54 protein-coding genes and 1 other RNA gene (2 of these 55 only partly in view) are annotated in these 56,470 nt (G+C 65.8%); 28 read left to right on the top strand and 27 right to left on the bottom strand.

The annotated features are described in order from the left end of the window. A protein-coding gene (gene murU, locus FHY19_RS02855; RefSeq protein ID WP_259161393.1) for an N-acetylmuramate alpha-1-phosphate uridylyltransferase MurU crosses the window boundary here: on the top strand, window positions 1-454 show its 3' portion. The gene continues 257 nt to the left of window position 1, outside the view; the window shows 454 of its 711 coding nt (coding positions 258-711); its start codon lies off the left edge, out of view; the stop codon is at window positions 452-454. Window positions 455-876: 422 nt separating this feature from the next. On the opposite strand, the gene hda is transcribed toward murU, so the two are convergent. Genes hda through FHY19_RS02870 form a run of 3 tightly spaced genes read right to left on the bottom strand, consistent with a single transcriptional unit; the run spans window position 877 to window position 3,865 of the window. After that, the gene (gene hda / locus FHY19_RS02860) at window positions 877-1,587 is read right to left on the bottom strand and encodes a DnaA regulatory inactivator Hda (RefSeq protein ID WP_259151853.1); all 711 of its coding nucleotides are present in this window, start codon (window positions 1,585-1,587) and stop codon (window positions 877-879) included. Then, complete coding sequence (locus tag FHY19_RS02865; RefSeq protein WP_259161395.1) at window positions 1,584-2,756, bottom strand: AI-2E family transporter; 1,173 nt, start codon at window positions 2,754-2,756, stop codon at window positions 1,584-1,586. The genes hda and FHY19_RS02865 overlap by 4 nt, the downstream gene beginning before the upstream one ends. Then, complete coding sequence (locus tag FHY19_RS02870) at window positions 2,753-3,865, bottom strand: DUF2066 domain-containing protein (RefSeq protein ID WP_259151855.1); 1,113 nt, start codon at window positions 3,863-3,865, stop codon at window positions 2,753-2,755. The genes FHY19_RS02865 and FHY19_RS02870 overlap by 4 nt, the downstream gene beginning before the upstream one ends. 22 nt (window positions 3,866-3,887) lie before the next feature. Between FHY19_RS02870 and purM the strand changes: the two genes are divergently transcribed. From purM to FHY19_RS02900, 6 genes are all read left to right on the top strand, one after another. Further along, entirely contained in the window at window positions 3,888-5,021 is a 1,134-nt protein-coding gene (gene purM / locus FHY19_RS02875; RefSeq protein WP_259161402.1) for a phosphoribosylformylglycinamidine cyclo-ligase, read from the top strand. Window positions 5,022-5,032: 11 nt separating this feature from the next. Then, window positions 5,033-5,491, top strand: coding sequence for a hypothetical protein (locus tag FHY19_RS02880; protein ID WP_259161405.1), 459 nt, complete (start codon window positions 5,033-5,035; stop codon window positions 5,489-5,491). 22 nt (window positions 5,492-5,513) lie between these two features. After that, the gene (locus FHY19_RS02885) at window positions 5,514-6,131 is read left to right on the top strand and encodes a DUF2238 domain-containing protein (RefSeq protein WP_259163880.1); all 618 of its coding nucleotides are present in this window, start codon (window positions 5,514-5,516) and stop codon (window positions 6,129-6,131) included. Then, complete coding sequence (purN, locus tag FHY19_RS02890; RefSeq protein WP_259161406.1) at window positions 6,118-6,786, top strand: phosphoribosylglycinamide formyltransferase; 669 nt, start codon at window positions 6,118-6,120, stop codon at window positions 6,784-6,786. The genes FHY19_RS02885 and purN overlap by 14 nt, the downstream gene beginning before the upstream one ends. Window positions 6,787-6,851: 65 nt before the next feature. After that, window positions 6,852-7,664 carry a DUF3108 domain-containing protein gene (locus FHY19_RS02895; RefSeq protein WP_259161407.1) on the top strand — a complete coding sequence of 271 codons (813 nt, stop codon included), beginning with the start codon at window positions 6,852-6,854 and terminating at the stop codon, window positions 7,662-7,664. Between the two features lie 2 nt (window positions 7,665-7,666). Next, window positions 7,667-8,350 carry a DUF3108 domain-containing protein gene (locus FHY19_RS02900; RefSeq protein WP_259151860.1) on the top strand — a complete coding sequence of 228 codons (684 nt, stop codon included), beginning with the start codon at window positions 7,667-7,669 and terminating at the stop codon, window positions 8,348-8,350. Window positions 8,351-8,841: 491 nt separating this feature from the next. Here the strand turns inward: FHY19_RS02900 and FHY19_RS02905 are convergent, their stop codons facing one another. The 3 genes from FHY19_RS02905 to FHY19_RS02915 form a co-directional block, all read right to left on the bottom strand. Further along, window positions 8,842-9,165, bottom strand: coding sequence for an EF-hand domain-containing protein (locus tag FHY19_RS02905; RefSeq protein WP_259151862.1), 324 nt, complete (start codon window positions 9,163-9,165; stop codon window positions 8,842-8,844). Next, window positions 9,162-10,436, bottom strand: a complete 1,275-nt coding sequence (murA, locus tag FHY19_RS02910) for a UDP-N-acetylglucosamine 1-carboxyvinyltransferase (RefSeq protein WP_259161408.1) — start codon at window positions 10,434-10,436, stop codon at window positions 9,162-9,164. Before murA ends, FHY19_RS02905 begins: the two co-directional genes overlap by 4 nt. A 254-nt stretch (window positions 10,437-10,690) precedes the next feature. Continuing rightward, window positions 10,691-10,918, bottom strand: coding sequence for a BolA family protein (locus FHY19_RS02915; protein ID WP_259161409.1), 228 nt, complete (start codon window positions 10,916-10,918; stop codon window positions 10,691-10,693). Between the two features lie 53 nt (window positions 10,919-10,971). On the opposite strand from FHY19_RS02915, the gene FHY19_RS02920 reads away from it, so the two are divergent. The 15 genes from FHY19_RS02920 (at window position 10,972) to FHY19_RS02990 (ending at window position 24,138) form a co-directional block, all read left to right on the top strand. Beyond that, entirely contained in the window at window positions 10,972-11,973 is a 1,002-nt protein-coding gene (locus FHY19_RS02920) for a KpsF/GutQ family sugar-phosphate isomerase (RefSeq protein ID WP_259161410.1), read from the top strand. Window positions 11,974-12,020: 47 nt separating this feature from the next. After that, window positions 12,021-12,569, top strand: coding sequence for an HAD hydrolase family protein (locus tag FHY19_RS02925; RefSeq protein ID WP_259161411.1), 549 nt, complete (start codon window positions 12,021-12,023; stop codon window positions 12,567-12,569). Then, complete coding sequence (gene lptC, locus FHY19_RS02930) at window positions 12,566-13,141, top strand: LPS export ABC transporter periplasmic protein LptC (protein ID WP_259161412.1); 576 nt, start codon at window positions 12,566-12,568, stop codon at window positions 13,139-13,141. Before FHY19_RS02925 ends, lptC begins: the two co-directional genes overlap by 4 nt. Then, window positions 13,119-13,682, top strand: a complete 564-nt coding sequence (gene lptA / locus FHY19_RS02935; protein WP_259161416.1) for a lipopolysaccharide transport periplasmic protein LptA — start codon at window positions 13,119-13,121, stop codon at window positions 13,680-13,682. Before lptC ends, lptA begins: the two co-directional genes overlap by 23 nt. Beyond that, window positions 13,682-14,401 (top strand): LPS export ABC transporter ATP-binding protein, encoded by a 720-nt coding sequence (gene lptB, locus FHY19_RS02940; RefSeq protein WP_259151870.1) that lies wholly within the window; start codon window positions 13,682-13,684, stop codon window positions 14,399-14,401. The genes lptA and lptB overlap by 1 nt, the downstream gene beginning before the upstream one ends. A 40-nt stretch (window positions 14,402-14,441) precedes the next feature. Next, complete coding sequence (locus FHY19_RS02945) at window positions 14,442-15,881, top strand: RNA polymerase factor sigma-54 (protein ID WP_259151871.1); 1,440 nt, start codon at window positions 14,442-14,444, stop codon at window positions 15,879-15,881. A gap of 87 nt (window positions 15,882-15,968) precedes the next feature. Continuing rightward, entirely contained in the window at window positions 15,969-16,286 is a 318-nt protein-coding gene (gene raiA, locus FHY19_RS02950) for a ribosome-associated translation inhibitor RaiA (protein ID WP_006451270.1), read from the top strand. A 21-nt stretch (window positions 16,287-16,307) separates the two neighbouring features. Continuing rightward, a complete protein-coding gene (locus tag FHY19_RS02955) occupies window positions 16,308-16,766 on the top strand; it encodes a PTS sugar transporter subunit IIA (RefSeq protein WP_259161417.1) in 459 nt (152 codons plus the stop codon). After that, a complete protein-coding gene (gene hprK / locus FHY19_RS02960) occupies window positions 16,763-17,713 on the top strand; it encodes an HPr(Ser) kinase/phosphatase (RefSeq protein ID WP_016904610.1) in 951 nt (316 codons plus the stop codon). The genes FHY19_RS02955 and hprK overlap by 4 nt, the downstream gene beginning before the upstream one ends. Beyond that, window positions 17,710-18,582 (top strand): RNase adapter RapZ, encoded by an 873-nt coding sequence (gene rapZ / locus FHY19_RS02965; RefSeq protein ID WP_259161418.1) that lies wholly within the window; start codon window positions 17,710-17,712, stop codon window positions 18,580-18,582. The genes hprK and rapZ overlap by 4 nt, the downstream gene beginning before the upstream one ends. A 524-nt stretch (window positions 18,583-19,106) precedes the next feature. Then, window positions 19,107-19,499, top strand: a complete 393-nt coding sequence (locus tag FHY19_RS02970) for a PTS IIA component (protein WP_005993214.1) — start codon at window positions 19,107-19,109, stop codon at window positions 19,497-19,499. Continuing rightward, window positions 19,492-19,761, top strand: a complete 270-nt coding sequence (locus tag FHY19_RS02975) for an HPr family phosphocarrier protein (protein ID WP_039409292.1) — start codon at window positions 19,492-19,494, stop codon at window positions 19,759-19,761. Before FHY19_RS02970 ends, FHY19_RS02975 begins: the two co-directional genes overlap by 8 nt. 58 nt (window positions 19,762-19,819) lie before the next feature. Beyond that, entirely contained in the window at window positions 19,820-21,550 is a 1,731-nt protein-coding gene (gene ptsP, locus FHY19_RS02980; RefSeq protein WP_259161421.1) for a phosphoenolpyruvate--protein phosphotransferase, read from the top strand. Between the two features lie 278 nt (window positions 21,551-21,828). Next, complete coding sequence (gene mgtE, locus FHY19_RS02985; RefSeq protein WP_005993208.1) at window positions 21,829-23,190, top strand: magnesium transporter; 1,362 nt, start codon at window positions 21,829-21,831, stop codon at window positions 23,188-23,190. Window positions 23,191-23,298: 108 nt separating this feature from the next. After that, on the top strand, window positions 23,299-24,138 hold the full coding sequence (locus FHY19_RS02990; protein ID WP_259161427.1) for a prolyl oligopeptidase family serine peptidase: 840 nt from the start codon (window positions 23,299-23,301) through the stop codon (window positions 24,136-24,138). 165 nt (window positions 24,139-24,303) lie between these two features. Here the strand turns inward: FHY19_RS02990 and cydB are convergent, their stop codons facing one another. The 6 genes from cydB to FHY19_RS03020 all read right to left on the bottom strand — a co-directional run bounded on the left by cydB (window position 24,304) and on the right by FHY19_RS03020 (window position 33,066). Next, entirely contained in the window at window positions 24,304-25,320 is a 1,017-nt protein-coding gene (gene cydB / locus FHY19_RS02995; protein WP_259161429.1) for a cytochrome d ubiquinol oxidase subunit II, read from the bottom strand. Beyond that, the gene (locus FHY19_RS03000) at window positions 25,320-26,717 is read right to left on the bottom strand and encodes a cytochrome ubiquinol oxidase subunit I (RefSeq protein WP_259161430.1); all 1,398 of its coding nucleotides are present in this window, start codon (window positions 26,715-26,717) and stop codon (window positions 25,320-25,322) included. The genes cydB and FHY19_RS03000 overlap by 1 nt, the downstream gene beginning before the upstream one ends. A gap of 345 nt (window positions 26,718-27,062) precedes the next feature. Further along, entirely contained in the window at window positions 27,063-28,442 is a 1,380-nt protein-coding gene (locus FHY19_RS03005; protein WP_259161434.1) for an amino acid permease, read from the bottom strand. 537 nt (window positions 28,443-28,979) lie between these two features. Continuing rightward, window positions 28,980-30,041: a pectate lyase gene (locus tag FHY19_RS03010; RefSeq protein WP_046964463.1), complete on the bottom strand. Its 1,062-nt coding sequence runs from the start codon at window positions 30,039-30,041 to the stop codon at window positions 28,980-28,982. Between the two features lie 911 nt (window positions 30,042-30,952). Continuing rightward, window positions 30,953-31,894, bottom strand: a complete 942-nt coding sequence (locus tag FHY19_RS03015; RefSeq protein ID WP_259151899.1) for a proline iminopeptidase-family hydrolase — start codon at window positions 31,892-31,894, stop codon at window positions 30,953-30,955. Window positions 31,895-32,301: 407 nt separating this feature from the next. Continuing rightward, window positions 32,302-33,066, bottom strand: coding sequence for a LuxR family transcriptional regulator (locus tag FHY19_RS03020; RefSeq protein WP_259151900.1), 765 nt, complete (start codon window positions 33,064-33,066; stop codon window positions 32,302-32,304). A gap of 187 nt (window positions 33,067-33,253) precedes the next feature. Here FHY19_RS03020 and FHY19_RS03025 point away from each other — a divergent pair, with 187 nt between their 5' ends. Beyond that, complete coding sequence (locus FHY19_RS03025; protein ID WP_259161436.1) at window positions 33,254-34,636, top strand: APC family permease; 1,383 nt, start codon at window positions 33,254-33,256, stop codon at window positions 34,634-34,636. A gap of 454 nt (window positions 34,637-35,090) precedes the next feature. Then, window positions 35,091-36,488, top strand: coding sequence for a trypsin-like peptidase domain-containing protein (locus FHY19_RS03030; RefSeq protein ID WP_259161439.1), 1,398 nt, complete (start codon window positions 35,091-35,093; stop codon window positions 36,486-36,488). Window positions 36,489-36,646: 158 nt separating this feature from the next. Here FHY19_RS03030 and FHY19_RS03035 read toward each other — a convergent pair whose 3' ends face one another. Then, a complete protein-coding gene (locus FHY19_RS03035; protein WP_259161440.1) occupies window positions 36,647-36,874 on the bottom strand; it encodes a hypothetical protein in 228 nt (75 codons plus the stop codon). Window positions 36,875-37,084: 210 nt separating this feature from the next. On the opposite strand from FHY19_RS03035, the gene FHY19_RS03040 reads away from it, so the two are divergent. Both FHY19_RS03040 and FHY19_RS03045 read left to right on the top strand, forming a co-directional pair. Next, window positions 37,085-37,498 carry a hypothetical protein gene (locus FHY19_RS03040; protein WP_259161442.1) on the top strand — a complete coding sequence of 138 codons (414 nt, stop codon included), beginning with the start codon at window positions 37,085-37,087 and terminating at the stop codon, window positions 37,496-37,498. Between the two features lie 67 nt (window positions 37,499-37,565). Then, window positions 37,566-38,558 (top strand): MBL fold metallo-hydrolase, encoded by a 993-nt coding sequence (locus tag FHY19_RS03045; protein WP_259161444.1) that lies wholly within the window; start codon window positions 37,566-37,568, stop codon window positions 38,556-38,558. Window positions 38,559-38,875: 317 nt separating this feature from the next. On the opposite strand, the gene FHY19_RS03050 is transcribed toward FHY19_RS03045, so the two are convergent. The 3 genes from FHY19_RS03050 to FHY19_RS03060 are packed head-to-tail and all read right to left on the bottom strand — an operon-like array spanning window position 38,876 to window position 42,228. Further along, window positions 38,876-40,393, bottom strand: coding sequence for a tryptophan halogenase family protein (locus FHY19_RS03050; RefSeq protein WP_259161446.1), 1,518 nt, complete (start codon window positions 40,391-40,393; stop codon window positions 38,876-38,878). A 40-nt stretch (window positions 40,394-40,433) separates the two neighbouring features. Then, entirely contained in the window at window positions 40,434-41,462 is a 1,029-nt protein-coding gene (locus FHY19_RS03055; protein WP_259161448.1) for a cupin-like domain-containing protein, read from the bottom strand. A 4-nt stretch (window positions 41,463-41,466) separates the two neighbouring features. Beyond that, the gene (locus FHY19_RS03060) at window positions 41,467-42,228 is read right to left on the bottom strand and encodes a SapC family protein (protein ID WP_259151914.1); all 762 of its coding nucleotides are present in this window, start codon (window positions 42,226-42,228) and stop codon (window positions 41,467-41,469) included. A 64-nt stretch (window positions 42,229-42,292) separates the two neighbouring features. Between FHY19_RS03060 and FHY19_RS03065 the strand changes: the two genes are divergently transcribed. Next, the gene (locus FHY19_RS03065; protein WP_259161449.1) at window positions 42,293-42,538 is read left to right on the top strand and encodes a hypothetical protein; all 246 of its coding nucleotides are present in this window, start codon (window positions 42,293-42,295) and stop codon (window positions 42,536-42,538) included. A gap of 115 nt (window positions 42,539-42,653) precedes the next feature. Here the strand turns inward: FHY19_RS03065 and FHY19_RS03070 are convergent, their stop codons facing one another. The 4 genes from FHY19_RS03070 to soxR form a co-directional block, all read right to left on the bottom strand. Beyond that, window positions 42,654-45,809, bottom strand: a complete 3,156-nt coding sequence (locus FHY19_RS03070; RefSeq protein ID WP_259151917.1) for a TonB-dependent receptor — start codon at window positions 45,807-45,809, stop codon at window positions 42,654-42,656. 693 nt (window positions 45,810-46,502) lie between these two features. Further along, a non-coding RNA gene (locus FHY19_RS03075) (sX9 sRNA) lies at window positions 46,503-46,576 on the bottom strand. An 87-nt stretch (window positions 46,577-46,663) separates the two neighbouring features. Further along, window positions 46,664-48,655: a M1 family metallopeptidase gene (locus tag FHY19_RS03080; RefSeq protein ID WP_259161450.1), complete on the bottom strand. Its 1,992-nt coding sequence runs from the start codon at window positions 48,653-48,655 to the stop codon at window positions 46,664-46,666. Window positions 48,656-49,083: 428 nt separating this feature from the next. Then, window positions 49,084-49,527 carry a redox-sensitive transcriptional activator SoxR gene (soxR, locus tag FHY19_RS03085; RefSeq protein WP_259161455.1) on the bottom strand — a complete coding sequence of 148 codons (444 nt, stop codon included), beginning with the start codon at window positions 49,525-49,527 and terminating at the stop codon, window positions 49,084-49,086. A gap of 95 nt (window positions 49,528-49,622) precedes the next feature. Here soxR and FHY19_RS03090 point away from each other — a divergent pair, with 95 nt between their 5' ends. Next, window positions 49,623-50,993 (top strand): MFS transporter, encoded by a 1,371-nt coding sequence (locus FHY19_RS03090; protein ID WP_259161460.1) that lies wholly within the window; start codon window positions 49,623-49,625, stop codon window positions 50,991-50,993. Between the two features lie 468 nt (window positions 50,994-51,461). Here the strand turns inward: FHY19_RS03090 and FHY19_RS03095 are convergent, their stop codons facing one another. The 7 genes in view from FHY19_RS03095 to FHY19_RS03125 are tightly spaced (at most 34 nt apart) and all read right to left on the bottom strand, a layout consistent with a single transcriptional unit that may run on beyond the window. Then, window positions 51,462-52,628 (bottom strand): glutathionylspermidine synthase family protein, encoded by a 1,167-nt coding sequence (locus FHY19_RS03095; protein WP_259161461.1) that lies wholly within the window; start codon window positions 52,626-52,628, stop codon window positions 51,462-51,464. A gap of 1 nt (window position 52,629) precedes the next feature. Beyond that, window positions 52,630-53,205, bottom strand: coding sequence for a DUF1190 domain-containing protein (locus FHY19_RS03100; protein WP_259161463.1), 576 nt, complete (start codon window positions 53,203-53,205; stop codon window positions 52,630-52,632). A gap of 13 nt (window positions 53,206-53,218) precedes the next feature. Next, window positions 53,219-53,623, bottom strand: a complete 405-nt coding sequence (locus tag FHY19_RS03105; protein WP_039420735.1) for a DUF350 domain-containing protein — start codon at window positions 53,621-53,623, stop codon at window positions 53,219-53,221. A 34-nt stretch (window positions 53,624-53,657) separates the two neighbouring features. Then, complete coding sequence (locus FHY19_RS03110) at window positions 53,658-54,335, bottom strand: YjfK family protein (protein WP_259163882.1); 678 nt, start codon at window positions 54,333-54,335, stop codon at window positions 53,658-53,660. Beyond that, entirely contained in the window at window positions 54,332-55,414 is a 1,083-nt protein-coding gene (locus tag FHY19_RS03115; RefSeq protein ID WP_259151925.1) for an ion channel, read from the bottom strand. Before FHY19_RS03115 ends, FHY19_RS03110 begins: the two co-directional genes overlap by 4 nt. 28 nt (window positions 55,415-55,442) lie before the next feature. Further along, complete coding sequence (locus tag FHY19_RS03120; protein ID WP_259161472.1) at window positions 55,443-56,213, bottom strand: PspA/IM30 family protein; 771 nt, start codon at window positions 56,211-56,213, stop codon at window positions 55,443-55,445. Window positions 56,214-56,225: 12 nt separating this feature from the next. Next, window positions 56,226-56,470, bottom strand: partial view of a YjfI family protein gene (locus tag FHY19_RS03125; protein WP_006449074.1) — the 3' portion only. 172 nt of this gene lie beyond the right edge of the window; only the last 245 of its 417 coding nucleotides appear in the window; its start codon lies beyond the right edge, outside the window — the gene reads right to left on this strand; the stop codon is at window positions 56,226-56,228.

Genomic DNA, 56,470 nt, shown 5'->3' on the forward strand with positions numbered 1-56,470 from the left:
CGGCGGTGGCATGCTGCAAGCGTTGCCGTTGCTGGGCGAGGCCCCATTCCTGTTGGTCAATGGCGATATCTGGACCGATTTCGACTTTGCCCGCCTGTCGCATGCACCGGAAGGACTGGCGCAGTTGGTGCTGGTCGATCGCCCCGCGTATGCAGAGCGCGCAGACTTTGCGCTGGACGCCGATGGCAAGGTACATGCAAATTTGCCCGCAACGCTTACCTATTCCGGCATCGGCATGTATCGACCGGCGCTGCTGCACGACTGGCAATCGGTGATTGGCCACCTGCCAGAGCAGACCGGCGCGGCGCCGCGGTTTGCGTTGGCGCCGATCCTGCGCGCGCAAATGGCGGCAGGGCTGATCGATGGCATCCACCATGCCGGGCGCTGGACCGATGTCGGCACGCCGCAGCGATTGGCGGAGCTGGATGCGCAATTGCTGCGCGACGGCGGCTGATCGCAACCAAGCGCCGCAACCAGCCAGCCGCGCATCGTGCATTGCTTGCACCACGCACACCGACCATCTCGATCGCCCTTGCAGCCAAGCCGCAGATCAGCCGCTCCGCAACCGATCTATCTGCATTGCTGGCGCCCGCGAGACACAACGCAGACCATGCGCACCAACCAACGTGACTGGTGCTTGCCCGCTCACCGTCGCGGGACCCTGAGCGGCATGGATTCCGCGCCGGAGCCTACATGGACGTACTTGCGGCGTGTCCTGCGATGGTGGGCGGGCAAGGGCCTTGCAGCCAGCCCACAGATCAGCCGCACTACAAGCTTTCAGGTGTAGTGCCTCAAGTGCCTGGACACTGCTTTAGATGTGCTGAAGCGAAGTGCGAAGCAACCCGCGCCTACCTTGCGCTGAGCGTCGTACTTCCGTCAGCTGATCGAAGAGCCGCGATCCTCCAGCACCCGCCGCAGGAACGGCACGGTGATGCGGCGCTTGGCCGCCAGCGATTCGCGATCCAGCCGATCCAGCAAGGCCACCAACGTGGCAAGTTCGCGCTCGCTATGCGTCAGCAACCAGTCGATCGCTGCATCGTCCAGCGCCAGCCCACGCCGCTGCGCACGGTCGCGCAGCACGGCCGCGCGCGCCGCGTCGTCAGGTACCGGCAGTCCGATCCGGACGCATTGCGACAACCGCGAACGCAGATCCGGCAGCACCAACGCCAGGCCATCGGGCATCTGCCGCGCGGTGTAGAGCAAGCTGATGCCGGCGGCGCGTGCGCGATTATGGAAATCGAACAGCGCCACTTCGTCGTCGCGCTGGCCGGCGATGCTGTCCACGCCATCCAGTGCAACCAGGCTGCGCCCCTCCAATGCTTCGAGCGCATCGCGCAGGCGGCCGGCTGCTGCATGCAGCGGCAGATACGCGGTTGCGCGCCCGGCCTGCTCGGCCGCCGCGCACACCGCCAGCGCCAGATGCGTCTTGCCGGTGCCGGCGGGGCCGGCAAGATAAAGCCAATCGCTCACCTGCCCGGCCGCCAGGGCCTGCAGCTGCGCAAGCAGGCCCTCGGGCGCGGCGATGTAGCTATCGAAACGCTGGTCGGATGGCGCGCGCAACGCCAATGGCAACTGCGGCACGCTCACGACCGATCTGCGTCCTTGGTCGGGTCGACGATGATGACGCTGCGCTCGGCGGTGGTGGGCTGCAGCACGATGCCCGCGCGCTCGCCGGCATACAGGTCGCTGCGGGTGTACTGCTCATGCGCATACCGCAGCAGCACGTTGGCCACCGCTGCCACCGGCAACGCCAGCAGCATGCCGAGAAAGCCGAACAGCTGGCCGCCGGCCATCACCGCAAAGATCACCGCCACCGGATGCAGGCCGATCTTGTCGCCCACGATGCGCGGTGTCAGCACGTAGCTTTCCAGCAACTGGCCGACGGTGAACACTACGCCCACGCCGATCAGCAGCTTCAGATCCAGCCCCTGCGCCTGCACGACCGCAGCCAGCAGTGCCAGCACAATGCCGGTGGTTGCGCCCAGATACGGAATGAAGCTGATGAAGCCGGCGATGATGCCGATCAACAAACCCAGGTTGAGTCCGATGATCGAAAGGCCGGTGGCGTAGATCGCGCCCAGCGCCAGCATCACCAGGAACTGGCCGCGGATGAAGCCGCCGAGCACGTCATTGGATTCCAGCGCCAGCCGGCTCACGGTGCCGATATAGGCGCGCGGGATGACCGCCGCCACACGCTCGACCAGCCGGTCCCAGTCGCGCAGGAAGTAGAACGCCAGAATCGGCAGCAGCGCCAGGTTGATCACCCAGGTCACCATCGCAAAGCCCGAGCGCTGCACGTAGCCGAAGAAGGTCTTGGCAGCGCCGCCGGCTTGTTCCCAATGGCTGCGGATCCAGTCGATCAGGCGCTCAGGGTCCAGCCAGCCCATCAGCTCCACGCCGGTCTTGGCTTCCAGCCATGGAATGGCGGTACTGATCGCCCAGGTGCGCATCTGCGGCAAGGCGTCGATCAGGGTCATGATCTGGCGCTCGATCATCGGCACCAGAATCATCAGCGCCAGCACGAACAACAGCAGTGCCAGCACGAACACCAGCGACACCGCCATGTTGCGCGAGCGACCGGCACGTTCGATGCGGTCCACCAGCGGGTCGCCCAGCCAGGCCAGCAACAACGCCAGCACGAACGGCGTCAGGATCGGGGATAGCAGCGATACCACCCACAACACGCCGACAATCACCGCCACCCATTTGAGGCGGCGCAGGAACAGGGCGATTTCGGCTTCGGGAGTCAAGGTCATTTCAGGCGGTACTCGGCGTGCTCGTTTTCGAGAATGATCGGACCCTCGGTCGGTACCGACACCGAGACCAGCGGGCTGTTGTCGCCGAGCATACGGTTGAGGCCGGAAATGCCCGTGAGCAGTTCCAGATCCACTTCCATGCGGTCGCCGTTGGCGCTGACCGGGCGAATGCTGCGCACTACCGACACGCCCTGCAGCGCAGCGGCAACCCGCAGGTAATCGTCGGCGCTGTGGATGCCGGTGATCACTGCGCGATACACGCCCGGCACGCCCGAGTCCACGCGCTTGGCGTAGCGCTTGACCAAGGCATCGGCAGCGCCATCGGCACCGGCGGCCATCGCGCGGCGCGCGTCGCCGTCACTGCTGGTCCAACTGGACAGCACATTGCCGTTGTCCACGAACACCCAGTCGGCGGTCCAGCCGGCCGCATTGCGGTAGAGCTTGCCGATCAGCTGCATCGGCGGGCTGTATTTGGCCGACGCGCGCGACACCGCGGCGGTGTCCTTGCGCCAGATCGCACCGGCCAGCGCCTGCTCGGCCGCCGCACCGCCCGGCAGGCCGAGCCGGTACCCGCGCTCGATCGCACGGTCCAGCACGCTGCGTGCGGCATTGGCCTGGGCGACACCTACCAGCCGTGGGCCGCTGCCATCATCGATGGCCAGCCACAGCACCGGCTTGGGGCGCGGCAACGGCCACACCGGCAAACCGAGGGCAGCGATCAAGCCATCCACATCGGACTGGCGAAAACGCGCGACCAGGGTGGTACGAAAGGTAGGCGCACCTGTGCGCGAGGTGCCCTGATCCTGGCGGTAGTCGTAGTGTTCGACGTAGTTAGGCGCATTGCGCAGCGCCTGCGGCACACCGGGGCGGCTCATCACCGAGCGATCGCCGGAGACCTTGCCCAGCACCGCGCCCAAGGCGCGCGCCAGGGCACCGGGGCGATCGGATTCGCCCTGGCTATTGACCGGCACTTCGGCATCGTAGGCACTTTGCGCCTTGGCGACGTCGCCTTCGGTGCGCAGGTCGGCCTGCGCAAGGGCCGGAACCACAGGCATGGCGACCACGAGGGCGAGAAAGAAAGCGAGACTGCGGCGCATCGACGGTTCCATGGCGTAAGCGTATCCAGGTGAATTGTTGCCCGAATGGGGCGCTAGCGCCAACGTGGCTGTTAAAATCGCCGCCTTTACTGCCGAGCCACCCACGCCCGTGACCAGCCCAACGCCTTCCACTCCCTCGCCCATGACCTACCGCGACGCGGGTGTCGACATCGATGCCGGCAATGCCCTGGTCGAACGCATCAAGCCGTTGGTCAAGCGCAGCTTCCGGCCGGAGGTGATGGGTGGCCTGGGCGGCTTTGGCGCGCTGTTCGACCTGTCGGGCAAGTACAAGGAGCCGGTGCTGGTCTCCGGCACCGACGGCGTGGGCACCAAGCTCAAGCTGGCTCAGCAGTTGGGTCGCCACGACACCATCGGCATCGACCTGGTCGGCATGTGCGTCAACGACGTGCTGGTGCAGGGCGCCGAGCCTTTGTTCTTCCTGGATTATTTCGCCACCGGCAAGCTGGACGTGGATACCGCTGCAGCGGTGGTCGGCGGCATCGCGCGCGGCTGCGAGCTGTCCGGTTGCGCGCTGATCGGCGGTGAAACCGCCGAAATGCCCGACATGTACCCGCCGGGCGAGTACGACCTGGCCGGCTTTACCGTGGGTGCGGTGGAAAAGTCGCAGCTGCTCGACGGCGCGCAGGTGCGCGAGGGCGATGTGCTGCTCGGCATTGCGTCCTCGGGCCCGCATTCCAATGGCTACTCGCTGATCCGCAAGATTTACGAACGTGCCGGCGCACCGGCCGAACATGTGCTGGACGATGGCACCCGACTGATCGACGCGCTGATGGCGCCGACCGCGCTGTACGTCAAGCCGGTGCTGGCGCTGCTCAAGTCGCACGGCGAAGCGATCCATGCCATGGCCCACATCACCGGTGGCGGGCTCACCGAAAACATCATCCGGGTGATTCCCGACGGCCTGGGCCTGGACATCGATGCCAAGGCCTGGACATTGCCGCCTGTGTTCGCCTGGCTGCAGCGCGAAGGCGCGGTGGCCGATGCCGAAATGTGGCGCACCTTCAACTGCGGCATCGGCTTTGTGCTGATCGCATCGCCCGAGCAGGCAGCCACGCTGGAACAGGCGCTGGACGCGCAATCGCTGGCGCATTGGCGCATTGGCCAGGTGGTCGCCGCACACGGCGACGAACGCGTACGCATCGGCTGATCGAGGACTGCATGGACGCTTCCCCCCCTGCCCTGCCGACGCCGGCCAGCGCCAATGACCTGCAGCACCTTAAGCTGCTGTCGACCTTCCATTACGTGCTGGCCGGCATCACCGGGCTGTTTTCGCTGTTTCCGCTGATCCACCTGTTCATGGGGCTGGCCATCGTCACCGGACAGTTACCGATGAACGGCAGCAATGGCGAAGCGGCACCGGACCAGATGCGGATGTTCGGCTGGATCTTCGTGGTGTTCGCGGCCGCACTCATCACCGGCGGGCTGACGTTGGCGGGCTTCATGGCGTATGCCGGCCGCTGCATCGCACAGCGCAGGCGGCATCTGCTGTGCCTGATCGTGGCCGGCATTTCGTGCTCCTTCATGCCATTCGGCACCGTGCTTGGCGTGTTTACGCTGGTCACCTTGCTGCGCCCTCAGGTCAAGGCACTGTTCGGCCCTGCCGCAAGCGCCGCCTGAGGGAGACGTGATCATCAGGGCCCTGCGCCGCGCCAAATCGGCTGCGTTGATCGTCACCATCGCAGTGTTCCTGGCGAGCTGGATCGCGCCGCTGTGGCCGGTCGAACAGGCCTTGCACAGCTCACTGACGGTGCTCGGGTTGTTCGCGCTAGTGTGGGCCGATCGTCGCTGGCCACTGGAAAACGCCGCGTTCGTGGCAATCTGCGTGTTTATCGCCTTGCACTGCGTCGGCGCGCGATGGCTGTATTCCAACGTGCCTTACGAGCAATGGAGCATGCAGCTGCTGCACTGTTCGCCCAGCGCGACGTTCGGCTGGACACGCAATCATTTCGACCGGCTGATCCATCTGCTGTTCGGGCTGTGTTTCACGCCGGCCATTGCGCAACTGGCGCTACGGCTATGGCCCCGCCTGACGCTGCGGCAGATCTTCGCGCTGACGGTGATGAGCATCATGTGCGTCAGCCTGGTCTACGAGTGGTTCGAGTGGGGCATTGCGCTGCTGCTGTCACCACAGGCCGCCGAAGCCTATAACGGCCAGCAGGGCGACCCCTGGGACGCGCATACCGACATGCTGCTGGCAACCCTCGGCAGCCTGGCTGCCTACCCCGTGGTGAGGACATTGTTCAATGCACGCGACTGAACCGCGCCTGCGCCTGGCCGTGCTGGCCTCCGGCCGCGGCAGCAATCTGCAGGCCATCCTTGACGCAATCGACAGCGGGCGCCTGCACGCGGAGGTGGTCGGGGTATTTTCCGATCGCCCGCAGGCACCGGCACTGCACAAGGTGGACGCGGCGCACCGCTGGAGCGCCAGTCCACGCGACTTTGCCGACCGCGACGCCTTTGACGCCGCGCTGGGCGATGCCATCGCCGCCGTGCAACCGGACTGGGTCATCTGCGCCGGCTACATGCGCATCCTGGGCGAGCCGTTGGTGCGACGCTTCGCCGGCCACATGCTCAATATCCACCCGTCGCTGCTGCCCAAGTACCGCGGATTGCACACCCATGCGCGCGCGCTGGAGGCCGGCGACACCGAGCACGGCGCCAGCGTGCATCTGGTGGTGCCGGAACTGGATGCCGGCAACGTGATCGCGCAGGCCCGCGTGCCGGTGCTTGCGGGCGACAGCGCCGAGCAACTGGCCGCCCGCGTGCTGGCGCGCGAGCACCTGCTGCTGCTCGCCACGCTGGACCTGCTGGCCAGCGGGCGCCTCCAGGTGGACGGCGATGCGGTGCATGTGGACGGTCAGTGCCTGTTTACGCCACTGCGACTAGAGTCCGCTGACACCGCATTCGCCTGAATGCGGATACGCCCTCCTCATCCTGTCTCGGACATCCTTGTGGCCCCGTGCCTCAACTCCAGCGCATGAAAGCCCTCCCGATCGCCGCCGCGCTGTTGACCACGGCCCTGCTCTGCCAGGCCAACCCGAGCCGTGCGCACCAGGCAGCCGCCCCCCCGATGGCCACGCCTGCCACGCCTGCTGCCCCTGCCGCTGCAGCCGCACTGCCCGCAAGCACCTGGACGCCGCCGCCGCTGGAGCCTTTTGTGGCGACCTACCAGGCGTTCTACCGTGGCAAGGAGGCCGGCGATGCCACCATGCAGGTCAGCCACGGCGACGCAAGCCAGTGGCGGATCGACATGTCGGTGCGCGGCCGCAAGGGCTTCGCCAGCATCCTGGGCTTGAACCTGGAACAGAGCACGGTGTTTCGCGTCGATGGCGACACCTATGTGCCGTTGAGCCAGAGCACCGTGCGCAAGGCGATGTTCTTCGGCAAGAAGGTCACCGGCGTCTACAACTGGCAAGCCGGCACCGCGCAATGGGACGGCGACCTGAAGGAAGAGCGTCAGCAACCCATCCCGCTGCAACACGGCGATCAAAGCGCGCTGTCGCTGAATCTGTCGCTGATGCGCGACGCGCAGCCGGGCCGCAGCCTGAGCTACCGCTATGTCGATGTGGGCCGGGTGCGCAAATACGATTACAAGGCCGCCGATGCCACCGAGGTGGTGCAGGTCGGTGACCTGAGCTACGACGCGTTGCGCGTGTACCGCGTCAACAGCGGCGACAACGAAACCATCCTCTGGATCGCCAACGGAGTTCCGACCCCGGTGCGCATCCTGCAACGTGACAAAGGTGAGGATCAGGTCGATCTCCGCCTGGTCGAATACCAAGGAGTCTGACCATGAAAACCCTCTCCCGCACCAGCGCCTTGATCGCCGCCGCCGCACTGGCCGTGGCCAGCCTGCCGGCGTTGGCCGTGCAGCCGTTCCAGGCTGATTACTCCGCCAATTACATGGGCATGCAGGCCAACGGCACCATGACCCTGGCCGCGGCCGGCGCCAATCAATGGCGCTACACGCTGACCATCCAGAACCAATTGGCCAACCTGACCCAGAGCACGGTGTTCGAGGAAGCCAATGGCCAGCTGCGCCCGGTCAGCAGCAACGATAGCTCTTCGATGATGGTCAAGCGCCGCAACGTCACCGCCAATTACGACTGGAAAACCAGCCAGGCGACCTGGGGCGGCGATATCAAGCCGGACCGTCGCGGCCCGGTCAAGCTGCAGCCCGGCGACATGGATGCGTTGCTGATCAACCTGGCGATCACCCGCGATCTGGCTGCCGGCAAGCCGCTCAACTACCGCATGGTGGACGAAGGCCGCATCAAGCCGATGAGCTACAAGGTGGTCGGCAAGGAAACCATCACCGTCAACGGCAAGCAGGAGCAGGCCACCAAGGTCTCGCGCGTGGATGGCGACAAGGAATTGATCGCCTGGGTGGTCAAGGACCTGCCGGTGCCGGCGCGCCTGCTGCAGAAGGAAAAAGGCCAGGATGCGCTGGATCTGACCATCAAGGGGCTGCGCTGAGCGAGATGCAGCTGCCATTTTAAGAGCGCGCCAAGGCGCAAGGCTTTAGATGAGCCAGTGGGTCGAGGGCGCGGTGCCCTCGCCGCTCGCGGGACACGCCGCAAGTACATCCCTGTAGGCTCGGTGGCGGCATCCATGCCGCCACACGGTCCCGCGATCGGCGAGGACACCGCACCAGACAATTGGTCGGTTGTTCGCTTAAAAGCTTGTCCGTTGATCGGCTTGCGTGTTGATCGGCTCGGGTTAGGAGATTAGCGGACGCTTGCTTGTCAGAACTGCAGGGCACGGTGTCTGCTCTTACCATGCACACCGACCATCTCGACCGGTCCTTGCCCGCCTACCGTCACGGACCTTACGCGGCATGGATGCCGCGTAAGAGCTTACAGGGGCGTACTTGCAGCGTGTCCCGTTGGTGGGCGGGCAAGGGCCCCGCAACCAGGCCGCAGATCAGCCGCTCTCCGACTGATCCATCCGCACCAACCCCTCATGCCTCAGGGCTTTGCTGCGGCCTTGTCGTCGCCAGTGCTGAACACCGTGCGGCAGTCCACGCGGATCTGCTCGTCGTTGCTGCGCCAATAGAACAGATCGCAGTGCCGCTTGCCTTCGACGGTCTTTTTCACTGCCACCGCATAGAACGACTGCGCGATCTCGTCGCGGCTGGCGGTGCCGTCGCCGTTCCAGTCCATGTCCTTGAACTCGACGCCCTGGGTGATCGCCATGCCGACCGACCAGGCGTAGGCCAGCCACGCCAGGATCAGCACGATCACGCCCAGCAGGATCTTGCGACGGGTGGTGAAGCGTCCGCGCAGGATCATGCGGTGCGCCGGATGGTCGCGCCCAGCGCCCCCAGCTTCTCCTCGATGTTTTCGTAGCCACGGTCCAGGTGGTAGATGCGATCGATGGTGGTGTCGCCGTCGGCGACCAGCCCGGCCAGGATCAACGAGGCCGAGGCGCGCAGATCGGTCGCCATCACCGGCGCGCCGCTGAGACGCTCGGCACCGCGCACGATGGCGGTGTGGCCTTCGACCTGGATGTCCGCGCCCAGCCGCAACAGCTCATTGACGTGCATGAAGCGGTTTTCGAAGATCGTTTCGTTGATCACGCCCACGCCATCAGCCACGCAGTTGAGCGCCATGAATTGCGCCTGCATGTCGGTGGGAAACGCCGGGTATGGCGCGGTGGTCAGGTTGACCGCGCGCGGGCGCTTGCCATGCATGTCCAGGGTGACGCTGTCGGCGGTGGTGGTAATGGTGGCACCCGCCTCGGTGAGCTTGTCCAGCACCGCATCCAGGGTGTCCGGGCGCGCGCGGCGCACGGTGACGCTGCCGCCGGTCATGGCCGCGGCGACCAGGAAGGTGCCGGTTTCGATACGATCCGGCAGCACCGCATGGTGCCCGCCGCCCAGACGCTGCACGCCCTGCACCACGATGCGCGGCGTGCCGGCGCCTTCGATCTGCGCACCGAGCGCGATCAGGCAGTCGGCCAGGTCGGTGACCTCCGGCTCCATCGCCGCGTTTTCCAGCACCGTGGTGCCTTCGGCCAGCACCGCGGCCATCAGCACGTTTTCGGTGCCGGTAACGCTGACCATGTCGAACACGTAGCGCCCGCCCTTCAGGCGGCCGTTGCTGGTGGCCTTGATATAGCCGTTTTCCACGCTGATCTCTGCACCCAATGCCTGCAGGCCCTTGATGTGCTGGTCGACCGGGCGCGAGCCGATCGCGCAGCCGCCGGGCAGCGACACTTCGGCGGTGCCGTAGCGCGCCAGCAGCGGGCCCAGTACCAGGATCGAGGCGCGCATGGTCTTGACCAGCTCGTAGGGCGCGACCTGGTGGGTCACCGAGCGCGGGTCGACCAGGATCGAGCGGCCCTTGGCCAGGGTGCCTTCGTCGATGGTGACCTCGGCGCCCAGCTCGCTGAGCAGCTTCACCGTGGTGATTACATCGTGCAGGTGCGGCACGTTGCTGATTTCAACCGGCGCATCGGCCAGCAAGGTGGCGCACAGGATCGGCAGCACTGCGTTCTTGGCGCCGGAGATATTGACTTCGCCGTGCAGCGCTTGGCCGCCGGTCACTACGATTTTTGCCATGGGAATCTGAGAAATCCGAAAGTAGAAGGGATGTCGGGGGAATGAAGTGAGGGACGTATCGACCGTGGTGCACGCGGCGCGCGTTGGAACCGGGGGATCGAGCGGCGCCGGGTACGGCCAGGGACGCGCTTGACACAGTCACTGCGTGAGCGTGGACGACGCCAGTCGAGCCGATGAGGTGCCTACTGCTGACCGACCCTGCTCCGCGCGCCGCGCCGACCCAGCCCGCCTGATGGCGAGCGCGGCGATTGCGCTCAGCCTTCCTCGGGCGTCAGGGTCCTCAGCTGCAGCGCGTGGATCGCCCCGCCCATCAGATCGCCCAGGGTGGCGTAAACCATGCGGTGCCGCGCTAGCGGGGCCTTGCCGGCAAAGGCCGGGCTGACCACGGTCGCCTCGAAGTGCACGCCGTCGTCGCCGTGCACGTCGACGCGGGCTTCGGGCAAGCCGGTTTCGATGAGTTTACGGATGGTTTCGGCGTCCACAGGGTGTTTCCTCATAAAATGAGCGCACATTCTACTCTTCACCCGAGTCCCGTATGGCCGTCTCGCACCTGCCCACCGCCACCGTCAGCGACGCCAGCCTGGTCGCCAGCGGCCAGCGCGTGCTGGAGATCGAGCGTGAAGCCTTGGCGAGTGTGGGCGCGCGCATCGGCAGCGCGTTTGCCGCGGCCTGCCGGCTGGTGCTGGCCTCCCGCGGGCGGGTGGTGGCCACCGGAATGGGCAAATCCGGCCACATCGCACGCAAGATCGCCGCCACCCTGGCCTCCACCGGCACGCCGGCGTTCTTCGTGCACCCCGGCGAGGCCGGCCATGGCGACCTGGGCATGATCACCGAGGCCGACATCGTGCTGGCGCTGTCCTACTCCGGCGAATCGGACGAGGTGCGCATGCTGCTGCCGGTGCTCAAGCGCCAGGGCAACCCGATCATCGCCATGACCGGGCGCCCGAACTCGTCGCTGGCCCAGGCCGCCGACGTGCATCTGGATGTGAGCGTCTCCGCCGAGGCCTGCCCGTTGCATCTGGCGCCGACCTCCAGCACCACCGCCTCGCTGGCGATGGGCGATGCGCTGGCGGTGGCGCTGCTGGACGCGCGCGGCTTCACCGCCGACGACTTCGCCCGCTCGCACCCGGCCGGCAGCCTGGGCCGCCGCCTGCTGCTGCACATCACCGACGTCATGCACGGCGGCGATGACCTGCCCAGCGTGCGCGCCGACGCCAGCCTGAGCCAGGCGCTGATGGAAATGAGCCGCAAACGGCTGGGCATGACCGCGGTGGTCGACGACGACGGCCGCCTGATCGGCCTGTTCACCGATGGCGACCTGCGCCGTGCACTGGACAGCGATATCGACGTGCGCAGCGCCGGCATCGCCGAGGTGATGACGCGCAACCCGCGCACCATCGGCGCCGACCAGCTGGCCGCCGAGGCCGCGCGGCTGATGGAGGACTACAAGATCAATGGCCTGATCGTGGTGGACGCGCAGCAGCGCGCGGTTGGCGCCCTGAACATTCACGACCTGTTGCGCGCCAAGGTGGTTTAACAGGTTCAGTTTTCACTGCGGAACCCCGTTCTCACCGATTCGTGCCGATGCCCTACTCTCCCCTGCTGCACCTCCCCGCCGAGCTGATCGAACGCGCCGCGCGTATCCGCCTGGCCTGTTTCGACGTCGACGGCACCCTGACCGACGGGCGCCTGTACTACGACCATGCCGGCAACGAGAGCAAGGCGTTCAACGTGCTCGACGGCCAGGGCCTCAAGCAGCTCGAATACGCAGGCATCCATGTCGCGCTGATCACCGCGCGCGCCAGCCTGTCGGCGGAAAAGCGCGGCCAGGATCTGGGCCTGCACGTGCAGATCGGGGTCAAGAACAAGCGCCTGGCAGTGCTGGCCTTGTGCCAGGAGCACGGCCTGTCGTTGGACCAGGTGCTGTTCATGGGCGACGACCTGCCCGATCTGCCGGCGCTGCTGGCGGTCGGCCTGCCGGTCGCGCCGGCCAACGCGCACCCCTGGATCGCCGAGCGCGTGCAGTGGCACACCCAGGCCCGTGGCGGCGAAGGCGCCGCCCGCGAGGTCTGCGATGTGGTGCTGGCCGCGCAAGGCCAGGTCGAGGGCATCATCGAAAGGTTTTCCGCATGAGCGTGAACTGGCGTACCACCCTGGGCGTGGTGCTGTTTGCCGCCGCCGTCATCTCCGGCTGGTCGGCATGGCAGCAGCGCGCACGCCCGGTCGCGGCCGTGGTGGATGAGTCGAAGGCCGACTACGTGCTGCGCGACTTCGAACTGATCGCACTGGACAAGCAGACCGGCAAGGAATCGATGACGCTGCGCGCGCCGGAGATGCACCGCAACCGCGCCGACCAGACCTCCGACATCACCACGCCGGTGTTCCTGCTGCCCGACAACGCCAACCAGCCCTGGACGTTGCGCGCCAAGACCGGCTGGGTCAGCCCCAAGGGCGACGAACTGCGCCTGCGCGGCGATGTCGAAGGCGACAGCCCCACCGGCGGCGCGACCCCACCGACCACGTTCCGTACCCAGAGCCTGGACGTGTTTCCGCAGCAGAACCTCGCCAAGACCGCTGCTCCGGTAACCATGAGCCGGCCGGGTATCATGCAAAGCGGGGTCGGCTTCGAAGCCGATCTCAAATCGCGCCAGTACAAGCTCCTCTCTCAGGTCAAGACCCGCTATGAACCGAATGCTGCCCGCTAAACTGGCGTTTGCCGCGCTGCTGTTGCCTGTCATGGCGATGGCCAAGACCAGCGACCGCAATCAGCCGATGGCGATCGACTCCAATGCCAACGACTGCAACATGCTTGACGACAGCGGCAAGTGCCGCTTCAGCGGCAATGTGGTCATCACCCAGGGCACGCTGGAAATCCACGCCGATACCGCCGACATCTTCCAGAAGAACGGCCAGACCGACCGCGTGGTGCTCACCGGCAAGCAGGCCACGCTCAAGCAGCAGATGGACGACGGCGCGATGATGAACGGCCAGGCCGACAACATCGAATACAAGGTGGCCGACGAGATCATCATCCTGACCGGCAACTACAAGGTCGACTCGCCCAAGGGCACCAACGCCGGCCAGCGCATGGTCTACAACACCAAGACCGGCAACATGCAGAGCGGCGGCGACGGCAGCCGCGTGCGCACCATCATCCAGCCCAAGAACGCGGCGCCTGCGGTGGCAACGCCTGCTCCGGCACCAGCCGCCAAGCCCGCCGCGGCCAAGCCGCAGGGGAAGAAGTAATGCTGGTCGCCACCGGTCTGCGCAAGAAATACAAGCAACGCGAAGTAGTCAAGGAATTCGGCCTCACGCTCGAGGCCGGCGAAGTGGTCGGCCTGCTCGGCCCCAACGGCGCCGGCAAGACGACCTGCTTCTACATGATCGTCGGTCTGGTCGAAGCCGATGCCGGGCGTATCGAACTGGACGGCCGCGACCTCACCGCCGAGCCGATGTACGCCCGCGCCAAGCTCGGCGTGGGATATCTGCCGCAGGAGCCGTCGATCTTCCGCAAGCTCAGCGTGGCCGACAACATCCGCCTGGTGCTGGAACTGCGCGAGGAACTGGACAACGCTGGCCGCGAGAAGGAACTGGTGTCGCTGCTCGAAGAACTGCAGATCACCCATGTGGCCGACCAGCTCGGCGCCAGCCTCTCCGGTGGCGAGCGGCGCCGCTGCGAGATCGCGCGCGCGCTGGCGGCCAAGCCGCGCATGATGCTGCTCGACGAACCCTTCGCCGGCGTCGATCCGATTTCGGTCGGCGAGATCCAGCGCATCATCATTCACCTCAAGGAACGCGGCATCGGCGTGCTCATCACCGATCACAACGTGCGCGAGACCTTGGGAATCTGCGACCGCGCGTATATCCTCGCCGAGGGGGGCGTGCTGGCGCAGGGGGCACCGGACGCGCTGCTAGCCAATCCCGACGTCCGTCGCGTGTATCTGGGGGAAACTTTCCGCCTTTGAGCGCGTCGCCGCGCCATCGATTCTTCCAGTCAGTGCCCGCATGAAAGCCCGGCTTCAGACATCGCTAGGACAGCAGCTGGTCATGACGCCGCAATTGCGTCAGGCGATCAAGCTATTGCAGATGTCCACGACCGAGCTGGAACTGGAAATCGCCGAAGCGGTGGAGACCAACCCGCTGCTGGAATGGGCCGACGAGGCCGCACATGCCGCCGGCGACACAGCGGTGGAATCCTCGCCGTCCTCGTCCAGCGAGGAACCCCAGCGCGAGGAACCGGCCCCGGCCGAGCGCGACGACGACTGGTCGCAGGACGAGTTGCAGTGGACCGGCTCGGGCAGCGGCGGCAGCTTCGACGACGACGAGTCCGGCGATGCCGCCGAGCGCGTGGCCGAATCGGAAACGCTGGCCGATCACCTGCTGTGGCAGCTGCACCTGTCGCCGCTGTCGCCACGCGACCGCCAGATCGGCGCGCTGTTGATCGATGCGCTGGACGAAGACGGCTACCTGCGCGAACCGCTGTCGGCCATCCTCGAAACCCTGGCGCTCGGCACAGCGGTGGACGAAGCCGAAGTCCTGACCGTGCTGCACCAGATCCAGCGCTTCGACCCGGTCGGCGTGGGTGCGCGCACTCTTGGCGAATGCCTGGCACTGCAGTTGGCGGTACTCGACCCGGCCACTCCGGGGCGCGAGCTGGCGCTGCAGATCGTCGCCGGCCCGCTGGAGCGCCTGCCGCGCAGCGGCGTGGCCGGCCTGGCGCACGAACTCAAGCGCTCCGCCGCCGATGTCGAACAGGCCGTGCAACTGGTGCGCTCGCTGGACCCGCGCCCGGGCAAGCAGATCGGCGACCTGTCGCAGGACACCTATGTGGTGCCCGACTGCGTGATCTGGCGCCAGCGTGGCGTGTGGCGGGCCTCGCTGGCCGGTCGTGCCCAGCCCAAGGTCACCATCCACCGCGGCTACGAGAACCTGATCCGCAGCTGCGGCGAATCCGACGCCGGCTACCTGCGCGGCCAGCTGCAGGAGGCGCGCTGGCTGCTCAAGAGCCTGGAGGCGCGCGGCGAGACCCTGCTGCGGGTGGTGCGCTGCCTGTTGCAGCACCAGGCCGGGTTTCTGGAATTCGGTGCGCAGGCCTTGCGCCCGCTGACCCTGCGCGAGATCGCCGGCGAGCTCGGCCTGCACGAATCCACCATCTCCCGCGCGATCGCCCGCAAATACGTACGCACCCCGCGCGGCACCATCGCGCTGCGCTCGTTTTTCGCCTCCGGCATCGACACCGATAGCGGCGGCGAGGCCTCCAGCACCGCCATCCAGGCCATGATCCGGCGCCTGATCGATGCAGAAAACCCCCGTAAACCCTTGTCGGACGCCAAGTTGGCGGATCTGCTGAAAACTTCCGGCGTACCAGTGGCGCGGCGCACCGTTGCGAAGTATCGTGAGGCCATGAACATTTCCGCCTCCCACGAACGCGTACGCATCGCCTGACGTTGCAACCACCGCAACGCCGGCCTGTGCCGGGTTTGTCGGATCACCGGAACGGTTCATTGGCCCACCGACCAATGGAGGTATCCGATGCGCATCGAGACGTATGGCCACCAGCTTGAAGTGACCCCCGCGCTGCGGGAGTACGTGGCAAGCAAGCTGCAGCGACTGCAGCGCCATTTCGACCAGCACTGTGAAGTCCGAACCCAGCTGGCCGTCCGCAAGCCAGACCATCACGTGGTCGCCACCGTCAACCTTCCCGGTCGCACCCTGCACGCAGACGCCAGCGGCTCCACCATGTACGCGGCCATCGACTTGCTGGTCGACAAGCTCGACCGCCTGGTGCTCAAGCACAAGGAAAAGAAATGTAACCACCATGCACGCGAGGTGCGCGACAATCTCGCATGACGCTTCCCGCTTGATGCCCTCATGCCCTTAACCGATCTGATGGCGGCCGTGCGCACCGTGGTGTCGCCGGCCGCCGATCGCGACACCGTCCTGCATACCGCCGCCGCCCTGCTGTCCTGCCGTCAGGCCGGCGCCGACGAGCTCTACGCCAACCTGTGCGAACGCGAGGCCCTGGGCAGCACCGCCATCGGCCACGGCATCGCCATTCCGCATGGCCGCTGCCCCAATCTCACCGAGCCACGTGGCGCCTTGCTGCGGCTGGATGCGCCGGTAGCCTTCGGTGGCGATGAGCCGGTGGACCTGATCTTCGCGATGGCGGTGCCTGCGCACTACACCCACCAGCACCTGATGCTGCTGTCGGAGCTGGCCGAACGGTTTTCCGATGCGCAGTTTCGTCAGCAGTTGCGCGCCGCCCCCGATGCGGACGCCTTGATGGCGCTGCTCACCGACGCCCCGCCACCACAGGCCAGCGCGGCATGAATACCAGCATCACCGCACGCGAACTGTTCGACCAGCAGCGCGACAAGCTGGCGCTGCGCTGGGTCGCCGGGCAGAAGGGCGAGCACCGCGAGATCGAGGCCGGCAGCAACAATGCGCGCCGCCCGTCGCTGGCCGGCTACCTCAACGTGATCTATCCCAACAAGGTACAGATCCTGGGCACCGAGGAGCTGGCCTGGCTCGACTCGCTGGACGCGCGCCAGCGCTGGGAAACCATCGAGAAGATCATCCAGGTGCAGCCGCTGGCGCTGGCGATCAGCAAGAACCAGTCCTGCCCGGAAGACCTGCGCGCGGCCGCAGACGAATCCAACACCCCGCTGTGGATCTCGCCAAAGCGCGGCCATGAGCTGCTCAACCATCTCTCCTACCATCTGGCGCGCACGCTGGCGCCGCGGGTCACGCTGCACGGCGTGTTCATGGAGATCTATTCGATCGGCGTGCTGATCACCGGCGAGGCCGGCTCGGGCAAGAGCGAGCTGGCGCTGGAACTGCTCAGCCGCGGTCACCGCCTGGTGGCCGACGACGCACCGGAGTTCACCCAGATCGCGCCCGACGTGCTCGACGGCACCTGCCCGGAACTGCTGCAGGACCTGCTGGAAGTGCGCGGCCTGGGCGTGTTGAACGTGCGCGACATGTTCGGCGACACTGCGGTGAAGAAGAACAAGTATCTGCGCCTGATCGTGCACCTGACCCGGCCGATGACCGAGCCCACGCCGTCCGGCTACGAGCGCCTGACCGGCGATTCCGGCAGCCGGCATGTGCTGGACCTGGACGTGCCGCTGATCACCCTGCCGGTGATGCCCGGCCGCAACCTGGCGGTGCTGACCGAGGCCGCCACGCGGCTGCATATCCTGCGCACCAAGGGCATCGACCCGGCGGCGATGTTCATCGCCCGCCACAGCAACCTGCTGGAGCGACGCACGCCATGAGTACCGCGCCCTCCACGCTGATGATCGTGAGCGGGCTGTCCGGCTCGGGCAAATCGGTTGCGCTGAAGACCTTCGAGGACCTGGACTACTACTGCTCGGACAATCTGCCGGTGGAGCTGCTGCCGGACTTCGTCAAGAGCCGCCTGCGTGGCAACCCGATCGGCGACCAACGCCTGGCGGTAGGCATCGACGTGCGCAGCCGCAGCGACCTGACCCAGCTGGCGCAATGGCGCCTGGCGGCGCAGGAATACGGCATCGAAGCGCGGCTGCTGTTTTTCGAAGCCAGCGATGAAGCGCTGATCAAACGCTATGCCGATACCCGCCGCCGTCATCCGCTGAGTCATCTCGGCCTGGCCTTGCCGGAGGCGATCACCCGCGAGCGCCAGTTGACCGAGCCGCTGCGCGCGCAGGCCGATGCCATCATCGATACCAGCACGCTCAACGTGCACCAGTTGCGTCGCCGCGTGGTCACCGAATTCGCGCTGGGCTCAAACGACCGGCTGTCGCTGCTGTTCGAATCCTTCGCCTACAAGCGCGGCGTCCCGGCGGAGGCCGATTTCGTGTTCGATGCGCGCGTGCTGCCCAACCCGCACTGGGACCCGGAGCTGCGCCCGCTGACCGGCCGCGATGCCGGCGTGCGCGACTATCTGGACAACCAGGCGGACGTGCAGCGCTACATCGCGCAAATCGTGGATCTGCTCGATACCTGGCTGCCGCGGCTCCGCAACGACACCCGCAGCTACGTGACCATCGCCTTCGGCTGCACCGGCGGCAAGCATCGCTCGGTCTACATGGCCGAACGCATGGCGCGGCATGCGCGCGAACAGGGCTGGCCGGAAGTGGCGACGTTTCATCGGGAGCAGGATTGAGTTGGGGCTGGGATTGGGGATTGGGGATTGGGGATTGGGGATTGGGGATTGGGGATTGGGGATTCGGGATTGGGGATTCGTAACGGCGGGGTCCTGCGTGCTGGAACGTGCGTGGTTTGGCTGGTGTGTAAGGATGCGTTTGCCGGGGTGCGCATTGCCTGGGCTTGGCCGGGGTTGATCGCGGGACTGGATGTATCTGGCGCGCTTTGTTGCGGCTTCGCTGGCTTGATGCGGTAACGCAGGTTGAACCGCTTCGACACGCGTATGCGCCTTTGACGTCCGCAGACCTTCGCTGCATCTGGACGTGTGTGCGGCTGCGGGGTGCGAACTGCAGCGGTCGCTTGCGCTGCGTCCGGCAGCGAGCTGATGCGCGTCACGGATCATGCGTCATATCCGCTACACCGCGCCTGCTGCGCGCCGCGCATACGCCCGATTGCCGCGGTCCTAAACGGCTATTCAGTTCGCAACGCAGCGGTGCAGGCAAACGCTATCGCGCGGTCATGCCGACCTGTTAACGTTTCGGCATGGCCTGTGGCATTCTCCTCATTACTCATCCCGGCATCGGCGCAGCGTTGTTGAACGTGGCGACGGGGCTGTTGCGGCATTTGCCGTTGAAGACCGAAGCATTCGATGTGCCGTTCGATGCAGACCTGGACGCATTGCTGCCCCAGGCCTCGGCGGCGATGCGCCGGGTCGACAGCGGCGACGGCGTGCTGGTCATGACCGACCTGTATGGCGCAAGCCCCAGCAATCTCGCCAGCCGGTTGGCCAAGCTTGGCACGCCGGTCCGTCGGGTGTCCGCGCTGAGCCTGCCGATGCTGCTGCGGGTGATGAATTATCCCGAACAAGGTTTGCAGGAGCTGCCCGCCACCGCGGCGGCCGGTACCCGCAACGGAGCGATCATCGACGATGCTTGAACGCGAACTCATTGTGTCCAACCGACTCGGACTGCATGCGCGGGCAACCGCCAAGCTGGTGCAGACGCTGTCGTCCTATCGCAGCAACGCCACGCTGGCGGCCAAGGGCCGCGAGGTGAATGCCAAGAGCATCATGGGCGTGATGTTGCTGGCCGCAGGTCAAGGCACCAGCGTGGTGGTAAGGCTGGATGGCGAAGACGAAGCGCAGGCCTTGCAGGCGTTGGTGGAGTTGTTCGAGCGTCGTTTCGACGAGGACAGCTGAGCATGCGCGGCGTCGGTGCCAGTGCGACCGACACGGCGCCGCTGCGCCAGGCAGGCGCATGAGTCTGCGCCTGCGCGGACATGGCGCCTCGCGCGGCAATGCGCTCGGACGCGCGCGCGTGCGCCAGAGCCATACGCTGGAAGTGGCCGAACAACGCGTGCCCGCCAACCAGGTGGAAACGCAGCTGCAGCGTCTGCACGTGGCGATCGAGGCGGCACGCACCGAGATGCAGCAGCTGCGCGACCGCCTGCATGGCGCGCTGGCGCGCGAGGTCGGCGAGTTCCTCGAACTGCATGCGCTGCTGCTCGACGACCCGGAGCTGCTGCAAGGCCTGGACGAGTTGATCCGCACCCACCGCTACAGCGCCGACTATGCCCTGCGCGTGCAGCGCGACCGGCTGGCGGCAGTGTTCGATGGCATGGAAGACGCCTATCTCAAGAGCCGCATGGACGATCTGGATCACGTGATCGGCCGCATCCATGCGTTCTTGCACAAGCGTGCACCCGACCTCAAGGGCGTGGCTGGCGAAATCCTGGTCTGCGACAACGTGGCGCCGTCCGAGCTGGCGCAGCTGCAGGCGCAAGGTGTGGTCGGCATCGTCACCACCGCCGGCAGCGCGCTGTCGCACAGCGCGATCCTGGCGCGCAGCCTGCATCTGCCGCTGGTGGTCGGGGTCAGCGATGCGGTGCAGCGGATCGACGATGGCGATGTGTTGATCGTCGATGCCGGTTCCGGCCAGGTCATCGTCGATCCCACGCCCGAGCATCTGCGCGACTACCGCGAGCGCCTGCGTGCGCTGGCCAAGGAACAGCGCGAACTCGGGCGACTGCGCTCCAAGCCCACGCGCACCCGCGACAACGTCGATATCACCCTGCTGGCCAATGCCGAGTCGCTGGAAGACGTGGCGCGTGCGCATGCGCTGGGCGCCAGCGGTCTGGGGCTGTATCGCACCGAATTCCTGTTCCTGCAGCGCAACGAGCTGCCGGACGAAGACGAACAGTTCCACACCTACCGCGCCACCGTGCTGGGCATGAGCGGCCGCCCGGTGACCATCCGCACGCTGGATCTTGGCGCCGACAAGGCCGACCGCACCGGCCTGACCTTGAGCGACGAAGACAACCCGGCGCTGGGGTTGCGCGGCGTGCGGCTGTCGCTGGCGCGGCCTGCGGTGGCGCAGGCGCAGTTGCGCGCGATCCTGCGCGCATCCGGCTATGGGCCGGTGCGCATCCTGGTGCCGATGGTCAGCGGCCGCGAAGAAATCCTGTTGCTGCGCAAACAGCTGAAAAAGCTCACCGCGCAGCTGCGCGACGAAGGCCACGAGATTGCCGAGCACATTCCGCTGGGCGCGATGATCGAAGTGCCTGCTGCGGCGCTGGCGCTGGATTGCTTTATCGACGACATCGACTTCCTGTCGATCGGTACCAACGATCTGGTGCAGTACCTGCTGGCGGTGGATCGCAACAACGAGGCGCTGGGCGAGTTGTATTCGCCATTGCATCCGGCGGTGTTGCGGCTGATCGCGCAGGTGATCGCCACCGGGCGCGCCTACGCCAAGCCGGTGGCAGTGTGCGGCGAGATTGCCGGCGACCCGCGCTTCGTGCCGATGCTGCTGGCGTTGGGGCTGACCGAATTCAGCCTGCATCCGGCCACCTTGCTGGAGGTGCGCCGCGCGGTCCGCGACATCCATCTGGCCGAGTTGCGCGTACAGGGCGAAAAACTGCTGCGTGCCCGCGACCGCAAGGGCATCGAGAAGTGGCTGGCCTGCAATGCGCAGGCCGTATTGCGTTAGCGCCACAGGCGACTGATCGCCAGGATGCAACGCGTACGGCGACACGCAGAGTCGGCCACGCATGGCAGCTTGCACACGCTCCACGTCGTTCGTCCGCTGCGGCAAGCTCCCGCGCAATAGGCTCACTGATGCAAGGTGCATCCGGCATCGCTTCGGCAATCCGCATGCGCCTGGTCACGCCGCTGTATGTTTCGTCACCATGCGCAAGCGATAATGCGGTGCTGATCCAGCACCGCGTCTTCCACTGACGGCGCGTCCACTCTTCCGGGGAGCCGCGCATGGCCGAAGCCGTCCGCCACGACAAGACTGCGCGCCAGCTGCGATTGCTGTCCGACGCGCTGGATAGCGGACGCTTAGGGCCGGTACGCCGGCTGGTCAACACGCTGGCGCCGGCGGAGATCGGCAACCTGCTCGAATCGCTGCCGCCCGGCAAGCGCGAAGTGGTGTGGGGCCTGGTCGACCCGGAAGACGACGGCGAAGTGCTGCTGCACGTCGGCGATGAAGTGCGCGAAAGCCTGCTGGCCGACATGGACACCGACGAGATCGTCGCCGCGGTCGAAGATCTGGACATCGACGATCTGGCCAACCTGGTCGAAGACCTGCCCGACACCGTCATCGACGAAGTGCTCAAGTCGATGGACCGCGAGAACCGCGAGCGCCTCGAGCAGGTGCTGTCGTATCCGGAAGACACCGCCGGCCGCCTGATGAACCCGGACGTGGTGACGGTGCGCGCCGACGTCAACGTCGATGTGGTGCTGCGCTATCTGCGCCTGCGCGGCGAGCTGCCCGATCACACCGATCACCTGTATGTGGTGAGCCGTCGCCACCAGTATCTGGGCCGGGTATCGCTGGCCGCGCTGGTTACCCATGAAGACAGCACGCCGGTCAACCGGCTGATCGACGACGAGCAACCGGCGATCGATGTGGGCGATGGCTCCGACGAAGTCGCGCGGCGCTTCTCCGACCACGACTGGATCTCCGCGCCGGTGGTGGACGACAACAACATCCTGCTCGGCCGCATCACCATCGACGACGTGGTCGACATCATCCGCGAACAGGCCGAACACCAGGCCATGAGCGCAGCCGGCCTGGACGAGGACGAGGACATGTTCAGCCCGGCGCGGCGCGCGTTCCGTCGCCGGCTGATCTGGCTGGGCATCAACCTGTGCACCGCGTTTCTGGCCTCCAGCGTGGTCAGCCGTTTCGAAGGCACCATCGAAAAACTGGTGGCGCTGGCGGCATTGATGCCGATCGTGGCCGGCATGGGCGGCAACGCCGGCACCCAGGTGCTGGCGCTGATGGTGCGCGGCCTGGCGCTGGGGCAGATCGGCTCGTCCAACGTGATGACCCTGCTCAAGAAGGAGCTCACCGTTGCGCTGATCAACGGGCTGTGTCTGGGCGTGGGGCTTGGGCTGATCGTACTGGCCTGGTTCGGCCAGCCGATGCTGTCGCTGGTGATCGGCACTGCGCTGACCTTGAACATGCTCACCGCTGCCTTCGGCGGCGTCCTGGTACCGGTGACGCTCAAACGGCTGGGCTTCGACCCGGCCCTGGCCGGCGGCGTGATCCTGACCACGCTGACCGACGTGATGGGCTTTTTGAGCTTCCTGGGCCTGGCCACATTGATCCTGATGCCGTGAGCGCGTGCGCCCGGCCGCATGCACGTGCAGTGCATGCGCCACCAGGAATGAAGGGCCGCATGACGCATCCACATCTCCCGCCGCACCGCGACGTGCCAGCGCACCTGCATGCGGCGATACTGCAGCCTGGTGATCGATGGGGAGTGCTGCGTGATCGTTCGTTGCGTCTTGTTTGGAATTCTTGCGCTGGTGCTTGCCGGTTGTTCCAGCATGGCTGAGCGCCAGCACGAAGGGCGGCGCGGCCATTTCGTCGCCCGCACCCTGCAGCTGGAGGGCCGGCTATACCGCTACCAGGTGTTCGTGCCGGCCGCCAAGACGCCGCAGCCACGGCCGATCGTGCTGTTCCTGCACGGCTCGGGCGAGCGCGGCGACAACGGGCGCGATCAGGCCGAGGTCGGCGTCGGCCCCTACCTCAGCGAACACACCGCCGACTTCCCGGCGCTGGTGGTATTGCCGCAGGTGCCCGACGACGAGGAATGGCTGGGCGTCAATGCACGCATGGCGATCGCCGCGCTGGATGCGGCCAGCGTCGAGTTCGCTGCCGACCCGCAACGCACCTACCTTACCGGCATTTCGATGGGCGGCTATGGCGCGTGGGAAATCGGGCTGATGCAGCCGCAGCGATTTGCCGCGATCGTGCCGGTCTGCGGCGCGCTCAAGGCGCCACGCGACGAGCGCCGCACGCTGTATGTCAGCCTGGTCGCCAAGGAAGCCGACCCGTACACGGCAGCGGTCACCCAGCTCAAGCACGTGCCGATCTGGACGTTTCATGGGGCCAAGGACACTTCCGTTCCACCGCACGACGATCGCGCGCTGTACCGCGCCGCAAAGGGCGTGGGCGCCAACCTGCGCTACAGCGAGTATCCCGAAGGCAACCACAACGTCTGGGACGTGACCTATGCGGACCCGGCGATGTGGGAGTGGATGTTCAAGCAGCGCCTGCGCTGAGCGTATTGCGGTGGGCGCGCCCCCCGCGCGCTCGGCCGCGCCGGGGGGCGCCGCAGCGAAGGCGAAGCCCGGCCGTGATCATGCCGGCACTTGTCCGGGGTCATCGCACGCTGCGCCTGCCGCTGGGTTCGACCGGCGCAGCACGCGACGCGACAACCGCTGCCATCAATGGTGGTAGCCGGTCTCGGCGGTGATCTTGCCGCGGAACACCCGGTACGACCATACCGTGTAGCCCAGGATCAGCGGCAACAACATCACCAACCCCACCAACGCGAACAGTTGCGAGGACGGCGGCGCGGCCGCCTGCCAGATGGTGTATACCGGCGGCACCAGATACGGCCACATGCCCAGCACCAGGCCCAGGAACCCGAGGACGAACAGGCCCATCGCCAGCAGGAACGGCGCCGTGTCCGCTCGCCCCGGCGCGGTCGAGCGCCATAGCGCATGGCCCACCACCGCAACCAGTACCGGCACCGGCATCAGCCACAGGTAATGGGCGTCGTTGAACCAGCGATCCATCACATGCGATTGCAGCGATGGCAGCCACGCGCTGACCAGGCCGATGAAGACCAGTACGCTGAGGGTCAATGGCCGGCTCAACTGACGCGCAAGCGCGTGCACATGGCCTTCGGTCTTGAGGATCAACCAGGTGCTGCCGAGCAGCGCATAACCGAACACCAGGGCCGCGCCGGTCAGCATCGCGAACGGGCTGAACCAGCCCCAGATCCCGCCGACATAGCGGTCGTTCTCGATCGGCAGGCCCTGCACCAGCGCGCCCAGGATCACCCCTTGCGCGAAGGTGGCCAGGATCGAGCCGGCAGCAAACGCATTGCTCCATAACCGCCGCGAACGCTGCGCCTTGAAGCGGAACTCGAACGCCACGCCGCGGAACACCAGCGCCATCACCATCAGCAATACCGGCAGGTACAGCGCCGACAGGATCACCGCGTACGCCTTGGGAAACGCCGCCAACAACCCTGCCCCGCCCAGCACCAGCCAGGTTTCGTTGCCGTCCCAGATCGGCGCGGCGGTGTTCATCATCAGGTCCAGCTGTGCCTCGTCGCTGCGAAACGGCGCCAGGATGCCGATGCCGAGCACAAAGCCGTCCAGCACCACGTACATCAGCACCCCGAAGCCGATCACTGCGAACCAGGCCACGGGCAGGAAGGTCGTCATGTCCATCACGCAGCTCCATCGATCGTTTCGTCGGCTGCAGACAGCGGCCGTGCGGGTGTGTGTTCGCCGTGGTCCAGCTGCGGCGCATCGTGCGGCGTCGGCCCGATCTTGCCGATCTTGACCAGGTACCAGATGCCCCAGCCGAACACGAACGCATAGCCGGCCACGTACACCGACAACGAGATGGCGGTCATCAGCGCCGACTGCGGACCCACGGCGTCGGCAGTGCGCAGCAGCCCGTAGACCACATACGGCTGGCGGCCCATTTCGGTAACGAACCAGCCGGAAATCAGCGCAATGAAGCCACTCGGCAGCATCCAGCGCCAGGTGGCCAGCAACCAGCGCCACTGCACCAGCGTGCCGCGCCACAACGCGAACGCCGACACCCAGGCCACCAGCAGCATCAGCGAGCCGATCCCCACCATGATGCGGAAGGCGAAGAACACCGGCGTCACCGGCGGGCGGTCGGCCGCTGGCACCGAGGTCAGCGGCGCGATGTTGCCGTCCAGGCTGTGGGTCAGAATCAGGCTGCCCAGGCGCGGAATCGCCACCTCGTAGTCGTTACGCGCGGCCTGCGCATTGGGCACCGCAAACACCACCAGCGGAAATCCCTTGCCCGGTTCTTCGGCGTGCCAGTGCGCTTCCATCGCCGCGATCTTCATCGGCTGATGCTTGAGCGTATTCAAGCCATGCATGTCGCCGACGAAGATCTGCAGCGGCACGGTGATGGCCGCAAACACCACCGCCAGTTTGAGCATGCGCAGGCCGGACTCGCGGTGCACGCCCCGATGCAGATACCACGCGCCCACCGCACCCACCGCGAAACAGGTGGTGATGAACGAGCCCAGCGCCATGTGCGCGAGCCGATACGGGAATGAAGGATTGAAGATGATCTTCAACCAGTCGACCGGGTGCACGATGCCGTCGACCACCTCGTAGCCGGCCGGCGTCTGCAACCAGCTGTTGGAGGAGAGGATCCAGAACGTGGAAAACAGCGTGCCCAGCGCCACCATGCAAGTGGCAAAGAAGTGCAGGCGCTCGGAAATGCGCCCCCAGCCAAACATCATCACGCCCAGGAAACTGGCTTCGAGAAAGAAGGCGGTGAGCACTTCGTAGCTCAGCAGCGGCCCGATCACCCCGCCCGCAATGCGGCTCAGCTCCGGCCAGTTGGCGCCGAACTGGAAGGCCATCACGATGCCGCTGACCACACCCATGCCGAACGACACGGCGAAGATCTTCTGCCAGAAGAAATACAGCTCGCGCCAGACCGGCTGGCGCGTTCGCAACCAACGCCATTCCAGGAAGGCCAACAGGCTGGACAGCCCGATGGTGAAGGCTGGAAACAGCACGTGGAAGGCGATGACGAATCCGAACTGGAGACGCGACAGCAGCAGGGCGTCCATGGAGAGTGCTCCAGGAAAGAGGAAGGCAGCTACGCCAGCGAAGCGGCGAGCGAGCCCCGACGATTTGCGCCGTCGGGGAGCATTACCGCAACGCTGTCGCGCCACACCGCAATGGTAGTGACGCTCGCGTCCGTTCCCGATGCGACACGGCGTCGCATCTGCGGCAAAAAGTCGCGCTTGCGCTACCGCCCGATGCCACTTTCCAGCCTGCGACACCTACATAGTCTTCCGGCCGCGCCAGGCAATCAGGCGCCCAGCGTGCGTAGCAGCGCGCCTGCGCGCGATGAGCTCTACCGGCGATGCGCTGTCGCGCGCAAGCGCACTCCTGCGTAGCGCTGCGGTCGCTTACTGCCGGTGACGCATCCGCCGCGCCAGCTCGCTGATCAGCGCGATGCCGGCCGTGAGCCCCACCATCGACAGGAATTGCGCGCGGGTGTCGGCAGAAGACGCCAGCAGCGCGAAGATCACCGCCAGGATCGCCAACGCCAGCAGCGTCAACACCGGATACCCACGCATGCGGAACGGCAAGGCGATACCGGCACGGTCGGCGCGCGCGCGCAGGATCAACTGCGACAGCAGCGAGATGGTCCACACCAGCAGGCAGGTGGCACCCACGATATTGAGTAGCATCGGCAGCACCTTGCCCGGGTACAGCAATTCCAGCACCGCTGCGGCAAAACCGAACAGCACGCTGGCGATCACCGCCACCAGCGGCACTTGCTGGCGGCTGGTGTTGCTCAGCCAGCGCGGCGCCTCACCGCGCTGGGCCAACGAGAAGATCATGCGCGAGGCACCGTAAAGATTGGCGTTGAGCGCCGACAACAACGCCACCACTGCCACCAGCGTGATACCGGTGGCCGCGCCGGGAATCCGCGCCACGTCCAGCACCGCCGCGAACGGCGAACTCAGCGCGGCGCTGGTCCACGGCACCACCGCCACGATGACGCTGATCGAGCCGATATAGAACACCAGGATGCGCCAGGCCACGGTGCGGATGGTGCGCGCCAGGCTGCGCCCGGGATCGGCGGTTTCGGCCGCCGCCACCGCCACGATCTCGGTGCCGCCAAACGCGAACACCACCACCAGCAACGCGGTGCCCACGCCGGCCAGGCCCTTGGGCGCGAACCCGCCGTGCTGGGTGAAATTGGACAGCCCCGGCGATACCACGCCCGGCAGCAAACCGGCCAGCAACGCGCAGCCGATCAACAGGAAGATCACGATGGCGACCACCTTGAGGATGGCGAACCAGAATTCGAACTCGCCGAAATTGCGCACGCCCAGCAGGTTGATCACGGTGAAGGTGGCCATGAAGATCGACGCCAGCATCGGCACCGGCAACGCCGGCCACACCGTCGCCAACAGGCTCGCCGCGCCCACCGCCTCGGCGGCGATCACCACCACGATCTGCAGCCACCACAGCCAGCCGACGGTTGCGCCGGCGGTCGGCCCCATCGCATCGGCCGCGTACACCGAGAACGCGCCGCTGGCGGGCTTGGCCGCAGCCATCTCGCCGAGCGCGTTCATCACGATGATCACCAGCGCGCCGGCAATCAGGTAGGACACCAACACCGCCGGGCCGGCCGCATGGATGCCCACCCCCGAGCCCAGAAACAACCCGGCGCCGATTGCCGTGCCCAGGCCCATCATCATCAACTGCCGCGGTTTCAAGGCATGGCGCAAGGCAGGCGCAGCGGTCTCAGCAACAGGATCGGTCGGAAGCGACATGGACGGAATCGGGAAGGTGGTAACGCGACACGATACCGCGTCATGACGCCCGCCGCGCCTCTTGACGAAGACGCCTGCGCCAGGCTGAAGGTATGGCCCTGCCGTCGGCAGCGAGCCCTCCGCTCCGAGGCAATGGCCCAAGACCGTGCCGCTGCACGACGAGCGCGAGTCATGCTGCAGTGCACACTCACCGCAGCAGCAGAAGCGCCGACGGCGGTGTTGGCCCTGCCAAGCCAGCACCGCGCGCTGATCGGCCTGCAGACGGCGCTGCAACGTGGCGCCCTGGCCCGGGATGTGCTTGCATCGAGCGCGGCCTGCCCATCGCGCACTATCACGAGCCGCAGAAATGTCCGCACGCCATCCGGGCCAAGCAGGCGGCGCGACGCGGCCGTCATCATCCCTTCTTCGTCCAGACGGCACGTCGCTGCGGAGCACCGCCAGGTCAGACATGCGTAAAAGACGTGGCCGGCGACCTCGCTGCACATAAAAAATCCCCGGCATTGCCGGGGATCTGTGGATGCAATACTGCGCGGACGCTTACTCGGCCAGATTCTTGCCTGCCCCTGCGGTGGCGATCACCTTGGCCTTGACCTGCGCGGCCGGCGTGACGGTATAGATGTAGCCCAGCGATTCCGGGAACACCTTGGAGCTGACCCAGTTGGTGGCATTGGCGTAGGGCTTGCTGCCATCCGGCGTACCCCAGGTGATGCCGCTGCCCACGTAGTTGTTGATCAGGTCCCAGTAGCCGATCTCGCTGCTGTCGCGCGAGGTCACCGGGTTCTTGATGTTCTCGAAGTAATTGGACTCGATCTTGGCCACGCCGCCCATGCGCACATTGATGCCCGAGGTGCTGACGTTGTTGAAGTAGTTGTTGTAGATATGGCTCAGCCCGCGCCGCTGCAACGGCACGCGCGAGTCCACGTTTTCGAAGCGGTTGTGGTGATAGGTGGTGCGGGCGGCCGAGTTCTTGGTGTCGCTGTCACTGTAGCCGTTGAGCGCGACCTTCTGGTAGTTGTACACGTAGTTGTAGGACACGGTGACGTGATGCACGCCCTTCTTCATGTCGATGCCACCATCGAACGAGGCATCGCCGGCGCCGGAGCACTTGGTCAATGAGGCGAACACGGTGTTGTGGTCGACCCAGATCTTGGACGGTTCGCCACTGGAATTGCCTTCCAGCGAAATCGAATCGGCATCTTCGCCGCCTTGCAGCAAGCCGATGGTCATGTTCTGGATGATCACGTTATGCGCGTTGCCCACCACGCGCACACCGAAGTTCGCCGCCGAGCCGTTCGCCCCCCTGATGGTGACATCGCTCTTGTTCTTGATCTGCACGGTCTTGGCCGGCAGCTTCCACTGCGCGCAGACGTCCTTGATGGTGCCGAAGTCGAACTTGCCGGTGTAGTTGAGTACCAGTCCGCCACTGCCGGAATAACTGTCGATGGCAGCCTGCATCGCTTCGAAGGTGGCCACGTTGACGGGGGTCTTGTTGCCGCCGCCGGTGGTGGCGGCGCCGTACCCGACCGGGCCGGCGATGGCGCTTGCAGCGCAGGCGGACAGTGCGAGCGCGAGTGCGCCCTGGAGCATCTTGCTGGTCATGCAGCCTCTCCCAAAGAAGACGATAGGCAATGCGCGACGTCTGCGTGATGGCAACGACGTCGGCAAAGCAGTGCGTGGGGGCCGCATTCTTCGCGCGACTTAAAACATAAAACAATTATCCATCTTTGAAAGTTTGACGCACCACGGTGTTCTCTTTGCAGGACATGCAAAAGAGACAGCAAGAGACACGCAGGACAGGACACTGCTGCGCATGCCGTGCATACGTGATCGACAACGTCCAGTTGATGGCGACGCGCAGGCTATGCACGGCAGTCGCGGCGTCAGGCACTGACGACGATGCGGTTGCGTTGAATCGACGCGTTGATTCGAACCGGTGTTGCAGTGCGACACCGCACATCGCACACCGCAGCAAGGCGGTAGCGGCACGGCGCCACATCCGTGCTGTGCAGTGCGGCAGAGAGAGGAGTCCATGCAGCATCGACGCATCGCACCTGCAGGTGCAGCGCTGAAGTGACGCACGATTGCCGCCGACACGGCTCGCTGCGGCAAATACCGACGACACGACTACGCAAGCCGCGCAGCGTCGGATCAACCGCGGCGCCTGGCGATACCAGGCTGACTCAGCCAGCGCGAGAAGCGCGCGTGCGCGCGGCCAGCAGTGCGTGGATCGCGGCCGCCAGCATGACACGGCGGGTGCGCAACCCGGTTGGAACCTGGACTAATGCGGCCGGCAGCGTATCGATCGAGCAGCGCAATCGCACATCATCGATTCACGCGATCGACATATGGCCGAGCGGTGCTGCTGCGGCGCTCCCGGGCCACGGGCTGCCTGCACGGTGCACTACGCCTTCAAGACAGCAATGCGCGTGGTTCCGAGGGTCACCAGGAACCAGCGCGACGACCACCAAACCGCAACGCAACAGATCAGCGCCTCCAACCGGGGCCGCACCTCACAAGGCGCGATCGACCAACCCCGACGCATGCGCCAGCTCGCCGCCCGGCCAGGGCGTGTGGTCATCGAGAAAATCGCCGACCAGACGCATGCAGGCAGCGCGTTCTTCCACGTGCGGCATATGGCTGGAGTTGGCGAACACATGCCAGCGCGCATCGGGAATCAGACGCGCGTAGGGCTCAACGGTTTCCGGCGTGGCTTCGTCGTACTTGCCCGACAGCACCAGCGTGGGCGCCATGATGCGGTGCAGCCGCTCGATGATGCTCCAGTTGCGCAGGCTGCCCACCACGTGGAATTCGGTCGGCCCGTTCATGGCGTGATACACCGTCGGGTCGGCATCGATGGCGGCGAAGGTGCGCGCCACCTCGTCAGGCCACGGAACCAGCCGGCACACATGCTGCGCGTAGAACACGTCGCTGGCCGCGCGATAGGCCGGATGATCCAGCGTACCGGCCGCCTCGTGTTCTTCCAGCGCGGCCTGTACCTGCTCGGGCAGGCCGGCGCGCAGGCGCAGCGCTGCGGCACGCCACAAGCCCATCGACGCCGGCGAATTGGCGATGACCAGCGCACGCAACCCGCTTGGCCGACGCACCGCATGTTCGGCCGCCAGCATTCCGCCCCACGACTGGCCCAGCAGGGCGTATTGCGCCAGGCCCAAGTGCTCGATCAGCGCCTGCAATTCGTCCAGAAACAGCCCGACCGTCCAGAACGCGGCACCCGCGTTGGGAAGATGGGTGGAGCGGCCATTGCCCAGTTGATCGTAATGAATCACCGCACGGCCGTTGCCGGCCAGATCCTTGAAGCTGTCGACATAGTCATGCGTGCAACCAGGCCCCCCGTGCACCACCACCAGCGGACAGGCATCGCTGCGCAGGTCGCCGCTGATCCGGTACCAGGTGCGATAGCCGCGGAATTGGACGTACCCCTCGGTGGACTGCATGACCTGCGCCTGCTCGGCAATGATGAGCGCCGAGACTAGCGGGCAGCCGCGCCTGGGTTAACTGGCAAATCTCACAGGTTTGCAGCGGTTTGCAGGCCTCCGCATTCATCGCTTATGCGTCAGACAGGCGGCGGATCAACGCCTGACCGCACAGGTGATTGTGCTGACCAATCGCAAACCCGGTGTTCAGGGTCGGCGACTATCGGCTGCCTCACTGCACCTTCCGCGGCCTGCAACGGAAGGGCCTTCTCTCAAGGCCATCGCTGCACTGCAGCGCGTAGGCCCTGCCCACCCTCCAGCAGCACCATCCGGGCCTGCGTAACGCGGCGCTGGCCATTGGAAGCGTCGATCGCCGTGCATCGATGCGTCGTGTGATGCCACTGCCGCAGACGGCGACCGCAATCCGCTTATGGTTCCAGCAGTCGATAATGCATACCGCGCACTACCGCCTCCACGCGATTGCGCGCGCCCAGTTTGCGTGCGGCCGAATTCAGATGCAGGTTGACCGTGGCGGTGGACCGATTGAGCGCGGCAGCGATGCTCTTGGCGGTCAGCCCCTTGGCCGAATACTGCAGGCATTCGCGCTCGCGCCGGGTCAGCGCGATGTGGTGACAGCGCCGCTCCTGCGGGTCCAGCAGCTCCTGCGCACGCGCCTGGAACGCATGCGCCAGCAGCAAAAACGGAGAAAGCTGTGCTTCGGCCAGGCGCGGCGCCTCGGCGGCAACCGCATCGACCGCGCCGCTGAACGTGGCAAACGCGCCACCGGGCAGATGCAGCGGCACGGTGACACCGGTACCCATTCCGCTGTCGCAGAGATAGCGCGTCACCTGGCGGTGCTGCGCGCCTACGTATTCCACCCCCGGATGGTTGCCGTCGGTGCGGTACGACCAGACGAAAGGCGTGGTGCGTCGCGTGGCGCGCTGCTGAACGGGGTCATGTTGGTAGTAGCCGTGCTCGCACCAGACATGCTGCATATCCCCGGGCGCATTGCGCTGCATGAACACGCTGGGGGTGATCAGCGCGCCCTCCATGCTCAGCGGCACCGGCGCGTAGTCGTATACCAGCGACTGGAAGCCGAGCGTGCAGACGTCGCCGAACACCCTGTCCAGGCAGGCATCGAGCGTGTGCAGTGCCTGCAGATCGCGGCCCAGGCTGGCCAAAGTGTCGAACATGGGGGTCCTTCGTCGCGGTTGACGCCGCTGGATGACATCCAGCACGGAAAACCTAGCACTTTTACCAATGGATGGGCTTGTCGGCCACATTATCGTCACAATGCCGGTCACACAGCTGCAGCGCAGCATCGGCTCCCCCGGACCGCGCACCTGCGCTGGACGTGCCTTCCCCACAGCGGATACCTGGATGACCGAGACACCACGCCGCGACGATGCGGCCGCGCTGGAACGCTTTGGCTACGCGCAGGAACTCAAGCGCCAGCTCACGCTGAAGGATCTGCTGATCTACGGCCTGGTGTTCATGGTGCCGACCGCGCCGTTTTCGATCTTCGGTGGGGTGTTCGACATCAGTGCGGGCATGGTGCCATTGACGTATCTGGTCGGCTTCGTGGCGATGCTGTTCACCGCCCTGAGCTACCAGCAGATGTCGCAGGCGTTCCCGGTGGCCGGCTCGGTGTACGCGTATGTCGGCCGTGGCTTGAGCAGCGGCATGGGTTTTCTGGCCGGCTGGGCGATCCTGCTCGATTACCTGCTGGTGCCCACCCTGCTCTACGTGGTTGGCGCCAACGCCATGCACAACGTGTTGCCGGCGGTGCCGCAGCCGGCATGGATCGCGTTCTTCGTGGTGCTCAATACCGTGGTCAATCTGCGCGGCATCGAAACGACGGCGCGGGCGAATCGGTTTTTCCTGTTTGCGCAGCTGGTGGTGTTGGCGGTGTTCGTGGTGCTGGCGACGCTGGCCATCCAGCGCGGCGTCAACGGCGCGCACTGGAACCTGCGCCCGTTCTACAACGCGCAGGCGTTCTCGCCGCAGCTGATCTTCAGCGCGTTGTCGGTGGCGGTGGTGTCGTTTCTGGGCTTCGATGCGATCTCCACGCTGTCGGAAGAAGCGCGTGGTGGCAACCGCGTAGTTGGCCGTGCCACCTTGCTGGCCTTGGTGCTGGTGGCGGGCCTGTTCGTGCTGCAGACCTGGCTGGCCGCCTTGCTGCAGCCGGCTCTGCAGCGTTACCCAAGCGCGCAGGCATCCAACGATGCGTTCTTCGAGATCGGCCGGCTGATCGCCGGGCCCTGGCTGCAGATCGTCATTGCGCTGACGGTGGCGATCAGTGCGGCAATCGCCAATTCACTGGTGGCCCAGGCGGCAACCTCGCGGCTGTTGTTCGCCATGGCGCGCGACCGCCAGCTGCCGGCGTTCCTGCGCTACATCCATCCACGCACCGGCGTGCCTCAGCGCGCCATCGTGCTGGTTGCCGCGTTGAGCATGGTGCTGGGGGAGGTGTTCGTCGGGCAGATCGCGCTGCTGTCGTCGCTGTGCAACGTCGGTGCGTTGACGGCATTCGTGCTGTTGCATATCGCGGTGCTCTGGCACTTCCGTAACCAGGGCCGGATCGTATTGCATGGCGTGGTGCCGCTGATCGGCATCGTGATCCTGGCCTATGTATTGATCAACGCCGACCGGCACGCGCAGCTGGGCGGCAGCGCATGGATGGTGGTGGGATTGGGAGTGTTGGGGTTCCTCAAACTCAGTGGCCGCTCGACCGAATTCCGCGCCAGCGACGCACTGGAATAGCGCGATACGCACAGCGTTAAGCGCATGCGCGGGCAGGTGGTCGCCAGCCTGCGCGCGCACCGCGTGTGCGCCGCACCATGCACGGTGCCTGCAACCATCAAGCGCCCGCTCGAACGCGGCATGCAGTGCTGCATGACCACCCGCGTCTGGTTCATCGACCTGCGTGGTCGCGTTGCCAGTGGTCCTAACGTGCCGCTCGAATAGCGACATGCACGCAAGCGTGCTTGCGTGACAGGTAGGCACACGTGCGGTATTGCCGCGCCCATCGCGCATGCGGCGCAACGCATCGATGTGTGCGAAAGCGATTGTATTTTCTCTGACCGTCCATCTCTGAACGAGATTTTCAGCACATATTCAGTTGTAAACATTCGCTAGTCTCGTTCGGCGCCAACGATGGCGCCGCGGGTTGTGGCCCCCGCCGCAGCCTGCCGTTCCCTGACGAGAAGGACTACCCATGAATCGCAAGAATGCGTTGTACCTCGCGCTGCTCTCTGCTGTGTCCGGCGCTGCGCTGGCTGCGCCGCCCACCGAAATGGATGCCGCACCGGTGAGTAGTGCGCCGCAGGCCGCCAAGCTCGGCGCGGCGACGTTGCAGTCGGCCAGCCTGCGCGGCGGCATCATGCCAACGCGCGTGGCGCAACTGGCTGCCCCGAGCAGCAAGGAACTCGGCGCCGTGCGTGAGCGCCGCATTGCGCAGGTCAAGCATGGGCAGCCGCTGCAGATCGGCTTTTCGCGCGCGCTCGCGCAGCCGTTGGTCAACCTGGCCAAACTCGATTGGCAAATGGCTGGCGACGGCTCGCGCGTGGCCACCTTGAAGCTGGGCTCGGCGCAGGCGGCATCGTTGCGTGCGGCATTGGTGCTGCGTGGCGCCGGCGCAAAACCGGGCGACCCGGCCAAGGTGACACTGCGTTTTGCCGGCGACGACGGCCGCGTGTTCGAACAATCCGGCGCCAGCTTCGTCGGCACCGGCGATGCGATCGGCTGGTCGCCGACGGTGAGCGGCGAAAACCTGCTGGTCGAACTGTCGCTGCCGGCAGGCCTGTACCCGGAGAACTTCAGCCTCAGCGTTCCGCAACTGTCGCATCTGGATATCAGCCCCACCGCCAGCCCGCGTGACATGATGACCATCGCCATCGGCGAAAGCGATTCCTGCCAGAACGACATCGTGTGCCGCGCCAATCCCACCGCCGGCTTCACCAGTGCGGCAAAGGCCGTGGCGCGCATGGTGTTCACCACCAGTCAGGGGTCATTCCTGTGCACGGGAACCCTGCTCAACAACACCAACACGCCCAAGCGCAATCTGTTCTGGACCGCGGCGCACTGCATCAGCACCCAGACGGTGGCCAATACGTTGCAGACCTACTGGTTCTACGACGCGGCCAGTTGCAACGGCAACACCGCCAGTTCGCAGGCCACAACGCTCACCGGCGGTGCGTTCCTGCGCCATGCCAACACCACGCGCGACACCGCGCTGCTGGAACTGAAGACCGCACCGCCGAGCGGCGCGTTCTATGCCGCATGGAACAGCGCGGCGATCGCATCCACCAGCACCTCGATCGTGGGCATCCACCACCCGTCGGGTGACGTCAAGAAGTACTCGCTGGGCACCGTGAACGCGTTGAATACCTCCATCGACGGCAAGAGCCCGTTGTATCGCGTGGTCTGGAACGACGGCGTCACCGAAGGCGGCTCGTCCGGCTCGGGGTTGTTCACCATTGCCAGTGGCGGTGCGTATCAGCTGCGCGGCGGCCTGTACGGCGGCTACTCGTTCTGCACGGCGCAGACCGATCCGGACTATTACTCGCGCTTCTCCGACGTGTATTCGTCGATCTCGACGTTCTTCGGGCAATAAGCGTCCAGGCATTGTCGAGCAAGGCGTGGCAGGCGTTGGAGCGCCTGCCACGTCAGGCGGCGCGAGGCTGCGCATCGTCACCTGCATGATCGACATGCGCAGCGTCCTGCCTGGCGCAATGACGGCAACGCGGTAATGCGTTGCCGCGCTGGGGCGTTCTACAACTGTCTCTTGCTGGCATCGCTCAATCGCGTGGTCGGGTTGCTGTTGCCGGTGCGATGCGTATACAGAATCCAGTTCGGCAGACCCGGCAATGCGCGGTTGGCTTGTATCGCGCGAGTACCCCGAAAGCGCATCAACCGATACACCCAGAACGTATGCCAGCGATGGTCACCGGTAGCCGCCGGGCTGGTGGTGATGACCGACAGCTTCCGCGCCGTACCCACCTGACGGCTGCTCGCTACGTCGTGCTAGCCGCTCCAAACGCCACCAGGCGCAGCCTCGCGTGCCAGGTAAGCGCACGCTCTGGTGGCTGCCTGCCGACGCTGCTGTGGTGCTACGTGCTGCCATGCCCCCGCCAAGTCCTAAGGACGTTCAAGCGAGCAAAGCGCAACGCGATCCTGCAGACTGCAAGCACCTTCATCATCAGGATCGGCATGTCTGCCCACCATCGCTGCCGCTGTCGCCGTGCCGTCACCGCAGTGCTGCTTTCCGCAGTGTCCGCTGTCTCCACTGCCACGATGGCGGCGACGCCGGCGGCCACGGAGGACGTCAAGGCCTACGCATTGCAGCTGTGCCTGGACCAGAACTACGAACGCAGCGGCCGGCTGGAGTCCGACCAACTGCGCGACCGCTCGTATCTGCTCACCACCTACGCACTGGATAATGCCAAGCCTGGCGCCACCGCACGTTTACAGGCCTTCGTCGCGCAACAGACGGCGGACTACCAACGCGGCGAGGTGCCGATGAAGGACGAAGCACGCCGCGGGCCGTTCACCAGGATCTTTGCGCAGTGCATGGCGTTCTATCGCTCACCGGCGCTGCGCGATTTTGTAGCAGGACAACGTTGAGGCGTGCCGGAGCGTGGTGTTTCGTTCGTTGCCGACATGCAGCCCTTCCCAGTATCCCGGAACCGCGATGACCGCATTGACCAAGCTCCGTAGCCGCCGCGGCATGCTCAAGACCGCACTCGGTGCCGGCGCGCTGCTGGCGGCAGGCCAGCTCGCCGCCACTCCACGCAACAACGCTGCAAGCAACGGCACGGCGCCTGCTCCCTTCCCGGCCAAGGGCAGCGTGCTGGTGCTGCTCGGCACCAAGGGCGGGCCGACACCCTCGCCGCTGCGTGCGGCGGCGGCCAATGCGTTGGTGATCGACGGCCAGCCGTACCTGATCGATTGCGGCAACGGTGTCGCCCAGCAACTGGCCAAGGCCGGCATCCGGCTCCCCGCGCTGCGCGATATCTTCCTGACCCATCATCATTCAGATCACAACGCCGACCTGCTCAATGTGGTGTGGCTGGCCTGGGCCAGCGGCTTGCAGACGCCGGTGCATCTGTATGGGCCACCGGGCATCGGCAGGATGGTGGACGCGTTCGTCGAGATGAACGCCATCGACATCGATGCGCGCATCCGCGAGGAGGGCCGCCCGCCGTTCAAGCAGCTCATCCATGTGCACGAGTTCGACCAGGCCTGCACCGTGTTGCAGAACGCGCAGGTCACGGTGACGGCCACGCTGGTGGATCACTACACGCTCAAGCCTGCATTCGCCTATCGCTTCCAGGCCCGCGACCGCACGGTGGTGTTCTCCGGCGATACCCGCTACCTGCCGGCGCTGGCCGAGTTTGCCAGGGATACCGATGTCCTGGTGCATGAAGTGATGTATCTGCCCGCGCTGGAAACCATGCTCAAGACCAACGACAACGCCCCCACCTTGCTGGACCATCTGCTCAAGAGCCATTCCACCAGCGAAGAGGTCGGACGGATCGCCGCCGCCGCCCATGCGAAACTGCTGGTACTGACTCATTTCGTCCCCGGTGGCGATCCCTCCATCACCGATGCGATGTGGCGCGAAGGCGCACGCAAGCACTACGCCGGGCCGATTGTGGTCGGCGCCGATTTGATGCAGCTGTAGCCGGCAAAGAGTTGCAGCACGCGGGCGGAAGCATGTTGCGCATGGTTTGGGTCGACACGGGATCCGGATCGTCATCGTGTTGACGGCGCTGCCGTTTCTGCGTCGCCCATGCCCGAAACACAGGCGCGCCCATCATGGTCCGGCAGCGCTGCTGCGCTCTACCGAGCAGCCAGCGGCTTGCAGGCATTGCGGCCTTCGGATCAATCGACAGATTTCCCGGTACTTTTGAAACGCAATGCACCAAGCGCCTTGATGTCGTGACGGTCGCCTGGAGCGCGCCGGCGCCTTCAGGTGTGGGTAAAGCGCACTGCACAGTCCTACATCGCCACCCGACTGCGCCCACCCCATACCTGTTCGCCGGCCTGGCAATAGCGCTCAATAAACGTCTGCTGCGAGGGCATTTGTTCCACCACGCGCTGGATCGGCTGCGCAATGCCATCCAGCAGGCGACGCAGATCGGCGTCCGACAATGCGGCAGCCAGCGGATGATGCTGCTGCGGCACGATGCCCTGCCCCAGCAGCACATGCGTCCAGGAATCCACGCGAAACAGTTCGTCGGTGCCTTGCCAGGCGTGCGCGCGCTCGCGCCAGGCACGCAGACGCAGGCGCAGCGATTCGGGCAATTCCATGTCGCGGCACTGCTGCCACAGCGGCTCGTCGCGCTGCGTCGCGTGGTAATGCAAGATGACGAAATCGCGTACGTGCTCCATCTCGGCGCGGCTGATGTCGTTGAAGACCTCGACCTGCGACGGCGCGATGCCATCGGCCGGGAACAGGGTGATCAGCCGTACCACCGCGGCAATGGTGAGATGGATACTGGTGGATTCAAGCGGCTCGATAAAGCCGCTGGCCAGGCCCAGCGAGACCACATTCCTGTTCCAGGCCTTGAGCCGTCGCCCGGTACGGAACGGCACCAGCCACGGGTCCTTGACCGGGGTTGCGGCGGTGTCGCGCAGCAGTTTGGCGTGCGCCTGGTCATCGGACATGTGCTGGCTGGAGAACACCAACCCATTGCCAACGCGATGTTGCAAGGGAATATGCCAGCGCCAGCCCGCCTCATGCGCGATGGCGCGCGTGTACGGCACCGGCGGGCCCACTGCTTCGGTCTGCACCGCCACCGCGCGGTCGCATGGCAGCCAGTGGCTCCAGTCCTCGTAGCCGGTGTGCAGCGTCTGCTCGATCAACAGGCCACGGAAGCCGGTGCAATCGATGAACAGGTCGCCTTCGATCACCTGGCCGTCTTCCAGCACCAGCGCGGCCACATCGCCGCTATCGGGTTGCAGCGTCACCTGCTGGATCCTGCCTTCGACACGCGTGACCCCGTGCGCCTCGCTGCGCGTGCGCAGGAACCGTGCGTACAGCGCCGCATCCAGGTGGTAGGCGTAGTTGACGGCTGGCTCGCGCGGCAGCGCGAAGCGATCCACGCGCGAGGCCACCGTTTCCAGGCAGTAATCGCCAAATGCGCCGGAGATGCCGCGGCGCTGACTTTCCAGCCACAGATGATGGAAGGCGCACACCAGCGTGCTCTGGCCGGTAATGCCGAACGGGTGGATATAACGCTCGCCCTGCCGGCGCCAATGCTCGAAGGAGATCGACAGCTTGAACGTGCCAGCCACCGCGCGCAGAAACTCCTGTTCGTCGATCTGCAGGAACCGGTGGAAGGTGCGAATGGGCGGCACGGTGGATTCGCCCACCCCCACGGTGGCGATCTGATCGGACTCGACCAGGGTGATGTCCAGCAGGTCGCGGAACTGATGCGACAACGCGCAGGCCGCGATCCAGCCGGCGGTGCCGCCACCGGCGATGACAACCTTGCGAATCCTGGCCTGGTTCACTGCGTTCTCCTGTAAGTGGGACCACACGACGGCGGAGCGCTCAGCGATTGAGCTTGCCGATCAGCATGGCGCGCAGCTGGCGCGCCAATGTGGAATCGATCGGGCCCAGCACCTGACGCGCGTGCTCGGGCAGATGTTCGCCGGCCCGCTCTGCAGGGCCGAACACGTAGTAGTCGAACAACGCCCGCCAGGCGGCCTTCTCCGACTCCGGGCGGTCGCGGATGGCCCATAGCGCGTGATACAGCGCCTGCATCGGTGCGGGCAACTGCGCAGGGGCCGTGCTCCACCAATAATTGACCAGCACATTGAACGGTTGCAGCGACTGCACGTGGTGCCACCACATGCTGGGGATGAAGATCGCATCGCCCGGCTCGAGCACGGCCGTGCGCGCCTGCGACAACGCATCGGCCATGCGCGGGTAGCGTGCAAGATCCGGATTGGCCACATCCACCATGCTCACCACCTGGCCGCCGGGCGTGGGCTCCAGCGGCCCCGGATACAGATTGGCCACCTGCCCGGGCGCAAACAAGGTAAAGCGCCGCTGACCTACCGCGCATACCGCCAGGTTATTGGGCGCATCGAAATGGCAGGAGGCGATGACCCGGTTGCCGATCCAGATGCTGGGCGGCACAGCCTTGCCGTCTGCACTGACATCCAGGGCATTTCCTGCAGCAAAACCGGGCAGATGCGCATCGATCGGCAACGAGGCCAGGTAATACGTGGGCGGCTGCTCATCGTCCAGATGCGCCTGGATCGCATCCAGCAGCGCGCCCAGGCTGCCGCGTTGCACGTCGAAGTTGAGATCGCTGCAATCGTCGCGATAGAACGGCCGGCCGCCGATTTCGGGAGCGCCATAGGAGTACTGCAATGCCCGGCCGGTGTCCATGCTGCGCAACTGCGCCATGGCTTGCGACGTGCCACGCTGCGCGGCCTGCACCAGCGCCCAGTCGCGCGCAACGCCGCGCAGCACCAGCGGCTGCGCGGACGCACACAATTGCGCCAGCAATGCCGCATCCGGCTGGCAGTCGCTGCACTCGGGCAGCGGGGCGATCGATGACGGTACGCTCATGCGATCAGGCGCGTGCTGCGACTGCCGCAGCGGCCTGCGTGTGCTGTAGCCGACGCTGCTTTTCGCCCATCAACCGGCGCAAGTTGTGGTGCGAGGCCAGCATCAGGAACGCGCCTTCCAGGTACCCGGCATGATGCAGCTGCTGCAAGGCAGCGCCGTCCAGCGCGGCCAATCGCTCGCGGTCGATGCTGTGCAGCCCTTCCAGGTGCACGCCATGGCTGTCGTCGAGCACTACATCCAGCTTCACCGGTTGGATCAGACCCAGCGCATCGAAGGCCGCGCACATCGCCTGCCCTGCATCCATGCCGTCACGGATGCCGCGCAACACGCTGATGATGTGTTCCAGATAGGCACTGTGCCCGCCTTGCGGCAGGAAGACCGCCTCGCCTTCGGCACGGCTGACGCGCGGATGCTCCAGGTCGACATGAATCACCGGCTCCTGCACCAGCGCGCCATCGATACGCTGCTCCTGAAACCCGATCAAGAATGGCCCCTTGGCGACGATGCCCGGCAGGTAGCCGGCATTCCAGCGTCCGTCCTGCAGAAACAGGTTTTCATCGGGCGCAAAACCCAGCAGGGCCACCGACTGGTAGGCACCGGTGGCCGCATCCTTGCGAAAGAACAGCGGGTATTCGCGTTGCAGCTCGGCGTACTCGGTGACGAAGGCCGGCACGAAGCCCACCGCATCGCCGAATGCGGCACCAAACCGCAGGATCACGCGCAGATCGTGGTGCGCCACATTGTTGAGCACTGCATATCGCGACATCTGAAGCTCCAGCAGTGGCCGGCGATGGCCACTGCACCGGTCGGGGGATCGATCACGCGACGACATGCCGCGTCCGCTGCCCGCGAGCATTGCCAAAAAGTACGACGCCGGCAAGCGGCAGGGCAGCATGCGCCGGCGCACGACGGACGCAGGTATCTGGATGATTGCACGCGTCATCCGCATCCCGCTTCCCTTCGATGACGCCGCGCAACCCTGGCGCCTGTTGCGTTCGCCTGCGATGTCGCTGCCGGATGACCTACGCAGCCCGTGTAGCTGCTGCGGTAGCGTCTGGCAGACGCATCCGGACTGATACAGCCCGGATCGCACAGAGAAAACGACGCGGCAGCCGGCGTGCACACCAGGCACACACCGGCTGCATCCATAGGACGCACTGGCGTCGGAACGTCGCCGCCAGTGCGATGCCCTCAGAACGCGTACCGCACACCCAGCGTGTAGCGCGGCTGCTGGTCGATCAGGCGGACAATCTGCTTCTCCGATCGCCCATGCCAACGCACGTCTTCGCCGGTGAGGTTGATCGCCTCAAAGCCCACCGACAGCTGCTTGTTGAACGCGTAGCTGAGGCTGAGGTCGAACTGCTGGTACGCCTCCACGTAGTACGGGTTGCGGTTGGAGGCATCCTGGTTGGCCGCGATCAGGTACTCGTCGCGCCAGTTCCAGGCCAGACGCGCGCTCCAGCCGTATTTTTCGTACATCAGCATCACGTTGGCGGTATCGCTCAGGCCCAGCAACGCGAACTGGTCGCGGTCGATGACGTTGTTGTCGAACGCCACATCGCCTTCGACGATGGTGTAGTTGGCGTAGATGCCGAAGCCGGTACTGCCGAAGAAGTACTGCCCGCCAAGCTCCCAGCCATGGATGTTGGCCTTGTTCTGGTTGATCGGCCGCGACACATCGAACTGGTACAGCGGGTCGGCGGCGGTGCCGACCAGGTCGTATGCGTTTTCCAGCGCCAGGCTCTGCGCGGAGCTGCCGTTATAGGCACCCAGGCCACCGGTGGCCGCGGCGTTGCGCAACAAGGCGGTGGCCGCGAACAGGGAGGTATCGTTGGCCGAACAGGCCGCCGCCACGTCGTTGCCGGCCGCACCGACCTGCGCGGCGCAGGCACCACTCTGCAGGAAGGCCAACGCGGCCTGCGCATCCGGCCCCGAGGTGGGATCGGTCAGCCCGTACAGCGTTTCGCGCGAGACCGTGGTGCCGATGAAATTGCTGACGCGCTTGTTCCAGAACGTGGCCGACACATAGCTGGCATCGGCGAAATACCATTCCAGCGCCAGATCCAGGTTGTCCGATTCCAGCGGGTCCAGCGTGGGCGTCTGCGAGTCACCGCTGGCGCGGTTGGACGGGTTGATCAGGATCGAGCCAGCCGGCGTATTGGGCGTCGGCCCGGCGAGCAGGTTGTTGTACGGCGCGCGCGCGATGGTCTGGCCGAACGAGGCACGGCCTTTCAGCGAATCGGTGATGTCGATGCTGAAATCCAGATTCGGCAGAATGTAGTTGTAGCTGGTCTTTTCGCTGAAGGGCTGCTGTTCGGTAGAGCGCAGCAACTGGAAGTCGTTGTTGGCCTGCCATTGCAGCGCGACGGGCGTGGCCACCTGCGAGGTGGATTCCACATCGGTGCGCTCGTAACGCAGGCCCAGGCGCGTGTTGGTGGTCATGCCGGAGATATCGCCGGTCAACTCCAGTTGCACATACGCCGCCCGGGTCTTTTCTTCGACCTGATTGTCCGCGCTGTACAGCGGGTTGTAGCGCGTCGCAGCGCCGTACTGGCTTCCACCCCATAGCGCCAGCTGGCTGGCATCGCCGCGCCATGCATTAGGCGCCGCGCCATTGGCGTTGAAGTCATCGAACATGCCGACGATGCTCACAGGCCGTAGCAGGTCGGTCATGCCCGGCTCCCTGCCGGCATTGGCCACGCCCCAGTCGCCCAACGTGGAGTAAGTGTCGCTGGTCAGGCGGTGCATGGTGGTATTGGACGAGCTGACGCCGAACTGGAAACGCCCGTCGTCGAAATCGAACTTGCCATCCAGGCGGCCTTCCTTGGTCTCGGTCACCTGCTTTTGATAATAGATGCGCTGCACCTGCGAACCCAGATTGTTCTTGGTGAAATCCGGATTGACCACACCATTGGTGCCAGCCAGCGAATCGGCGACGGTGGGATACCAGGTCCGCGCGCCGATGGGCAGCGAATTGTTGAACCACAGCTCCTGTGCCCATTGCCCGCCGCAGGACGGACCGTTGGTGCAGTTGTTGGTGCCGGCAAAGCTGAAATAGGTCGCGCTGCCGCCGGTGACCGGATCGTTGGGCAGGCTCTGGGTCTTGGAGTTGTGCGCATCGAAGGTCAGCTGGAAGCGGTCGCTCACCTGCCAGTCCGCATTGAAGCCGAGCGAGCCGAGCGTGTACTTCTGCTCGTTGCGCTGCTGCTCCATGCCGAAGTCCTTGGCGCCGTTGGGCACATCGCGCAGATACACCGGCGTGGCCACGGTCTGACCAGTGTCGAACGTTAGATCGGTGAAGCTGTTGGCGCGTTGCAACCAGATGCCCTGCTCGCCGCGTTCTTCGCGGATTTCGTTGGACGAATAGGTGTAATCCAGGGTCAGCGTAAGACTGTCGGTCGGTGCAAACTGCATCACCGCCTGGCCGTTCATGCGCTCGCGCTGAAAGTCGGCGAACGCGTAGCGGATATCGTTGGGCAGGCCATACAGCTGGCCGATCGCCGGCGCGTTGGTCACCACGGTATCCGGGCGCAGTGCCGGGTCGGTCCCGGTCCAGCGCTGGATGTTCCAGCGGTTTTCGGTGGCCTGCACCGAACCGCCGTGACGCTTCTGGTAGCTGGCGCTCAGGCCGATACCGAAGGTCTTGTCCGGGTTGGTGTAACTGAAGATGCCCGACACTTCCGGGGTCAGCGAATCGCCGAACGGCTGCGAGCGGTCGGAGACCATCTTGGCGCCGGCATTGGCCACCACGCCCTCGTGATTGAACGGCTTGTCGGTCTGGATGTTGATGGTGGCGCCGATGCCGCCGCTGGGCGCAGTGGCACGGCTGGTCTTGAACACCTCGATGCCGGTGATGGCTTCGGAGGCGAGCTGGGCGAAGTTGAACGCGCGCGTGCCCACGTCCACGCCGCCGATCGGCGTCTGCCCGGGCGCACCGAAGGCGTCGGCACCGGGAATCAGGCGGCCATTGAGCGTGACCGTATTGAATTGTGGGCCGAAGCCACGTGCGGTGACCTGCGCGCCTTCGCCATCGCGGCGTTCGATCGAGATGCCGGTGATGCGTTGCAGCGATTCGGCCAGATTGGTATCGGGAAACTTGCCGATATCTTCGGCGCTGATCGCATCCACCACGCCGGCGGCATCGCGCTTGATGCCCATCGATTGGTCCAGGCTGCTGCGGATACCGGTGACGGTCACGGTGTCGAGCGTGGTGGCGGCGTCGCTGCTGGACTGCGGCGCGGGTGTCGGCGGCGCGAGGTCCTGCGCAAACGCGGGATTGATGACCAACAGGCCACCAACGAAGGTGAACATGGCCTTCGACTTGAAGCTGTTCAACGTACGACGCATCGATGTGTCCTCGGGAGTGGAGTCCAACCGTTTACGGCAAATGTCGCGGCATGCGACACGGCGAAGTCATGACCACCGCCGGGTCGGCGATGGAACAGCCCTGCTCTGAATAAGGTCCCCTAGCGCGCATGCCGCCGATCGCCCCTTCGATCGTTGGCCTGCGTTGTGCGTTGCGTGCCTGCGGCAGACATCGCCGACAAAGGTGGTGTCGGCGACAGGTGCGCAACGCATGCCCTGCACGGCGTGCCGGCCAGTGATAGCGCTAACACGCCGCGCAGCCTAGTCAGGCGATAAAGCGCTTGTCACCGTGCGTTGCAGCATAGTGATGGGCCTGCACTGTTACAGCCGATACGGCAGTCGCTTGAGTCCGCATGCCGTCTCCAATGGCGGCGCGGCTGTAAGCGTTATCATCCAATTGCGCAAAAACCGGCAGCAGCTGCGGCGAAATTCGCACAATCAAACTGCAGCACCATGGTCGCGCAAGACGACTGCGCAAACTGCACACCGACGACAACGTGGTCGACTCGGACGCGCGAGGCACACGATCGTCGTGTGCGACCTCGTGGCGTGGGAAACCGGCACGGAGCCGACGGATGCGCAAAGAAGGCTGCGCAATCGTCGCAATCGATTGCGCCGTGGGTGGCGGTTGCAGCGCGCAGCGATTGCGCGCATCGGCGCGCGTGATCTTGCCGCGGCTGACAAGGTAGCGAGCCGTCCTCGGGTGGGCGTGGACGGCGCGGAGGATCAGGTGTGTACGAGTGACACACGCCGCGCCAGGCACCGGCCGCGCCCGCCTGGCGATGAGCACAGTCGTCCTGCTGGTTGCTCTCGAGCCAGCCCCGCGCCAGCGACGGTTAGCCGATCACATCCACGCGATCGTCGCTGCGATCGGCATCCGGCAGCGCGTGGTCCGGGTCCAGGGTCACGTGCAGCACTTTCTGGGTGGTGGGCAGGGTCAAGGTCGGGGCAGTGTTCTGCAGCCAGGTCTCCACCGGCACGCGACGGTCCAGATGACTGCCATCGGCCAGATCCACGCGCACGGTGACCGGCATGACCAGTTTTTGCCGGCTACGCAAGGTCAGCTGCAGCCCCTTGCCCGGGTCGTGCTCGACGTACTGCGCCCGGGCGATGCCCATGTCCAGCTGCCAGTTGTTGAGATACCAGCCGCGCCACCACCAGCTCAGGTCTTCGCCGCTTTCGCTTTCCATCAGCCGGAAAAAATCCGAGGGCGTGGGATGCTTGTAGGCCCAGGTGGCGATGTATTTGCGAAACGCCGGATCGAAGCGCGCAGGCCCCAGAATCTGCTCGCGCAGCAGCACCAGCCCCAACGCGCCCTTGAAGTACGTCAGCGGGTGACGGTAGGTTTCGCTGGTGGCATCGGCGATATCCATCAAGGTCGGCGCACTGCGGTCGGCGAGCAACGGCAGGATTTCATCGACCGGATTTCCGCCCTTGGGCGCATATTCCGAATCACGCTTGGGCGCATATTCGCCCTTGTTGAAGGCATCCGATGCATACACATCGATGAAGGTATTGAAGCCTTCGTCCATGAAGGCGTGGCGACGCTCGTTGGAGCCGACGATCATCGGGAACCAGGTGTGACCGATCTCGTGGGCGGTGATCCAGAACAGGTCCTTGCCGCCGTCCTCGAAGCCGTCGAACACGATGCCCGGATACTCCATGCCCGCACCGTAGCCGCCCAGGTTGATGGCAGCCGGCCATGGATACGGATACCACTGCGAAAAATGCTCGATCGCGCCCTTGACGTATTCGGTGGAGCGATCCCATTTATCCGCGCCCGCCCCCTCCACCGGGTACACCGACATCGCCAGCGACTGCTTGCCGCCCGGCAGCTTGATGCGTGCGGCGTCCCACACGAACGCAGGCGATGCGGCGAACGCGACATCGCGTGTGTGCTGCATATGGAAGCGCCAGGTGCGCGTAACGTTGCCCGCCGGTGCCGCCGCACGTGCGGCCACCTCTGCCGGGGTGCGGATCAGCACCGTGCGGTCGCTGTCGCGCGCCTGTTGCAAGCGTTGTTGCTCGGCGCGGCTGAGCACCTCGGCCGGGTTGGTCAACGCACCGGAGCCGGCCACCAGAAATCCGTCCGGCACCGTCACCGCATAATCGAAGTCGCCGTACTCCAGGTAAAACTCCGAGCCCAGATACGGTTGCGTGTCCCAGCCACGCAGATCGTCGTATACCGCCATGCGCGGATACCACTGCGCAATCTCGTAGATCTCGCCCTGCTTGCTGGCGCTATAGGCGGTGCGGCCGCCCCAGGTGCCGGGAACGCGGTAGCGGTAACGGATCTGCAGCGTCAGCGCCTTGCCCTGCCCGGCCAGCGGCTGCGGCAGATCCACGCGCATGCGGGTGTCGTCCACCACGAAGTGCGCCGGCTGGCTGCGGCCGTCGCGCTCGATCTCCACGCTGGCGATCTGCATGCCATCGGTGAACTGGGTGCGCCGCGATGGGCGGCTGGCAGCCGCGCGCGCATCGGCGCGGTACATGTTCTGGTCCAGCTGGAGCCACAGCACGTCCAGCGTATCCGGGCTGTGGTTGGTGTAGTGGATGGCGGCGGTGCCGGTGAGCGTGTGGCTGGCCGGATCGATGCGGGCGTCGAGCTGGTAATCGGCACGGTTCTGCCAGAACAACGGCCCGGGCACGCCACTGCCGCTGCGGTAGGCATTGGGCGCGTCGGGCAATTGCAACGGCGCGAACAACGCCAGTGGGTCGAACTTGTCCGGTGGCGCGACGGTTTGCGCGCCCGTGGCGGCTAGCGCGGGCGCGCTGACGCACGCCAGGGAGAGTGCAACGGTGAGCGAGCGGCGCATGGCGGGGAACATGCTGTGGTCCTGCGACGGGGGGAGTTTCATCCTACGGCGGCGCTCGCCGGGCGTGCACTGCCATTGGTCCCGGTTGGCGCCAGGTCACGCCACATGGCTGGCCGCATTGATGGCGGCATGTGCGTGTCAGCGGAGCGGCCATGCCGTGATGCTGTCGCCCACCCGCGTCGTACTGACGCACGATGCGCTGCGATGCCCCTGCCGCTGCATGCGACGACCGAAGACATCGGCGGACGCCGATCGCCCCATTAGTACTCGGCAAGTCCTCGCGCCAAAGCCGCCTGAAAGCGCCGCATCCCATCCGCCGCGCGCAGCGCTCGACCGGGTGGGGGATGCGCCGGGTGCGGCATGCACACCCCGGCGCAGGTCACTTGCGGGCGATTCTGGCACCGGCCAACGGTCTGGCTGCGGCTTGTCTTCGCCGCCAGCTAAGGCGGCAGGCGTCCCAGCCGCACCGCACCATCAGCGCCCTCGCCCAATGCGTCGTCCGGATTGCTCAAGCGGCAGCGCCGCAGCGACAGGCAACCACAGCCGATGCAGTCGGTGAGTTGGTCGCGCAAGGCCTGCAGTTCGCTGATGCGCGTCTCCAGCTGCCCGCGCCAGCGTGCGGACATGCGCGCCCATTCCGCGCGCGTGGGCGTGCGCTGATCCGGCAGTACCGAGAATGCATCCAGCACCTGCTGCAGGGGAACACCGAGCCGTTGCGCGACACGAATCACTGCGATGCGCCGCAATACATCGCGCGCATAGCGGCGTTGATTGCCCGCGGTGCGCAGGCTGCGGATCAGGCCCTTGCGCTCGTAGAAATGCAATGCCGACACCGCCACGCCACTGCGCCTGGCCACCTCGCCCACCGACAACTCATGCTGCATTGCCTTGACCTCAACCTTGGTTGAGGCAGGATGCTGCGCGGCCATGACCGACGCAAGCGCCGGTTATGCCCCTGCTCACTCGCTCTGGATGTTCGATGCCCACCGATACCGCCCTGCCCGCCGCACCCCTGCACGACACGCACCCACCGTCGATCCTGGCAGCGCCGTATCGCGCCGCCACGCTCGGCATGGTGGCGCTGGTGTCGCTCAATGCCTTCGAGTCGCTGGCCGTTGCCGCCGCCATGCCCACCGTGGCGCGCGAGTTGAACGGCTTGCCGCTGTACGCGCTGGCATTCGGCGGCACCCTGGCCACCAGCGTGGTCGGCATGACCGCTGCCGGGCGCTGGAGCGACCGTCGCGGCCCCGGCGGCGCGCTGGGCGTGGGGCTGCTGTGTTTTGTGATCGGGCTGTTGATCGCCGGCCTGGCGCCGAGCATGCCCGCGCTGATCGCCGGGCGCTTGCTGCAGGGGCTGGGCGCCGGCGCGTATTCGGTGGCGTTGTACGTGATTGTCGGGCGGCTATATCCGGAAGCGTTGCGGCCACGTGTGTTTGCCGCGTTTTCCGCAGGCTGGGTGGTGCCGTCGTTGATCGGGCCGAGCATCAGCGGGCTGATCGTTCAGCACGTGGGCTGGCGCTGGGTGTTTCTGTCGGTACCGCTGCTGGCGATCCCGGCCGGGCTGATGCTGTGGCCGGCCTTGCGCGGGCGGAGCTGGACCAACGCAGATCCCGCCGAGCCGGCTGCGTCGCTGGGCTGGGCGATCGGCGCGGCATTGGGCGTACTGGGCGTGTATCTGGGCGGTCAACTGCACGGCACCACTGCGCTGGGCGCGATGCTGCCGCCGCTGCTGCTGACGGTGTATTGCGCGTGGCAGCTGTTGCCGGCCGGCACCTTGCAGCTGGCACGCGGGCTACCCAGCGTGATCGCGCTGCGTGGCATCGCGGCGGCGGCGTTCTTCGGCTTCGAGGCGTTTCTGCCATTGCTGCTGTCGCGCGAACGCGGGCTCACGCCGCTGCTGGCGGGCGTGGCACTGAGCGTGGGCGCGCTCGGCTGGTTCAGCGGCTCGTGGTACCAGGGCCATAGCCGCGCCGGTTGGTCGCGACCGCGCCTGCTCAAGACCGGGGCGCTGCTGATGACACTGGGCATCGTGATCGGCGCAGGCGCGGTGTGGCCGGCGATTCCGGTGCCGGTCGCAGTCGCCGGCTGGGCACTGACCGGCCTGGGCATGGGCTTGCTGTATCCCAGCCTGTCGGTGCTGACGCTGGCCTTGTCGCCACCGGAGCAGCAGGGCGCCAACAGTTCTGCGATGCAGCTGAGCGAAGCGATTGCCGTCGCTGGCATGCTGGCGCTAGCCGGCGCGCTGTTTGCTGCGCTCCTGGCGTCGGCACCGGTGGCGGCCTACCTGAGCGTGTTCGCGCTGGCCTGGCTGTTGGCGGTGGCAGGCTTTTTTGTGGCGCGGCGGGTGTAGCGACTGCTGTGCGGCGATCGCACGGCGTCGGGGCGCCGCGCCATCCCGATACGGCGCGCCGCCTCGGTTCGACGCGAATGGGGCTTGCACTGTACCGATGCAGTGCAGACGATCACGCCTGCCGACCGCACTTGCGGCGACATCGTGACGCAGAGCGTTCCCAGGACTTTGCCGATCCTGTCCGGATCGCTGAACAAGCTGTATCTGCTTGCCCTGCGCGGACGGGTGGTCATTTTTTCGCCACCCATCTTGACAGCGTTACGGGCCGGGGCCTGCGCGCAGTTGTCCACAGCCTTGTGCAAGTTCCATCCACAGGGGGTGTGGAAAACCTGCGCTGCATCACGCGGCCCGCAGGGCTTGCGCGCAACTGCGACGTATGCGAAGCAAACGCCGCAGTCGCACGCAAGCCGTGATGCTGATCGTGGCTACGACCACCTCGCCGGTCCGCAACGCGCCGATGCCTTGCGCTCAGTCCACGATCACATGCGGCACGAAGCGCGAGGTGTCGCGGGTGATCGGGCCATCGTCGTCGCGCATGCCCAATCCGGCGGGGCGATCGGCGACCACCCAACTGCCCACCAGCGCATGGCGGCCATCGAAGACCGGCAGCGGATGATGCGCCTGCAGGATCGCCGGGCCGTCCACGTAAGGCCCGTCGGTGTGTGCGGCCTCGCCTTGCGCAGTGACCAGCGCGATGTTGGCGCCCTCGCGCGACAGCAGCGGCTTGCGCACCCAACCGGCACCAGGCGCTTCACCGGCGTGCGCAAACCGGGCTGCCAGCAGATTGGGATGGCCTTGATGGCGCTCCCACAGCAGCGGCAGGATTCCCTTGTTGCTCAACACCGATTTCCATGCCGGTTCGATCAGGCGCACGCGGTTGGCGATCAACGCCGGGCCGAAGCGCTCTTCCATCATGAATTCCAGCGGATACAGCTTGAACAGGGTCTGGATCACGCGGTCCTGGTCATCGGTGAACCAGCCTTCGGCGCTCAGGCCGATGTCCTGGATGGCGACTTCTTCGGTCGCGATGCCGACCTGGTGCGCGCAATCGCGCAGATAGCGCACGGTGGCGCGATCTTCCAGCGAGTCGCGCACCGCCGAAAAATGCATCTGCGCACCCAGCGCGCCATCCACTGCCAGCGCGCCCAATGTTTCGCACAACAGATCCTGGATCAGGTTATACTGGTCGGCGCCCGCCGGCAGCACGCCGGCCGCGATCTGCTGCTCCAGCCACAACCACTGGAAATACGCAGCCTCATACAGCGAGGTGGGCGTGTCGTAATTGAGCTCGTACAACTTGGCAGGGCCGTTGCCGGAGTACGCCAGATCCATGCGGCCATACAGGTGCGGGTCGCGGTTCCTCCAGGAGCTGGCGATCCAGTCCCAGTAAAACGGCGGGATGGCCAGCTTGCTCAGCAGCGCCTCGGAGCCGACCACCTCGTCCACCAGCTGCATCGCCATGTCGTGCAGGTCTTGGGTAGGCGCTTCGATGTCGTCTTCGATCTGCCGCAACGAAAACGCGTAATACGCGCGCTCGTCCCAATACGGCTCGCCGTCGATGGTGTGGAAATGGAAGCCGAGCGACTCGGCCTGCGCGCGCCAATCCGGGCGTTCGGCACTTGCGATGCGTTGCATGTCAGCCGCCGAACCCGGAGCTGCGCCCGCCGCTGCCGAACGAGCTGCGTGCCGCCGCGCTGGAGCCGAAGCCCGAGCGCGAGACGGTGATTGCGCGCGTCGGCATGTCGATCGCGCCGCTGCGCCCGCGCACCGTGCCGATGCGACTGCTGGCCAGGTCGCCATTGGGCTTGTAAAAGCCGCCGCTGCGGTAGTCGCGATATAGCGGAATCGACCCACCATAGCGATAGCCGCCACCGCCGCTCATGTTGCCCAGCGCGTAGCCCAGCAGGAACCCGCCCATCGGCGGAATCCAGCTCTGCTGGCCCTGCGCGGTCTGCACCGCCGTGCAACTGCCGAACTGCTCGTCGCACTCGTAGCGCGTATTGAAGCGCGGCGCGGCCTGCTGGTGCTTGGCCACTGCCTCATCGTAGGCCTTGAGGCATTGCTGGATGTCGTTCTGTTCCTGCTTGACCTGGTAGCAGTCGGAAGCCGACTGCAGCACCACGCCGGTTTCCGGCTCCGAGCCGCAACCGGTGACCAGCGCGGCGGGCAGTGCCGCCATCAGGGTGAGCTTGAGATTGCGTGATCGCTTCATGGCGCAGCCTCCGTTACGGCGTAATCGCCGCGGCGTTGATCAGGCCGACGGCGATCGACACGCCGGCAGAAAAAATGCCGGCGGCGGTGACGTTGTCGGTGATCTGCCGCGAAATACGCCCAGCCACCAGGTTGGCCAGCAGATACGCCACCACCTGGATGCCACAGGCGACCACGCCCCAGATCAAGGCATCGATCAGGCTCACCGAATGGGTGATGGCCGAATGCAGCGGCAGCGCCACGCCGATCAGGTTGCCGGCCAGCGCGGTGGCGGCGGCCACGTTGCCCTGCCGCAGCAATGTGAAATCCTTGTGCGGGGTGACCAGGGTCACCAGCACCACCGAGACGATCAACACGCCCAGGCCGGTGCCGAAGTAGGAAAGAAACGCGAGAAAACTCTGCAGATTGATCGGATTCATGACAGGACCGGTTGGGTGAAGGGCGAGCACGCGCTCAGGTGATGTCCAGATCGGCGACGGTGACATCGATGCCGACCGCATAGGTGACGCAGAACTCGTTGGGGCCGGAATCCTCGCCGGTGACCAGCAGGAATTCCTCGCGCTGCAGCTCTGGTACATCGCGGCTGTAGAGCATGGCGTAATGGGTCAGGTCGCCATCGCGGCGCGGCGGCTGGTAGCGGTACAGCACCTCGTCGTAGGCGATCGGCGGGATGCGCGCACTGTCGTCGGTGGATTGGGTGGCGCGTTCCCAGCGCTTGCCGGCGTACTCGATCTGCGCCGCGCCCAGGTGCGGGTGCTGCATCACGAACTCCTGGAACGCCTGCTTGCTCGGCGGGTTCACCGTCTCGCAGTACACGAACGCCTTCATCGCCTCCAGATCGCCGCCCACGGTCGTGACCTGCAGGAACGCATCGTCATCCAGATAGAACCGGTGCAGCGAATAGCCATCGCCCAGGTTGACGTGGCCATAGCACGGGATGCCCTGATTGCCACCCGGCAACTCGGCGGTCATGGCCTCCGGCGCCATGCGGTACAGCGTGGTATCGATGGCGACCTGGCCGCCCACACGCAGGCCCAGCGGCAGTGCGTGCCCGATGGCGCCGGTGCCAGAGCTTGGCAGCGGCGGCGGCTGCGGTTGGCCGAACAACTTGCTGAAGAAACTCATCGTCAGACACCTCGTGGCGATGCAGGAATGGGGGCAGTGGCCGCGCGCAGTGCCTGCCACGCAATTGCATGCGCGGGCACGCGCTGATCGGCCAGGTAATACAGCATGGCACCACCGGCGACAGTGGTGCGTGCTGGCGGATTCAAGCGCAACGCGCCATCGGGCGCTCGCACGCCCAGCAGCAAGGCGCCGCGCTGGCTGAAATCGGCGGCGAGCCGGCTGTAATCCAGCGCATCGATCTCCACTGGCACGGCAACACTGAACTGGGTGGGGCCATCGTCCACCGACAACAACTCGGCGGTGATGGCGGCACTGCCCGGGTCCTGTGCGGCACGCGCCAGGATTTCGGCGGTCATCGGCCGCGTGCACTCGATGGCCGGGTAATGGTGGTTGACCAGCCGCGCGGCGCTGGCCGAGTCGAAATGCGCCACCACATGCGCGCCCGGCGCATGTGCCATCAACGCGAACACTGCCGCCAGGGTCTGGTCGTCGGACGGCGGGTTGACGATCACCCGCGCCGCGCCTGCGATGCCGGCGCGCAGGTACACCTCGGTATGCGTGTACGACTCGGCCGCGACAAAGCGCATGTGGTCGGGCATCGGATTTTCAGCGACGCCTTCGGCGATCAGCACCACGCCTTCGTCGTCGGTGGCGGTGTCAGATAGCAGCAGCTCCAGCAAGCGTGCCGAGGCTGCGCCCTGCCAGCCGATCAGAATGGTATGCCCGCTCAAATCGGCGTAGGCCATCTTGCCCATGTAATGGCGCCTCCAGAACGTGATGAGTACGCCGCTGGTCTTGGCCAGCACCGTGGCGAACAAGGCCACCGCGCCCGGCATCAACACGAACGCGGCGATATAGCGCCCTGCCACCGAGCCCGGCGACAGGTCGCCATAGCCGATGGTGGTGGCGGTGGTCATGTAGTAATACGGAAACGCGTCCAGGCCGACGAGCTTGTGCTCGCCGGCCAGCCACAGCAACACCCAGCTCAGGCCCATGTGGGCCAGCAACGCCAGCGCCACCATGCCCCAACTGACGCGGCGCACGTGGCGCCGCAAGACCCGGAACAGTTTTCCGACGATGATCATGGCGCGTCCTGTGCCGTGGCGTTGCGGATCAGCTGTCGCTGCGCGGAACCTGCTGCACGTCGCGCACCTGGCCGATCAGCGGCGCGCTGCCGCTGGCGGTGTCGTGGCCGAGCTGGGCCGGCTTCTTGAAGCGTGCCAGCACCGCGGCGGCGTTGGATTCGCCTTCCATCAGGCCAGCCGCGGCCAGGCGCCGATTCAGATCGCCATCGCCGGTGGACGATTCGAGCTCTTCGGCAGATTCGATGCGCGCGGAGGTTTCGGCCTGACGCGCCTTGATCCGCTCCAGCGATTCCAGTGCCGAGCCCATCTTGCTGCTGGCACCGGAATGGCGCGCGGCAATGGCGGCCTGCGCCTTCTGCACCGCGTCGGTGGCCTTGACGGTGTCGATCTGCTGGCGCATGCCGCGCAGCTGGTTCTCGGTCTTCTGGATGGTGGCCTTGAGCGTCACCACCGATTGGTCCAGCGCAGTCTTGGAGGCCTTGTCGCCGGCGTCTTCGCTTTCCAGCGCAGCCAGCTTGACCGCCACGTCGTGCGCCAGCGCCTCGTCGTTCTTGGCCAGCGCACCTTCGATATAGCGCGTGTACTCGGCCATCTTGCCGGCACGCGCATCGATTTTCTGCTGGGCGAGCTTGCTTTGCGCCATCAGCTTGGTCAGCTCTTCGCGCGAGCGCGTGAGCTGGGCGCCGGCATCGCGCATTTCCTGGTCCAGGATGCGCAGCGCATTGGCGTCGACCGCCTTCTGGCCGGTTTCGTGTGCAGTGCCACGCAGCAGCGTGATCAGCTTTGAAAAGATACTCATGACAACACGCCTTTAGGAAAAGTACGGCTTGAGAGATTCGGCGGCATCCAGCGTATTGGCCGCCAGGGTCTGGATTTCCTCGTCGATCTGGTCGAGCGTGGACGAGGCCGACAGCTCGCCGAAGACCACATAGCTGTCCTTGCCGTCGACCTGCACCAGACCCAGGTTGGATAACGGATTGAGCGGATTGAGCCGCAGGCAGGCGTCGTTGAAGGCGGCGCGATCGCTGACCTGGTCGGCGTTGGCCAGCAGGGTGG

Source organism: Xanthomonas sp. 4461 (assembly GCF_024806475.1).
Lineage (GTDB): Bacteria > Pseudomonadota > Gammaproteobacteria > Xanthomonadales > Xanthomonadaceae > Xanthomonas > Xanthomonas arboricola_F.

Bases quoted from the DNA above. Each gene is read 5' to 3' on its own strand.
- FHY19_RS02975 (WP_039409292.1), top strand. From the start codon at position 19,492: ATGCTTGAACGCGAACTCATTGTGTCCAACCGACTCGGACTGCATGCG.
- FHY19_RS03100 (WP_259161463.1), bottom strand. From the start codon at position 53,205: ATGAAGCGATCACGCAATCTCAAGCTCACCCTGATGGCGGCACTGCCC.
- raiA (WP_006451270.1), top strand. From the start codon at position 15,969: ATGCGCATCGAGACGTATGGCCACCAGCTTGAAGTGACCCCCGCGCTG.
- FHY19_RS02880 (WP_259161405.1), top strand. From the start codon at position 5,033: ATGGACGCTTCCCCCCCTGCCCTGCCGACGCCGGCCAGCGCCAATGAC.
- FHY19_RS03000 (WP_259161430.1), bottom strand. From the start codon at position 26,717: ATGGACGCCCTGCTGCTGTCGCGTCTCCAGTTCGGATTCGTCATCGCC.
- purN (WP_259161406.1), top strand. From the start codon at position 6,118: ATGCACGCGACTGAACCGCGCCTGCGCCTGGCCGTGCTGGCCTCCGGC.
- soxR (WP_259161455.1), bottom strand. From the start codon at position 49,527: ATGCAGCATGAGTTGTCGGTGGGCGAGGTGGCCAGGCGCAGTGGCGTG.
- FHY19_RS03020 (WP_259151900.1), bottom strand. From the start codon at position 33,066: ATGTTCGACACTTTGGCCAGCCTGGGCCGCGATCTGCAGGCACTGCAC.
- cydB (WP_259161429.1), bottom strand. From the start codon at position 25,320: ATGGACATGACGACCTTCCTGCCCGTGGCCTGGTTCGCAGTGATCGGC.
- FHY19_RS03120 (WP_259161472.1), bottom strand. From the start codon at position 56,213: ATGAGTATCTTTTCAAAGCTGATCACGCTGCTGCGTGGCACTGCACAC.
- ptsP (WP_259161421.1), top strand. From the start codon at position 19,820: ATGAGTCTGCGCCTGCGCGGACATGGCGCCTCGCGCGGCAATGCGCTC.
- FHY19_RS03105 (WP_039420735.1), bottom strand. From the start codon at position 53,623: ATGAATCCGATCAATCTGCAGAGTTTTCTCGCGTTTCTTTCCTACTTC.
- FHY19_RS02990 (WP_259161427.1), top strand. From the start codon at position 23,299: ATGCGGCGATACTGCAGCCTGGTGATCGATGGGGAGTGCTGCGTGATC.
- FHY19_RS03070 (WP_259151917.1), bottom strand. From the start codon at position 45,809: ATGCGTCGTACGTTGAACAGCTTCAAGTCGAAGGCCATGTTCACCTTC.
- FHY19_RS03060 (WP_259151914.1), bottom strand. From the start codon at position 42,228: ATGTCGCGATATGCAGTGCTCAACAATGTGGCGCACCACGATCTGCGC.
- lptA (WP_259161416.1), top strand. From the start codon at position 13,119: ATGAACCGAATGCTGCCCGCTAAACTGGCGTTTGCCGCGCTGCTGTTG.
- FHY19_RS02925 (WP_259161411.1), top strand. From the start codon at position 12,021: ATGCCCTACTCTCCCCTGCTGCACCTCCCCGCCGAGCTGATCGAACGC.
- murA (WP_259161408.1), bottom strand. From the start codon at position 10,436: ATGGCAAAAATCGTAGTGACCGGCGGCCAAGCGCTGCACGGCGAAGTC.
- FHY19_RS02945 (WP_259151871.1), top strand. From the start codon at position 14,442: ATGAAAGCCCGGCTTCAGACATCGCTAGGACAGCAGCTGGTCATGACG.
- FHY19_RS03115 (WP_259151925.1), bottom strand. From the start codon at position 55,414: ATGATCATCGTCGGAAAACTGTTCCGGGTCTTGCGGCGCCACGTGCGC.
- FHY19_RS03065 (WP_259161449.1), top strand. From the start codon at position 42,293: ATGCCGCGTCCGCTGCCCGCGAGCATTGCCAAAAAGTACGACGCCGGC.
- FHY19_RS03030 (WP_259161439.1), top strand. From the start codon at position 35,091: ATGAATCGCAAGAATGCGTTGTACCTCGCGCTGCTCTCTGCTGTGTCC.
- FHY19_RS03090 (WP_259161460.1), top strand. From the start codon at position 49,623: ATGCCCACCGATACCGCCCTGCCCGCCGCACCCCTGCACGACACGCAC.
- FHY19_RS02865 (WP_259161395.1), bottom strand. From the start codon at position 2,756: ATGACCTTGACTCCCGAAGCCGAAATCGCCCTGTTCCTGCGCCGCCTC.
- FHY19_RS03095 (WP_259161461.1), bottom strand. From the start codon at position 52,628: ATGCAACGCATCGCAAGTGCCGAACGCCCGGATTGGCGCGCGCAGGCC.
- FHY19_RS03005 (WP_259161434.1), bottom strand. From the start codon at position 28,442: ATGTCGCTTCCGACCGATCCTGTTGCTGAGACCGCTGCGCCTGCCTTG.
- FHY19_RS02970 (WP_005993214.1), top strand. From the start codon at position 19,107: ATGGCCTGTGGCATTCTCCTCATTACTCATCCCGGCATCGGCGCAGCG.
- FHY19_RS02900 (WP_259151860.1), top strand. From the start codon at position 7,667: ATGAAAACCCTCTCCCGCACCAGCGCCTTGATCGCCGCCGCCGCACTG.
- FHY19_RS03040 (WP_259161442.1), top strand. From the start codon at position 37,085: ATGTCTGCCCACCATCGCTGCCGCTGTCGCCGTGCCGTCACCGCAGTG.
- FHY19_RS02905 (WP_259151862.1), bottom strand. From the start codon at position 9,165: ATGATCCTGCGCGGACGCTTCACCACCCGTCGCAAGATCCTGCTGGGC.
- FHY19_RS02870 (WP_259151855.1), bottom strand. From the start codon at position 3,865: ATGGAACCGTCGATGCGCCGCAGTCTCGCTTTCTTTCTCGCCCTCGTG.
- FHY19_RS03025 (WP_259161436.1), top strand. From the start codon at position 33,254: ATGACCGAGACACCACGCCGCGACGATGCGGCCGCGCTGGAACGCTTT.
- hprK (WP_016904610.1), top strand. From the start codon at position 16,763: ATGAATACCAGCATCACCGCACGCGAACTGTTCGACCAGCAGCGCGAC.
- mgtE (WP_005993208.1), top strand. From the start codon at position 21,829: ATGGCCGAAGCCGTCCGCCACGACAAGACTGCGCGCCAGCTGCGATTG.
- lptC (WP_259161412.1), top strand. From the start codon at position 12,566: ATGAGCGTGAACTGGCGTACCACCCTGGGCGTGGTGCTGTTTGCCGCC.
- FHY19_RS02895 (WP_259161407.1), top strand. From the start codon at position 6,852: ATGAAAGCCCTCCCGATCGCCGCCGCGCTGTTGACCACGGCCCTGCTC.
- FHY19_RS03055 (WP_259161448.1), bottom strand. From the start codon at position 41,462: ATGAGCGTACCGTCATCGATCGCCCCGCTGCCCGAGTGCAGCGACTGC.
- FHY19_RS02955 (WP_259161417.1), top strand. From the start codon at position 16,308: ATGCCCTTAACCGATCTGATGGCGGCCGTGCGCACCGTGGTGTCGCCG.
- FHY19_RS02920 (WP_259161410.1), top strand. From the start codon at position 10,972: ATGGCCGTCTCGCACCTGCCCACCGCCACCGTCAGCGACGCCAGCCTG.
- FHY19_RS03045 (WP_259161444.1), top strand. From the start codon at position 37,566: ATGACCGCATTGACCAAGCTCCGTAGCCGCCGCGGCATGCTCAAGACC.
- lptB (WP_259151870.1), top strand. From the start codon at position 13,682: ATGCTGGTCGCCACCGGTCTGCGCAAGAAATACAAGCAACGCGAAGTA.
- rapZ (WP_259161418.1), top strand. From the start codon at position 17,710: ATGAGTACCGCGCCCTCCACGCTGATGATCGTGAGCGGGCTGTCCGGC.
- FHY19_RS03080 (WP_259161450.1), bottom strand. From the start codon at position 48,655: ATGTTCCCCGCCATGCGCCGCTCGCTCACCGTTGCACTCTCCCTGGCG.
- FHY19_RS03015 (WP_259151899.1), bottom strand. From the start codon at position 31,894: ATGCAGTCCACCGAGGGGTACGTCCAATTCCGCGGCTATCGCACCTGG.
- FHY19_RS03010 (WP_046964463.1), bottom strand. From the start codon at position 30,041: ATGACCAGCAAGATGCTCCAGGGCGCACTCGCGCTCGCACTGTCCGCC.